Annotated in this window: 51 protein-coding genes and 1 tRNA gene; 28 read left to right on the top strand and 24 right to left on the bottom strand. The window is 66.8% G+C overall.

Features of this window, described 5'->3' with window-relative positions; genetic code table 11:
- Positions 1-176: 176 nt before the first annotated feature.
- A complete protein-coding gene (locus ACODSU_RS20015) occupies positions 177-1,616 on the bottom strand; it encodes an aldehyde dehydrogenase family protein (RefSeq protein WP_488844231.1) in 1,440 nt (479 codons plus the stop codon).
- 309 nt (positions 1,617-1,925) lie between these two features.
- A complete protein-coding gene (locus ACODSU_RS20010; RefSeq protein WP_015015564.1) occupies positions 1,926-2,654 on the bottom strand; it encodes a FadR/GntR family transcriptional regulator in 729 nt (242 codons plus the stop codon).
- Between the two features lie 122 nt (positions 2,655-2,776).
- Here ACODSU_RS20010 and ACODSU_RS20005 point away from each other — a divergent pair, with 122 nt between their 5' ends.
- The 10 genes from ACODSU_RS20005 (at position 2,777) to ACODSU_RS19960 (ending at position 14,155) form a co-directional block, all read left to right on the top strand.
- A complete protein-coding gene (locus ACODSU_RS20005; protein WP_488844229.1) occupies positions 2,777-3,595 on the top strand; it encodes an NAD-dependent epimerase/dehydratase family protein in 819 nt (272 codons plus the stop codon).
- 8 nt (positions 3,596-3,603) lie between these two features.
- Positions 3,604-4,485: an SMP-30/gluconolactonase/LRE family protein gene (locus ACODSU_RS20000; RefSeq protein ID WP_488844226.1), complete on the top strand. Its 882-nt coding sequence runs from the start codon at positions 3,604-3,606 to the stop codon at positions 4,483-4,485.
- A 42-nt stretch (positions 4,486-4,527) separates the two neighbouring features.
- Entirely contained in the window at positions 4,528-5,505 is a 978-nt protein-coding gene (locus ACODSU_RS19995; RefSeq protein WP_015015561.1) for a TRAP transporter substrate-binding protein, read from the top strand.
- A 73-nt stretch (positions 5,506-5,578) separates the two neighbouring features.
- Complete coding sequence (locus ACODSU_RS19990; protein WP_015015560.1) at positions 5,579-6,067, top strand: TRAP transporter small permease; 489 nt, start codon at positions 5,579-5,581, stop codon at positions 6,065-6,067.
- A gap of 204 nt (positions 6,068-6,271) precedes the next feature.
- A complete protein-coding gene (locus ACODSU_RS19985) occupies positions 6,272-7,567 on the top strand; it encodes a TRAP transporter large permease (protein WP_060986924.1) in 1,296 nt (431 codons plus the stop codon).
- 139 nt (positions 7,568-7,706) lie between these two features.
- On the top strand, positions 7,707-9,281 hold the full coding sequence (gene garD, locus ACODSU_RS19980) for a galactarate dehydratase (protein WP_488844224.1): 1,575 nt from the start codon (positions 7,707-7,709) through the stop codon (positions 9,279-9,281).
- 83 nt (positions 9,282-9,364) lie between these two features.
- Positions 9,365-10,294 carry a DMT family transporter gene (locus ACODSU_RS19975; protein WP_488844222.1) on the top strand — a complete coding sequence of 310 codons (930 nt, stop codon included), beginning with the start codon at positions 9,365-9,367 and terminating at the stop codon, positions 10,292-10,294.
- A gap of 9 nt (positions 10,295-10,303) precedes the next feature.
- A complete protein-coding gene (locus ACODSU_RS19970; RefSeq protein WP_488844220.1) occupies positions 10,304-11,416 on the top strand; it encodes an aldose epimerase family protein in 1,113 nt (370 codons plus the stop codon).
- 79 nt (positions 11,417-11,495) lie between these two features.
- Positions 11,496-12,479 (top strand): catalase family protein, encoded by a 984-nt coding sequence (locus ACODSU_RS19965; protein ID WP_488844218.1) that lies wholly within the window; start codon positions 11,496-11,498, stop codon positions 12,477-12,479.
- A gap of 152 nt (positions 12,480-12,631) precedes the next feature.
- The gene (locus ACODSU_RS19960) at positions 12,632-14,155 is read left to right on the top strand and encodes a DegQ family serine endoprotease (protein ID WP_488844216.1); all 1,524 of its coding nucleotides are present in this window, start codon (positions 12,632-12,634) and stop codon (positions 14,153-14,155) included.
- A gap of 51 nt (positions 14,156-14,206) precedes the next feature.
- Here the strand turns inward: ACODSU_RS19960 and ACODSU_RS19955 are convergent, their stop codons facing one another.
- Positions 14,207-15,250, bottom strand: coding sequence for an ABC transporter substrate-binding protein (locus ACODSU_RS19955; protein WP_108624676.1), 1,044 nt, complete (start codon positions 15,248-15,250; stop codon positions 14,207-14,209).
- A gap of 203 nt (positions 15,251-15,453) precedes the next feature.
- Here ACODSU_RS19955 and ACODSU_RS19950 point away from each other — a divergent pair, with 203 nt between their 5' ends.
- From ACODSU_RS19950 to ACODSU_RS19940, 3 genes are all read left to right on the top strand, one after another.
- Positions 15,454-16,113 (top strand): response regulator transcription factor, encoded by a 660-nt coding sequence (locus ACODSU_RS19950; protein WP_015015552.1) that lies wholly within the window; start codon positions 15,454-15,456, stop codon positions 16,111-16,113.
- Positions 16,113-17,462 (top strand): ATP-binding protein, encoded by a 1,350-nt coding sequence (locus tag ACODSU_RS19945; protein WP_488844213.1) that lies wholly within the window; start codon positions 16,113-16,115, stop codon positions 17,460-17,462. The genes ACODSU_RS19950 and ACODSU_RS19945 overlap by 1 nt, the downstream gene beginning before the upstream one ends.
- A 228-nt stretch (positions 17,463-17,690) precedes the next feature.
- Entirely contained in the window at positions 17,691-18,683 is a 993-nt protein-coding gene (locus ACODSU_RS19940) for a 2-dehydropantoate 2-reductase (RefSeq protein WP_488844211.1), read from the top strand.
- A gap of 26 nt (positions 18,684-18,709) precedes the next feature.
- On the opposite strand, the gene ACODSU_RS19935 is transcribed toward ACODSU_RS19940, so the two are convergent.
- Both ACODSU_RS19935 and ACODSU_RS19930 read right to left on the bottom strand, forming a co-directional pair.
- The gene (locus ACODSU_RS19935; RefSeq protein WP_488844209.1) at positions 18,710-18,910 is read right to left on the bottom strand and encodes an Lrp/AsnC ligand binding domain-containing protein; all 201 of its coding nucleotides are present in this window, start codon (positions 18,908-18,910) and stop codon (positions 18,710-18,712) included.
- Positions 18,889-19,473, bottom strand: a complete 585-nt coding sequence (locus ACODSU_RS19930; protein WP_488844207.1) for an Lrp/AsnC family transcriptional regulator — start codon at positions 19,471-19,473, stop codon at positions 18,889-18,891. Before ACODSU_RS19930 ends, ACODSU_RS19935 begins: the two co-directional genes overlap by 22 nt.
- A gap of 100 nt (positions 19,474-19,573) precedes the next feature.
- Between ACODSU_RS19930 and ACODSU_RS19925 the strand changes: the two genes are divergently transcribed.
- Entirely contained in the window at positions 19,574-20,476 is a 903-nt protein-coding gene (locus ACODSU_RS19925; RefSeq protein WP_488844205.1) for an EamA family transporter, read from the top strand.
- Positions 20,477-20,645: 169 nt separating this feature from the next.
- Positions 20,646-21,041 (top strand): hypothetical protein, encoded by a 396-nt coding sequence (locus ACODSU_RS19920; protein ID WP_116747866.1) that lies wholly within the window; start codon positions 20,646-20,648, stop codon positions 21,039-21,041.
- A gap of 119 nt (positions 21,042-21,160) precedes the next feature.
- Here ACODSU_RS19920 and ACODSU_RS19915 read toward each other — a convergent pair.
- The 7 genes from ACODSU_RS19915 to ACODSU_RS19885 all read right to left on the bottom strand — a co-directional run bounded on the left by ACODSU_RS19915 (position 21,161) and on the right by ACODSU_RS19885 (position 30,712).
- Positions 21,161-21,235: transfer RNA gene (locus ACODSU_RS19915), tRNA-Arg, on the bottom strand.
- A 55-nt stretch (positions 21,236-21,290) separates the two neighbouring features.
- Positions 21,291-25,694 (bottom strand): translocation/assembly module TamB domain-containing protein, encoded by a 4,404-nt coding sequence (locus ACODSU_RS19910; RefSeq protein ID WP_488844233.1) that lies wholly within the window; start codon positions 25,692-25,694, stop codon positions 21,291-21,293.
- Positions 25,695-25,699: 5 nt separating this feature from the next.
- Positions 25,700-27,637, bottom strand: coding sequence for an autotransporter assembly complex protein TamA (locus ACODSU_RS19905; RefSeq protein WP_488844203.1), 1,938 nt, complete (start codon positions 27,635-27,637; stop codon positions 25,700-25,702).
- A gap of 139 nt (positions 27,638-27,776) precedes the next feature.
- Complete coding sequence (locus ACODSU_RS19900; RefSeq protein ID WP_488844201.1) at positions 27,777-28,964, bottom strand: vWA domain-containing protein; 1,188 nt, start codon at positions 28,962-28,964, stop codon at positions 27,777-27,779.
- Between the two features lie 24 nt (positions 28,965-28,988).
- Positions 28,989-29,585 (bottom strand): GNAT family N-acetyltransferase, encoded by a 597-nt coding sequence (locus ACODSU_RS19895; protein WP_110960168.1) that lies wholly within the window; start codon positions 29,583-29,585, stop codon positions 28,989-28,991.
- A 20-nt stretch (positions 29,586-29,605) separates the two neighbouring features.
- A complete protein-coding gene (locus tag ACODSU_RS19890) occupies positions 29,606-29,857 on the bottom strand; it encodes a hypothetical protein (RefSeq protein ID WP_110960167.1) in 252 nt (83 codons plus the stop codon).
- Positions 29,858-30,712, bottom strand: a complete 855-nt coding sequence (locus tag ACODSU_RS19885) for an AAA family ATPase (protein ID WP_015015541.1) — start codon at positions 30,710-30,712, stop codon at positions 29,858-29,860.
- 106 nt (positions 30,713-30,818) lie between these two features.
- Here ACODSU_RS19885 and ACODSU_RS19880 point away from each other — a divergent pair, with 106 nt between their 5' ends.
- Positions 30,819-31,481 carry a c-type cytochrome gene (locus tag ACODSU_RS19880; protein WP_110960166.1) on the top strand — a complete coding sequence of 221 codons (663 nt, stop codon included), beginning with the start codon at positions 30,819-30,821 and terminating at the stop codon, positions 31,479-31,481.
- Between the two features lie 66 nt (positions 31,482-31,547).
- Here the strand turns inward: ACODSU_RS19880 and ACODSU_RS19875 are convergent, their stop codons facing one another.
- Positions 31,548-32,036, bottom strand: a complete 489-nt coding sequence (locus ACODSU_RS19875; protein ID WP_488844198.1) for a DUF3429 domain-containing protein — start codon at positions 32,034-32,036, stop codon at positions 31,548-31,550.
- A 221-nt stretch (positions 32,037-32,257) separates the two neighbouring features.
- Here ACODSU_RS19875 and ACODSU_RS19870 point away from each other — a divergent pair, with 221 nt between their 5' ends.
- Positions 32,258-33,520 (top strand): putative Na+/H+ antiporter, encoded by a 1,263-nt coding sequence (locus ACODSU_RS19870; RefSeq protein WP_488844196.1) that lies wholly within the window; start codon positions 32,258-32,260, stop codon positions 33,518-33,520.
- Positions 33,521-33,557: 37 nt separating this feature from the next.
- On the opposite strand, the gene ACODSU_RS19865 is transcribed toward ACODSU_RS19870, so the two are convergent.
- On the bottom strand, positions 33,558-33,992 hold the full coding sequence (locus tag ACODSU_RS19865; RefSeq protein ID WP_488844194.1) for a DUF1841 family protein: 435 nt from the start codon (positions 33,990-33,992) through the stop codon (positions 33,558-33,560).
- A gap of 217 nt (positions 33,993-34,209) precedes the next feature.
- Between ACODSU_RS19865 and ACODSU_RS19860 the strand changes: the two genes are divergently transcribed.
- A complete protein-coding gene (locus ACODSU_RS19860; RefSeq protein WP_015015527.1) occupies positions 34,210-34,431 on the top strand; it encodes a hypothetical protein in 222 nt (73 codons plus the stop codon).
- Between the two features lie 158 nt (positions 34,432-34,589).
- Here the strand turns inward: ACODSU_RS19860 and ACODSU_RS19855 are convergent, their stop codons facing one another.
- On the bottom strand, positions 34,590-35,390 hold the full coding sequence (locus tag ACODSU_RS19855; RefSeq protein ID WP_488844192.1) for an IclR family transcriptional regulator: 801 nt from the start codon (positions 35,388-35,390) through the stop codon (positions 34,590-34,592).
- Between the two features lie 100 nt (positions 35,391-35,490).
- Between ACODSU_RS19855 and ACODSU_RS19850 the strand changes: the two genes are divergently transcribed.
- From ACODSU_RS19850 to ACODSU_RS19830, 5 genes are all read left to right on the top strand, one after another.
- Positions 35,491-36,192, top strand: a complete 702-nt coding sequence (locus tag ACODSU_RS19850) for a 3-oxoacid CoA-transferase subunit A (RefSeq protein WP_488844190.1) — start codon at positions 35,491-35,493, stop codon at positions 36,190-36,192.
- 29 nt (positions 36,193-36,221) lie between these two features.
- Positions 36,222-36,884, top strand: a complete 663-nt coding sequence (locus ACODSU_RS19845; RefSeq protein ID WP_209818328.1) for a 3-oxoacid CoA-transferase subunit B — start codon at positions 36,222-36,224, stop codon at positions 36,882-36,884.
- 44 nt (positions 36,885-36,928) lie between these two features.
- On the top strand, positions 36,929-38,137 hold the full coding sequence (pcaF, locus tag ACODSU_RS19840; RefSeq protein ID WP_488844188.1) for a 3-oxoadipyl-CoA thiolase: 1,209 nt from the start codon (positions 36,929-36,931) through the stop codon (positions 38,135-38,137).
- On the top strand, positions 38,134-38,877 hold the full coding sequence (locus ACODSU_RS19835) for an SDR family NAD(P)-dependent oxidoreductase (protein WP_488844186.1): 744 nt from the start codon (positions 38,134-38,136) through the stop codon (positions 38,875-38,877). Before pcaF ends, ACODSU_RS19835 begins: the two co-directional genes overlap by 4 nt.
- Positions 38,878-39,023: 146 nt before the next feature.
- Positions 39,024-40,037: a Bug family tripartite tricarboxylate transporter substrate binding protein gene (locus ACODSU_RS19830; protein WP_488844184.1), complete on the top strand. Its 1,014-nt coding sequence runs from the start codon at positions 39,024-39,026 to the stop codon at positions 40,035-40,037.
- A 98-nt stretch (positions 40,038-40,135) separates the two neighbouring features.
- On the opposite strand, the gene ACODSU_RS19825 is transcribed toward ACODSU_RS19830, so the two are convergent.
- Positions 40,136-40,738, bottom strand: a complete 603-nt coding sequence (locus tag ACODSU_RS19825) for a short chain dehydrogenase (RefSeq protein ID WP_488844182.1) — start codon at positions 40,736-40,738, stop codon at positions 40,136-40,138.
- Positions 40,739-40,870: 132 nt separating this feature from the next.
- On the opposite strand from ACODSU_RS19825, the gene ACODSU_RS19820 reads away from it, so the two are divergent.
- Positions 40,871-41,758 carry a LysR substrate-binding domain-containing protein gene (locus tag ACODSU_RS19820; protein ID WP_488844180.1) on the top strand — a complete coding sequence of 296 codons (888 nt, stop codon included), beginning with the start codon at positions 40,871-40,873 and terminating at the stop codon, positions 41,756-41,758.
- Between the two features lie 53 nt (positions 41,759-41,811).
- Here ACODSU_RS19820 and ACODSU_RS19815 read toward each other — a convergent pair whose 3' ends face one another.
- From ACODSU_RS19815 to ACODSU_RS19785, 7 genes are all read right to left on the bottom strand, one after another.
- The gene (locus ACODSU_RS19815) at positions 41,812-42,273 is read right to left on the bottom strand and encodes a PaaI family thioesterase (protein WP_488844178.1); all 462 of its coding nucleotides are present in this window, start codon (positions 42,271-42,273) and stop codon (positions 41,812-41,814) included.
- Positions 42,273-42,959, bottom strand: a complete 687-nt coding sequence (locus tag ACODSU_RS19810) for a transglutaminase-like domain-containing protein (protein ID WP_488844176.1) — start codon at positions 42,957-42,959, stop codon at positions 42,273-42,275. The genes ACODSU_RS19815 and ACODSU_RS19810 overlap by 1 nt, the downstream gene beginning before the upstream one ends.
- 105 nt (positions 42,960-43,064) lie before the next feature.
- Positions 43,065-43,712, bottom strand: a complete 648-nt coding sequence (locus ACODSU_RS19805) for a trimeric intracellular cation channel family protein (RefSeq protein WP_309822333.1) — start codon at positions 43,710-43,712, stop codon at positions 43,065-43,067.
- Between the two features lie 97 nt (positions 43,713-43,809).
- Positions 43,810-44,172: a hypothetical protein gene (locus ACODSU_RS19800; RefSeq protein WP_060987553.1), complete on the bottom strand. Its 363-nt coding sequence runs from the start codon at positions 44,170-44,172 to the stop codon at positions 43,810-43,812.
- A gap of 5 nt (positions 44,173-44,177) precedes the next feature.
- Positions 44,178-45,011: a hypothetical protein gene (locus ACODSU_RS19795; protein WP_488844173.1), complete on the bottom strand. Its 834-nt coding sequence runs from the start codon at positions 45,009-45,011 to the stop codon at positions 44,178-44,180.
- Between the two features lie 47 nt (positions 45,012-45,058).
- Positions 45,059-46,189 carry a PepSY-associated TM helix domain-containing protein gene (locus tag ACODSU_RS19790; protein ID WP_488844171.1) on the bottom strand — a complete coding sequence of 377 codons (1,131 nt, stop codon included), beginning with the start codon at positions 46,187-46,189 and terminating at the stop codon, positions 45,059-45,061.
- Between the two features lie 32 nt (positions 46,190-46,221).
- Complete coding sequence (locus tag ACODSU_RS19785) at positions 46,222-48,405, bottom strand: TonB-dependent siderophore receptor (RefSeq protein WP_488844169.1); 2,184 nt, start codon at positions 48,403-48,405, stop codon at positions 46,222-46,224.
- Between the two features lie 281 nt (positions 48,406-48,686).
- Here ACODSU_RS19785 and ACODSU_RS19780 point away from each other — a divergent pair, with 281 nt between their 5' ends.
- Positions 48,687-49,064 carry a hypothetical protein gene (locus ACODSU_RS19780; protein ID WP_488844167.1) on the top strand — a complete coding sequence of 126 codons (378 nt, stop codon included), beginning with the start codon at positions 48,687-48,689 and terminating at the stop codon, positions 49,062-49,064.
- Between the two features lie 130 nt (positions 49,065-49,194).
- Here the strand turns inward: ACODSU_RS19780 and kefC are convergent, their stop codons facing one another.
- On the bottom strand, positions 49,195-51,105 hold the full coding sequence (gene kefC, locus ACODSU_RS19775) for a glutathione-regulated potassium-efflux system protein KefC (RefSeq protein ID WP_488844165.1): 1,911 nt from the start codon (positions 51,103-51,105) through the stop codon (positions 49,195-49,197).
- Positions 51,106-51,362: 257 nt separating this feature from the next.
- Between kefC and ACODSU_RS19770 the strand changes: the two genes are divergently transcribed.
- The 3 genes from ACODSU_RS19770 to ACODSU_RS19760 all read left to right on the top strand — a co-directional run bounded on the left by ACODSU_RS19770 (position 51,363) and on the right by ACODSU_RS19760 (position 53,291).
- The gene (locus ACODSU_RS19770; protein ID WP_488844163.1) at positions 51,363-52,001 is read left to right on the top strand and encodes a LysE family translocator; all 639 of its coding nucleotides are present in this window, start codon (positions 51,363-51,365) and stop codon (positions 51,999-52,001) included.
- Between the two features lie 108 nt (positions 52,002-52,109).
- A complete protein-coding gene (locus tag ACODSU_RS19765) occupies positions 52,110-52,730 on the top strand; it encodes a ParA family protein (RefSeq protein ID WP_055398577.1) in 621 nt (206 codons plus the stop codon).
- A 96-nt stretch (positions 52,731-52,826) separates the two neighbouring features.
- Positions 52,827-53,291, top strand: coding sequence for a MaoC family dehydratase (locus ACODSU_RS19760; RefSeq protein ID WP_218301846.1), 465 nt, complete (start codon positions 52,827-52,829; stop codon positions 53,289-53,291).
- Positions 53,292-53,296: the final 5 nt, after the last annotated feature.

The following is a 53,296-nucleotide window of genomic DNA, read 5'->3' as shown; positions in this document are numbered from 1 at the left end:
TTACTTGTCTGGGCCTACCTTTTGGCAACGTGCACTTCGTTGTTTAAACCGCCGGCTGAAAACCGTTGGCGAATGACCTTTGCGATGCCCGTGCGCGCCAGCGCAGTGCAGGCGCCTGGCCCCGTCACTCCGGGGCTGGAGTGACGTAGTGGGCGCAGGCTAGTGTCGCGACCGCCTCAGGCCTGCGTGTAGGCGGTCTTCACCGTGGTGTAGAACTCGGCCGCGTAGCGCCCTTGCTCGCGCGGGCCGTAGCTGCTGCCCTTGCGGCCACCGAATGGTACGTGGTAGTCCACGCCCGCTGTGGGCAGGTTCACCATCACCATGCCGGCTTGCGCGTGGCGCTTGAAGTGCGTGGCGTGCTTGAGGCTGGTGGTGGCGATGCCGCTGGCCAGACCGAAGAGCGTGTCGTTGGCCAGGGCCAGCGCCTCTTCGTAGTTCTTCACGCGCTGCACGCTCACCACGGGGCCGAAGATCTCTTCGCGGTTGATGCGCATGCCGGGCGTGGTCTCGGTGAACAGGGCGGGGCGCAGGTAGTAGCCGGGCGCGCCGTCGGCGTTCTTCTCCAGCGCTTCGCCCCCGTAGGCGAGCTTGGCGCCTTCCTGCTGGCCGATGGCGATGTATTCCAGGTCTTGTGCGAGCTGGCGGTCGTCCACCACGGGGCCGATGTCGGTGCCGGCCTTGCGGGCGTCGTCCACCTTCAGGGTCTTCATCTTTTCGACCATGGCGGCCACGAAGCGGTCGTGGATGCCCTCGGTCACGATCACGCGACTGCTGGCGGTGCAGCGCTGGCCGGTGGAGAAGAAGCCGCTATTGATGGCCGCGCCCACGGCCACATTCAGGTCCGCGTCGTCCAGCACCACAAACGGGTTCTTGCCGCCCATCTCCAGCTGTACCTTGGCGCCGCGCGGCACGCACGCGGCGGCCACGCGCTGGCCCGTGCCGACGGAGCCGGTAAAGCTCACGCCCGCAATGCGCTCGTCTTCGAGCAGCACGGCGCCCACGTCTGAACCGCGACCCATCACCAGGTTGAATACACCGGCGGGCAGGCCCGCGCGGTGCAGGATGTCGGCCAGCGCCCAGGCAGAGCCCGGCACCACCTCTGCGGGCTTGAACACCACCGTGTTGCCGTACGCGAGGGCGGGGGCGATCTTCCAGGCCGGGATGGCGATGGGGAAGTTCCACGGCGTGATGATGCCGATGGTGCCCAGCGGCTCGCGTGTGATCTCGATGCCCACGCCGGGGCGCACGGACGGGATCATCTCGCCGCCAGGGCGCAGCGCCTCGCCCGCGAAGAACTTGAAGATGGCCGCCGCGCGGCCCACTTCGCCGATGGCTTCGGGCAGGGTCTTGCCTTCTTCGCGGGCCAGCAGGTCGCCCAACTCTGCCTTGCGGGCAATGATCTCGTTGCCCACCGCGTCGAGGATGTCAAAGCGCTGCTGGGGCGTGGACAGGCTCCAGGCCGGGAAGGCCGCGTGTGCTGCGGCCACGGCGTCGAGTGCCTGCTCGCGGCTGGCCACGGCGTAGTCGCCGATCACGTCGCGCGTGTCGGAGGGGTTGGTGTTCTGGTACGTGCGGACGCCTTCGGTCCAGTTGCCGGCGATCAGGTTTGCGTGCATGGCGGTGGTGGTGTGAAAGGGTGGGTGGTTGAAGAAAGTCGGATCAAAGCCCAGGGGCCAGGACGGCGTGGCCGAGAGCGCTGTCCGCTGCGGGCGGCGCCCATCCAGGCCACTTGGGGTACCAATGCGGGGCAATAGTGGATTTGTTGTATGTCATCGTACAACATAAGCGCATCCATGGGTACTTCGGGTAACTACTCATGGGATCACTCCCAGCCGCCTGGGCCCGATGGGCCTGTCTGGCGCATCAGACCCGCAGGGTGACAGGTCGACGCGCAGGGTGGACGGCATCGCCGGGTCCTCCGGTCTTCAGCCGGCCTCTGCCTGCGCGCGCCGCCTGCGTTCGCGGCTGTTGGCCAGGTGGGTGCGCATGGCAGCGCGGGCGGCGTCGGGGTCCTGGCCCACGATGGCGTCGTAGATGCTTTCGTGCTCGCCATTCACCCGGCGCAGGTACTGCCTGCGCTCGTCATTGGGGGCCTCCACCGAATCCAGCCGCGCGCGCGGAATGATCATGCTGCCCAGCGTGCCCATCAGCTCGGCAAAGTGGCTGTTCTGCGTGGCGCGCGCGATCTCCAGGTGAAACTGAAAGTCCGCCGCCACCGCGTCGCGCCCGGCGTCCACGGCCGCTGCCACGGCGTCCAGCGCCTCGCGCATCGTCTTGAGGTTGGCGGGGGTGCGGCGCTGCGCTGCCAGCGCAGCGGCTTCGGTTTCTACGCCGATGCGCAGCTCCAGCACCGCAATCACATCGCGCAGGGTGCTGAACTGGTCGGGGGTGATCTTGAAGCCAGGGGCCTGCCCGAGGCCCAGCACAAACGTGCCGATGCCATGCCGTGTCTCCACCAGGCCGGACGCCTGCAGCTTGGAAATGGCCTCGCGCACCACCGTGCGGCTGACGTTGAACTCGGCCATGATCGCGGCCTCGGTGGGCAGCTTGTCGCCCAGTGCCAGGCGCCCGTCGCGGATGCGGTCACCCAGGGAGTCCACCAGCTCCAGGGCCAGGGTGCGGGGCTTGCGGCGTGGGGCAATGTCGGTGCTCATGTCTCGGTGTTATCCCTATGTGTTGGACGGGTTGAAAGGAGTACATTGCCTCCTCGTTGTATGACAACTGATGACGTTCAACCACTTGTAACGCCACTGTACCAAGAACCTCCGCAAAAGCCATGCCCTGTCACCCGACACCGATCCGTTTTCAACGCTTGTTATTGACCGGGGCCGCTGGCGGACTGGGGCGTGAATTGCGCACGCGCCTGAAGGCGTACTGCACCACCTTGCGCCTGTCCGACATCGCCGACCTGGGCAACGAGGCGCCGGGCGAAGAACTGCGCCCCGCGCGGCTGGAAGACGCCAGTGCCATGTTGCCGCTGCTCGAAGGGGTGGACGCCGTGGTGCACCTGGGGGGCGTGTCCACCGAGCAGCCCTGGGACCCCATCCTGCAGGCCAACATCGTGGGGGCGTACAACCTCTATGAGGCCGTTCGCAAGCAAGGCGTCAAGCGCGTGGTGTTTGCCAGCTCCAACCATGTGACCGGCTTTTACCGCCAGGACGAAGTGGTGGGCCTGCGCGACCCGGCACGGCCCGATGGCCTGTATGGCCTGTCCAAGGCGTTTGGCGAGGACCTCTCGCGCTTTTACTTTGACCGCTACGGCATCGAAACCGTGTGCCTGCGCATCGGCTCCTCCTTCCCCGAGCCGCGCAACCGCCGCATGTTGGCCACCTGGATGAGCTACGACGACCTGGAGCGCCTGGTGGTGGCCAGCCTCACGGCGCCGGTGGTGGGTCACAGCATCATCTATGGCATGGGCGACAACACCACCACCTGGTGGGACAACACACTCGCCCGCCACATCGGCTACCGCCCGCAAGACAGCTCCGAGCCCTTCCGCGCCAAGGTGGAGGCCGCAGACCCGCAGCCCGACCTGACAGACCCGGCCGTGATCTTCCAGGGCGGGCCGTTTGTGCGCACCGGTCCGTTCGAGTGAGCGAGCCGATGGAACTCTTGCTGCCTCACCACCAGGACCAGGTGGGCGAAAGCCCGCTGTGGAGCCCTGCCGAGCAGGCGCTGTACTGGGTCGACATTGAAGGCCGCGCGCTGCGCCGCCTGCGCTGGGCCGATCGGCAACTGATGAGCTGGACGACCCCTGAGCGGCTGGCCTGTATTGCGCTGCATGCGAGCGGTGGGCTCATCGCCGGCATGGACACCGGCGTCTTCCACCTGCAGCCTGCCGACGACGGCACTTTGGTCTGCACCCTTATCTCTGCCGTGCAGCACCCGCAAGCCGGCATGCGCTTCAACGACGGCCGCTGTGACCGCCAGGGGCGCTTCTGGGCTGGCACCATGGTGCGCGACATGTCGCTGGCCCAGCCTGCGGGCGGCCTGTACCGGCAGGATGCCCGCGGCCTCTCGGCGCCGCAGGTGCAGAGCCTGGTCACCCAGAACGGCCTTGCCTTCAGCCCCGATGGCGCCACCATGTACCTCAGCGACAGCCACCCCAGTGTGCAGAAAATCTGGTCGCTGGACCTGCACGACGACGGCAGCCTGGGGCCGCGCCGCGAGTTCGTGGACATGCGCGAACTGCCGGGCCGGCCCGACGGCGCTGCCATCGACACCGACGGCTGCTACTGGATCTGCGCCAACGATGCAGGCCTGGTGCATCGCTTCACGCCATCGGGCGTGCTGGACCGCTCGCTGGCCGTGCAGGTCAGCAAGCCCTCGATGTGCAGCTTTGGCGGGCCCGACATGGACCTGCTGTTCATCACCTCCATCCGCCCCGGCCAGCCGCAGGGCAACGATACAGCCCACGGCGGCGCGGTCTTCGTGACCCGCCCGGGCGCCCAAGGGCTCGCAGAAGCCCCGTACCAGAGCGCGTGAGCGCAGCGCGCCAACCCCATTCAACCCAGGAGACAAAGCACCATGAACGTTCCACACCTCTTTGGCCGCGTGGCCATCGCCGCCGGCATCCTGCTTGGCAGCCTGGCCGCGCAGGCCACCGAGTTCCGCTCGTCCGACATCCACCCCGAGGACTATCCCACCGTGCTGGCCGTGCGCCACATGGGCGAGACGCTGTCCAAGGCCACCGGCGGCAAGCACAGCATCAAGGTGTACGCCAAGGGCTCGCTCGGCATCGAGAAGGACACCATCGAGCAGACCAAACTGGGCGCCATCGCCATGACGCGCGTGAACGTCGCGCCCATGAACAACATCTGTCCTGCCACCATGGTGCCCACCATGCCGTTTCTGTTCCGCGACAAGGAGCACATGCGCAAGGTGCTGGACGGCGCCATCGGCGACGAGATCCTGAAGGACTGCGAATCGCAGGGCTTTGTGGGCCTGGCGTTCTATGACTCCGGCGCACGCTCGATCTACACCGTCAAGAAGCCCATCAAGACCCTGGCCGACGTGAAGGGCCTGAAGGTGCGTGTGCAACAGAGCGACCTGTGGGTTTCGCTGCTCGAAGCCATGGGCGCCAACGCCACCCCCATGCCCTTTGGTGAGGTCTACACCGCACTCAAGACGGGCCTGGTGGATGCCGCCGAGAACAACTACCCCAGCTACGAAAGCTCGCGCCACTTCGAAGTGGCCAAGTACTTCAACAAGACCGAGCACTCCATGGCGCCCGAGATCCTGCTGTTCAGCAAGCGCGTGTGGGACAAGCTGAGCGCCGACGAGCAAAAGGCGATCCGAGCAGCCGCCAAGGAGTCGGTGGTGTACATGCGCAAGCTCTGGGACGAGCGGGAGGAGAAGTCGCTGGCCGTCGTCAAGGCTGGTGGCGCTGACATCGTGGAAGTGGACAAGGCGCCCTTCAAGGCGGCCATGAAGCCGGTGTACGACAAGTTCCTGAAGGACCCCAAGCTCCAGGACATGGTCAAGCGCATCGACGCGGTCCAGTGACCCTGGCCATCCCTGCCGCAGGGCCCGACGCCCGGCGGCAGGTTTCTTTGTTTGTCTTCTGAATGTTCCTTCTATGTACACGCGACTCTGTGCCTTCATCGCGCGCACCTGCCTGAAGCTTGGCGTGGGGGGGCTTGTCCTCCTGGTGTGCGCCGTGCTCTACCAGGTCATCGGCCGCTACATCTTCAACGACACCCCCACCTGGGCCGAGAGCGGTGCCGTGCTGCTGGTGCTGTACGTGACCATGCTGGGCATGGCCGTGGGCGTGCGTGATGCGGGCCACATCGGCCTCGAATCCTTCCTGGTGCTGGCGCCCGACTGGCTGCGCACCAAGCTCGAGTTGCTGATCCACGCCCTGGTGCTGCTGTTCGGCATCGTCATGGCCTGGAACTGCGGTGTGCTGGCTGAATCCGTGGCGCCCTACAAGATTCCCACGCTGGGCATCTCCGAAGCCTTCAAGTACGTGCCGCCCGCCATGGCCGGCGTGCTGGTAGCCATGTTCTCGCTGGAACACATCATCGCCATCCTGCGTGGCGTTGAAGTCGAGCCTGCCTGGCACTAAAGAGACTGGGAATCGCTTGTCCATGCCCGCCTTGCACGCCAAAACGCACCGGCTCGTCGTTGCAAATGCTCGCCATAGCGCTGGCTATGGCTGCGCTTTGCGCCTAGATCCGGAGCGTTGTGGCGCGCCTTTCGGGCACGGCCAAGGAATTCCCAGCCTCTAAGCCCGCTCCTTAAACGTCTTCATAAAAATTCCATCACCATCATGGCGTTGACCATCCTGTGCGTGAGCTTCACGCTGCTGCTGCTGCTGGGCGTGCCCGTGGCGTTCTCGATCGGCCTGTCCTCGCTGGCCACCATCCTGTACGAAGGCCTGCCGCTGGCCGTGGGCTTCCAGCAGATGATTTCGGGCATGAACCCGTTCTCGTTCCTGGCGATCCCGTTCTTCATCTTCGCGGGCGAGATCATGATGTATGGCGGCATTGCCGACCGCATCGTCAACTTTGCCAAGAGCGTGGCGGGCCATGTGCGTGGCGGCCTGGGCATGAGCAATGTGCTGGCCTGCACGCTGTTTGGCGGCGTCTCGGGCTCGCCGGTGGCCGACGTGTCGGCCATGGGCGCGGTGCTCATTCCGCAGATGAAGAAAGAGGGCTACCACGCCGACTACGCGGTGAACGTGACCACGCACGCCTCGCTGGTAGGCGCGCTCATGCCCACGTCGCACAACCTGATCATCTTCACGCTGGCTGCTGGTGGCAAGGTGAGCATTGCGGCGCTGATCCTCGCGGGCATCGTGCCGGCCCTGCTGCTGACCATCTGCAATCTCGCAGCCGCCTACTTCGTAGCCGTCAAGCGCGGCTACCCCGCTGGCACCTTCCCGGGCTGGGAGATTGTGTGGATCTCGTTCCGCGCCTCGGTGCCCGGCCTGGCGGTGGTGGTCATCATCATCGCGGGCATTTTGTCGGGGGCGTTCACCGCTACCGAGTCGGCGTCGGTGGCGGTGCTGTGGGCGTTGATTCTTTCGGTCTTCGTCTACAAAAAGCTCACGCGCGAGCAGTTCCTCAAGGCCGCGTCCAAGGCCGTCAAGACCACGGGCACGGTGCTGCTGCTCATTGGCATCTCGTCCATGTTCGGCTACCTCATCGGCCTGTACGGCGTGGCTGAGCTCACCGGTGATGCGCTCAAGTCCATGAGCACCTCGCCCTGGGTGATCTTCCTGTCGGTGAACATCATCCTGTTCGTGCTGGGCACCTTTCTCGACATGGCGGCCACCATCCTCATCTGCACGCCCATCTTTTTGCCCATCTGCCAGCAGTTCGGCATGAGTACCGAGCAGTTCGGCATCGTCATGCTCATCAACTGCGCTCTGGGCCTGAACACGCCACCCGTGGGCACCACCCAGTTCATCGGCTGCACCATCGGGGGCGTGTCGGTGGGTGAGGTGATGAAGACCATCTGGCCGTTCTACAGTGCGCTCATCGTGGCGCTGATGCTGGTGACCTATGTGCCCCAGTTTTCGATGTGGCTGCCGGACCTGGTGCTGAAAGGAGGCACCCCCTGAGCCGCTTCGCGTCTTCCCCCTCTCCTTCGGGAGGAGGACGCACCCAGTGGCCTGGCGAAGCCAGTTCCACGGGTGCACTGGCTTGCGCTCCGCCGATTTTGCCGGCCGCTGACGGCGCCTTGCGCCATGGAACACTGAGATGAGCAGTCCTTTGACCATCCGCATGCATGCGGAAGACAACGTCGCCATCGTCGCCAACGACGGTGGCCTGCCTGCAGGCACCCTGCTGCCAGCCGATGTGCCGGGCGCAGGCATCACGCTGCGCGACAAGGTGCCGCAGGGCCACAAGGTGGCGCTGGCAGACATCCCTGAAGGCGGCGTGGTGCGCCGCTACAACGTGCCCATCGGCTATGCGCTCAAAGACATCGCAGCCGGCAGCTGGGTACACGAGCGCCTGCTGCAGATGCCCTCGGCCCGAGCGCTCGAAGGCCTGCCCATGGCCACCGTGAAGCCCCCGGTGCTCGAACCCCTCACGGGCTACTCCTTCGAGGGTTATCGCAATGCCGATGGCTCGGTGGGCACGCGCAACATTTTGGCCATCACCACCACCGTGCAGTGCGTGGCCGGCGTGGTGGCGCAGGCCGTGCGCCGCATCAAGGCCGAGCTGCTGCCTCTGTACCCCCATGTGGATGACGTGATCGGCCTGGAGCACACCTATGGCTGCGGCGTGGCCATTGATGCACCCGACGCCATCATCCCCATCCGCACGCTGCGCAACATCAGCCTCAACCCCAACTTTGGGGGCGAGGTCATGGTGGTGAGCCTGGGCTGCGAAAAGCTTCAGCCCGACCGCCTTCTGCCCCCGGGCAGCTTCCCCATCACCGACGAGCGCGATGCGGCTCTGGGCCCCGAGACGGTGTGCCTGCAGGCCGACGAACATGTGGGCTTCATGTCCATGCTCGACCACATTGTGCAAAGCGCGCGTCCCCACCTGGAGCGCCTGAACGCGCGCCGCCGCGAGACCATCCCCGCCAGCGAGCTGGTGCTGGGTGTGCAGTGCGGTGGCAGCGATGCGTTCTCCGGCGTCACCGCCAACCCGGCCGTGGGCTTCTGCGCCGACCTGCTGGTGCGCGCGGGCGCCACGGTGATGTTCAGCGAGAACACCGAGGTGCGCGACGCCGTGGAGCAGCTCACCAGCCGCGCAGCCACGCCCGAAGTGGCCGAATCCATCGTGCGGGAGCTGGGCTGGTACGACCGCTATCTGGACCGGGGTCGTGTGGACCGCGCGGCCAACACCACGCCCGGCAACAAGGCGGGCGGGCTGTCGAACATTGCCGAGAAGGCCATGGGCTCCATCATCAAGAGCGGCAGCGCGCCCATTGCTCACGTGCTGGCCCCGGGCGAGAAGCTGCGCCGCGACCAGCGCGGCCTGGTGTACGCCGCGACGCCCGCGAGCGACTTCATCTGCGGCACGCTGCAGCTGGCTGCGGGCATGAACCTGCACGTGTTCACCACGGGCCGGGGCACGCCCTACGGCCTGGCCGAATGCCCGGTGGTCAAGGTGGCCACGCGCACTGACCTGGCGCGCCGCTGGCACGACCTCATGGACATCAATGCCGGCAAGATCGCTGATGGCGAGGCCACCATCGAAGACCTGGGCTGGGAGATGTTCCACCTGCTGCTCGACGTGGCCAGCGGCCGCAAGAAGACCTGGGCCGAGCAATGGCAGCTGCACAACGCGCTGGTGCTTTTCAACCCGGCGCCGGTGACCTGAAGTTTTAGGGGCTATGGCCCCTTTTGTTTCCCCTCCAACAGCCCTTGCCTGCAAGGGCTGTTGTCCTTGAAAGACCGTTTCTCATGGGTCACACCCGTTTTTCCGACCGCAAGGTCGTGGTGGCGCTGGCGCTGCTGTGCTGCCTGCTCTGGGGCAGCTCGTACCCCGCCATCAAGACCGGCTATGCCTGGTTCGGCATCTCACGCAATGACATCCCCACGCAGCTCGTATTCGCAGGCTGGCGGTTTCTGGGGGCCGGGCTGATCCTGCTGGCCTGGGCCATGGCCACGCGCAAGGCCATCTGGGGCCTGGGGCCCGGGGCAGGGCGCCAGCTGGTGGTGCTGGGCTTGGCGCAGACCACGCTGCAGTACGTGTTCTTCTACGTGGGCCTGGCGCATACCACGGGCGTCAAGGGCTCCATCATGAATGCCACGGGCACCTTCTTCAGCGTGCTGCTGGCGCACTGGGTCTACCACAACGACCGCCTGAGCCACGCCAAGCTCTGGGGCTGCCTGGTGGGCTTTGCGGGCGTGATGGTGGTGAACCTGGGGCGTGGCACGCTGGACCTGGACTTCACGCTGCTGGGCGAAGGCTTCGTTGTCATCGCCGCCTTGGTGCTGGCCGCCGCCAGCATCTACGGCAAGCAGGTGTCGCAGCGCATGGACTCGGTGGTGATGACGGGCTGGCAACTGGGCCTGGGCGGTGTGGCGCTGCTGGCCATCGGCGGGGCGCTGGGGGGGGCGCTCACAGGCTTCACATCAGGCTCGACCGTGCTGCTGGTGTATCTGGCGCTGCTGTCGTCGGCCGCTTTTTCGCTGTGGAGCATTTTGCTCAAGCACAACCGGGTGAGTCAGGTCACGGTGTTCAACTTCACCGTGCCGGTCTTCGGCGCGGCGCTGTCGGCGCTGTTTTTGGGCGAAGCGCTGTGGGAGTGGAAAAACCTGCTGGCCCTGGTGCTGGTGTGTGTGGGCATCTGGCTCGTCACGCGTGATACGGCCAGTGCCACCAAATAGACTCGGCGCATGGCTTTCACACTTTCCCGCGAAGCGTTTCAACAAGAGCTGCACGGCCAGCGCACGGACCTGTTCACCCTGCGCAGCCCCGGCGGCCTTCAGGTGGCCGTGAGCAACTATGGCGCCCGCCTGGTGCAGGTGGCGGTGCCCGACGGTCAAGGTGGCCTGGCCGATGTGGCGCTGGGCTACGACAGCCTGCAGGGCTACCTGGAAGGCCAGCTCTCCATGGGCGCACTCATTGGCCGCTGGGCGGGGCGGCTGCGTGCCGGCACGCTGACCCTGCCTGACGGATCGCACCGGCAATTGCCCACCAACAGCGGGCCACACCACCACCATGGCGGGCCGCGCGGCAGCCGCTTTCAGGTGTTTGCGGTGGAGCAGGTACAGGCTGATGCACTTACCCTGAGCCACACCTTCCGCACCGAAGACGACGGGGTGCCAGGCACGGTGCGCGTGCGGCTCCACCTGCAGGTCACGGCCGACAACGCGCTGCACATGGCCTGGACGGCCGAGGTGCTGGATGCGCCCACGGTGCTCAACCTCACCGGGCATGCGTTCTTTAACCTGGCAGGCCAGGGCAGCACCCACGGCCACACCCTGCAGGTGCCCGCCAGCCGCTACGTGCCATTGGCCGCTGATGTGTGCCCCACCGGCGCGCTAGCGGCCGTGCAGGGCACGCCGTTCGACTTCCGCCAGCCCCGCCGTGTGGCGGATGCCATCGCAACACCCCATGAGCAGCTGGCTGTGGCGGGCGGGCTGGACCACTACCTGGTGCTGGACGAACAGGCTCCGCCCCTTGCCCCTCCGTCGTCATCCATCACGCCACCGGGCTTGCGCCTGGCTGCGCTGCTGAGCGAGCCGGTGAGCCGCCGCGCGATGGAGGTCTGGAGCACCGCCCCTGGCGTGCAGGTGTATGCAGGCCACGGCCTCAAGGCCGACCCCGCCCGGGACCTGGGGCGTGGTGCGGGGCAGGGCGGCTGGCTGTGGCAGCCGGGCGACGGTATCTGCCTGGAGCCCATGGAGTACCCCGATGCGCCCAACCACACAGGCTTTCCGGTGCGCTGGTGGCAGCCGGGCGAGGTGGTGCGGGGCGCCATCGTGTACCGCTTCGTCAGTCGTTGAAGGCCCGTAGTGGGGTGGCATGGGAGGCCCGTGCCGCGCTACCATGCCGCCTGGCTTTTAACCAAGGTGGCTCATGCACATGTCCAACGCCCCCAGCACCCAGTGGAAAGAAGTGGTGGCACCCGATGAAGCGCAGCGCTTTGCGGGCTACGCGCGCCAGTTTGCCGAGCTGCAGGCACGCAAGTCGCAAAAATATGGCAACGGACGGGGCCTGCACCGCAAGCAGCTTACGGCCGCGTATGGCCGCCTGGAGGTGCTGGGCGATCTGCCCGCGTTTGCCGCCCAGGGCTTGTTCGCGCGGCCGGTGCAGTACGACGTGCGGGTGCGGCTGAGCAACGGCGGCATGGACAAGGCGGCGGACCACAAGCCCGACATCCGGGGCTTTGCGATCAGTGTGCGGGGCGTGCAGGGCGACTCCGCGTTGGGCAACGGGCCCGCCAAAAGCCAGGACTTTCTGCTCATCAACCAGGAAAAGTTTGCCTTCCCACAAAGCGCCGAGTTTGTGGATTTTGTGGTCGCTGCGTCGCACGGCGGCGGTGCGTTGATCAAGTTTTTGGTGCAGCGCCACGGCTTGCTGGGAGCGGCCCGGCAGATCGCCAAGACGGTCAAGACCTTTGGGCGGCCCTTTGGCGGCTTTGCATCGCATCCCATGTTCAGCGCTGCGCCCCTTGCGTGTGGGCCCTATGCCGTGCGTGTGCGCCTGGTGCCCCATGCGTCTAACGGTGCGCCCGTCAGGCAGGTGCAGCACGACTGGGATGCCGAATTCTCCGGCCGCCTGCGCCAGCAAGACCTGCAGTGGGACCTGCAACTGCAGCCGTTTGTGGACGAGGCCACCACCCCGATTGAAGATGCCAGCGTGGACTGGCCCACGCCCTACACCACCGTGGCCCGGCTCACCCTGCCACGGCAGGATCCCGCCGCCGATGCAGCCCTGGCCGCCGAGGTGGAAGCCGCTGTGTTCGACCCTTGGCAGGCGCTGGCTGCGCATCGGCCCCTGGGCGACGTGATGCGGGCCCGCAAGGTGGTGTATTTCGAGAGCCAGAAAGGCCGTGGCGCCGCGTGACCTGCGGTGGGCTGCAACCGGGGCGCTTCGTGAGGAGGCTCTCACATGACTCAGAAAAGCAAACAGGGACTTTGAACAGCTTCTAAGTTTCGTCTAAGTGTTGGTGCCCACACTGCCCTCCATCGCAACTCCGATTGGAAAGGCATCACACCATGAACACAACAACGCTGACCTCCACCCCCCGCCGCCTCATCCTGGCCCTGGTGGCCGCCGGTGCGGTGGGTGCGACGGGCGCAGGCCTCATCACCGGGCACCAGGCCCGCGCGCTGACCCCGCCCCCCGCCATCGTGGCCCAGACGCCCGCCGCCCCTGGCGGGGCCTTGCCCAGCTTCGCGCAGATCACCGCGCAGAACGGCCCGGCAGTGGTCAACATCAGCGTGACAGGCAGCACCAAGGCCGCGATGGCCGATGACGACGGCGAAGACGAAGGCCAGCCCGCCGCGCGCCAGGGCCGGGCGCCGCAGATGGACCCGAACGATCCGTTCTACCAGTTCTTCCGCCAGTTCGGCTTTCCGGGCGGCATGGGCCCGCAGGCCCAGCCCAACGTGCCCACGCACGGCCAGGGCTCGGGCTTCATCGTCAGCCCCGATGGCCTGGTGCTGACCAACGCCCACGTGGTCAAGGGTGCCAGCGAAGTCATCGTCAAGCTCACGGACCGCCGCGAGTTCCGCGCCAAGGTGCTGGGCTCCGACCCCAAGACCGACGTGGCCGTGCTCAAGATCGACGCCAAGAACCTGCCCACCGTGCGCCTGGGCAGCACCCGTGACCTGCAAGTGGGCGAATGGGTGCTGGCCATCGGCTCGCCCTTTGGCTTTGAAAACAGCGTGACGGCCGGCGTGGTCAGTGCCAAGGGCCGCTCGCTGCCCGACGACAGCCTGGTGCCCTTCATTCAGACCGACGTGGCGGTGAACCCCGGCAACTCGGGCGGGCCGCTGTTCAATGCGCGCGGCGAGGTGGTGGGCATCAACTCGCAGATCTACAGCCGCTCGGGTGGCTACCAGGGGGTGTCGTTCTCCATCCCCATCGAGCTGGCCGCCAAGATCAAGGACCAAATCGTTGCCACCGGCAAGGTGCGCCACGCGCAACTGGGCGTGGCGGTGCAGGAGGTGAACCAGGCGTTTGCCGAGTCGTTCAACCTCGACAAGCCCGAAGGCGCGCTGGTGGCCAGCGTCAGCAAGGGCAGCCCGGCCGAGAAGGCCGGCCTGCAGGCGGGCGACGTGATCCGCCAGGTGGACGGCCAGCCCATCGTGGCCTCGGGCGACCTGCCCGCCTGGGTGGGCCAGGCGCAGCCGGGCCAGCAGGCCAAGCTGTCGGTGTGGCGCCAGGGCAAGCCGCTGGAGCTGACCGCCACTTTGGGTGACGCCAGCGACAAGGCGATCAAGCAGGCGCGCAACGACGATGCGGTGGGCAAGGGCCAACTGGGCCTGTCGCTGCGCCCGCTGGACCCGCAGGAGCGGCGCGCGGCGGGCTTGAATGAAGGCCTGGTCATCGAGCAGGCACGCGGCCCCGCCGCTGCGGCCGGTGTGCAGCCGGGCGACGTGCTGCTGGCCATCAACGGTGCGCCCATCAAGGACATCACGCAGGTGCGTGCCGCCATGGCCAAGGCGGGCAAGTCGGTGGCGCTGCTGATTGAGCGCGACGGCGACAAGATCTTTGTGCCTGTGCGCCTGGGCTGACCCATGGCCTGCGCCCGCCGTCGGTTGGTATCCTGCGGCGGGCGCTGCGCATCAGCGCGGCAGGGGCTCCACTTCCTTCGTCCAGCGGTCGATCAGGCGGCGGCGTTCGGCGGCCTTGCCGTATTTCTCGAAGTCGTATTTGATGAGCTTCACGTTGTCCAGCGTCGGGATGCGCGGGTCCATCTTGAAGGTCTTGTTGGCGGGCACCTGGTAGCTGCCCACCTGCGCGCCCACGGCCTGGCCTTCGGGGCTCATCAGCCAGTCGTAGTACTTTTTGGCGTTGTCCATGTTGCGCGCGCCCTTGACCAGCGCAATGCCGCCCACCTCGTAGCTGGTGCCTTCACAAGGCGCCTGTGTTTTCACCGGGTACTTGTCGGCCTTCCATTTTTCAAAGTTGAACATGAAGGTGATGCCCACACCCACCTCGCCCTTGGCCACGTTGGGCGCCTGCGCCTGGCCGCTGCGGGTGTAGGTGGTGGTGTTCTTGTGCAGCGCCTTGAGGTATTCGAACGCCTTGTCTTCGCCCATCAGTTGCACCAGCCCCGCAATCACGGTGTAGGCCGTGCCGCTGGAGGCGGGGTGCGAGATTTCGACCTCGCCCTTGTAGGCGGGCTTGATCACGTCGGACCAGCACTGGGGCTCGGGCAGCTTTTTCTTCTTGAGCGTTTCGGTGTTGTAGCCAAAGCCGATGGCCGAGCTGTAAAAGCCCCCCACCTGGTGGCCCGACATGGCGTACTGGCGCACGCTCCAGCTGTGCAGGTCGTGCAGATACGCGGGGCGGTATTCGGCCAGCAAGCCCTGCTCGGCCGCCTGCAAGAAGGGGTCGCCCGTGCCGCCCCACCAGATGTCGGTCTTGGGGTTGTTGGCCTCGGCGCGCAGCTGCGCGGCAATCTCGCCCGTGCCCTTGTGGGCCTGGTTCACCTTGATGCCGGTCTTGCGGGTGAACTCCTTGGCGGCTGCCTCGCACCAGGGCGCGTCGGTGCTGCACAGCGCGTTGACCACACCCTGCGCCTGGGCGCCCGTGGCAGACAGCGCGGCCAGCGCAACGGCTGCAGCAACGTGGTGGAGAGGGGGGAATGTGATTGGAATTGCCATCGGTCTTGCTCCTTGTGTGTTGTCGTAGTGGCCCGGCCCATGGGGCGGGCGGTGTGCGCGTGGCGCTTTCATTGTGACAGTGATGTGTCAAATTCAAGTCGTTCTGGCAGCCCGGTGCTGCGCCAGCGCCCATGCCGCCGCTATCCTTGGCAGCCTGCCCTTTTCCTGCATTCCTGACCGACCGATCTTTCTGCCCCCTTGCCATGCGCCTGCTGCTTGTTGAAGACGATTCCATGATCGGCGAAGCCGTGCTGGACCTGCTGCGCGCCGAGCAGTACGCGGTGGACTGGGCGCGCGATGGCGATGCGGCCGACACGGCCTTGCGCACCCAGGCGTACGACCTGGTGCTGCTGGACCTGGGCCTGCCCAAACGCGACGGCCTGGCCGTGCTGCGCGACCTGCGCGCCCGCAAGAACCGCACTCCGGTGCTGGTGGCCACCGCGCGCGATGCCGTGGCGCAGCGCATCGAGGGGCTGGATGCCGGGGCCGATGACTACGTGCTCAAGCCCTACGACCTGGACGAGCTGCTGGCCCGCATCCGCGCCCTGCTGCGCCGCGCAGCGGGCCGTGCCGAGCCGGTGTACGAGCACCAGGGCGTCAGCATCAACCCCGCCACGCGCGAGGTCACCGTGCGCGGCACACCGGTGGTGCTGTCGGGGCGCGAATGGGCGGTGCTGGAGCCACTCATTGCGCGGCCCGGCATGGTGCTGTCGCGCCAGCAGCTGGAGGACAAGCTCTACGGCTGGGGCGACGAGGTGAGCAGCAACGCGGTGGAGGTCTATATCCACGGCCTGCGCAAGAAGCTGGGGCCCGAGCTGGTGCTGAACGTGCGCGGTGTCGGGTATCTGGTACCGAAGATGTGATGGAAAAAATCTCACGCACCTTTCAGGCCCTGCTCCCGCGCTCGTTGCGCATGCGGCTGCTGATGTTCTTGCTCGCGGCCATCGTGCTGGCCGGGGCGGTGCAGGGTGCACTGGCCTACCGGGGCGCGTTGGAAGAGGCCGATGCGCTGTTCGACTACCACATGCAGCAAACCGCGCTGGCCCTGCGTTCGGGCCTGCCGGTGGATGCGCAGGGCCTTGGCCCCGGGCTGGACCCCGAGGACGAAAACCACGAATTCATCGTGCAGGTGTGGACCAACGAGGGCCTGCGCATTTTTGAATCCGCCGTGGGCGCCGCACTGCCGCAGATCGCCGTGCTGGGCTTCACCAACGTGCAGGCGCGTGGCGGCACCTACCGGGTGTTCTCCATGCAGACGCGCTCGCAGGTCATCCAGGTGGCGCAGAACATGGCCGCGCGGCGAGACATGGCCCGCAGCCTGGCGCTGCGCACGCTGGCGCCGCTGGCCATCATGGCGCCGCTGCTGGTGCTGGCCGTGTGGTGGGGCGTGAGCCGGTCGCTCGCGCCGGTGGAGCGCGTGCGCCGCCAGCTGGCACAGCGCCAGGCCGACGACCTCTCGCCGGTCAGCGATGCACAGCTGCCCGACGAGGTGCAGCCGCTGGTGAGCGAACTCAACCTGCTGTTCGAGCGTGTGCAGCACGCGTTCGAGGCCCAGCAGCACTTTGTGGCCGACGCCGCGCACGAGCTGCGCTCCCCCCTGGCCGCACTGCGCCTGCAACTGCAGGGCCTGCAGCGTGCGAGCGACGACGCCGCGCGGGCGGCCGCCGTCGAACGCCTGTCAGCCGGCATTGAGCGCGCCACGCGCCTGGTCGAGCAGCTGCTCACCCTGGCGCGGCAGGAGGCCAGCACGGCCGTGAATGACCCCGTGGACCTGCGCGCCACGGCGCAATTGGCGCTGGCCGACGTGGCCCCCGCCGCCCAGGCGCGCAGCATGGATGTGGGCCTGCTGGACTCTGACGCCGCCACGGTCACCGGCAACGCCGAGGCCCTGCGCATGCTGGCCCGCAACCTGCTGGACAACGCCATCAAATACAGCCCGCCTGGCGGCCAGGTGGACCTGCAGGTGCGCCGCGAGGGCGACCACGCCGTGCTCACTGTGGAAGACAGCGGCCCCGGCATCGCCCCCGAGCACCGCGAGCGTGCCATGCAGCGGTTTGTGCGCGTCACCGCCGACGGTGCCCCCGGCAGCGGCCTGGGCCTGGCCATCGTGCAGGCCATCGCACAGGGCCATGGCGCCGCTGTGGCGCTGGACAGCTCGCCGCGCCTGGGCGGCTTGCGGGTGGCCGTGCGGTTTGCGGCCGCCAAGCCTTGAGCTGTGTGATGAACTGTTTGCTATCGATTGCATAGCGTTTCAGGCATATTGCACTGGCGCTACCGGCTAAAAAGCCTTCATAAGCACCCGCAGAGTGCTTCAAAGCGCCTCGTCACGTGTGCGCCACACCGCCAGGGGCCTGCACCGCACAATGCGGGGGTAGCGCGCAGGCTGTGCCGGTTCCCGATCTGCCTGCACCCACCTCCACCTCAGCACACAAACATTGGCATGAACTTCATCGTTTTGGGCGCAGGCGCCATTGGTTGTTATGTGGGTGGGCGCCTGGCCGCGCACGGCCAGCCCGTGTGCCTGGTGGGCCGCCCGCATGCGCTGGAGCCCATCGCGCAGCACGGCCTGAAGGTCACCGACCTGGACGGCTTTGACCGCACCGTGCCCGCGTCCGCGCTGCAATTGGCCCCTACGCTGGCCGATGCCGCGCCCGGTGCCGACAGCGTCATCCTGCTGTGCGTCAAAAGCGGCGCCACCGAGTCGGCCGCGCGCGAGCTGGCGGCGGCCTGTGCGCCCGGCACGCCGGTGATCTCGCTGCAAAACGGCGTGGACAACGTGGCCCGCATCGCAGCCTTGGCGCCCGGCCTGAATGTGCTGGCGGGCATGGTGCCCTACAACGTGGTGCTGCGTGGCGCGCAGGCGCACCGCGCCACCGCAGGCCATTTGCAGCTGCAGCGTGACGCGGTCACCGAGCGCATCGCGCCGCTGTTCAACGCCGCCGGTCTGGCCACCACGCTGCCGCCAGACATCCGCGCCGTGCAGTGGGGCAAGCTGCTGCTCAACCTCAACAACCCGGTCAACGCGCTGTCCGACCTGCCCCTGCGGCAAGAGCTGCTGGACCGCGACTGCCGCCGCGTCTTTGCCGCGCTGCAGACCGAGGCGCTGCGCGTGATGGCGCGCGCGGGCATCACCCCCGCCCAGGTCACCGCCGTGTCGCCCAAGCTGCTGCCCCATGTGCTGCGCCTGCCCAACTGGCTGTTTACGCGGCTGGCCAAGCGCATGCTGCAGATCGACGCCACGGCCCGCTCGTCGATGTGGGACGACCTGGAGGCCGGGCGCGTGACGGAGATCGACGCGCTGTGCGGCGCCGTGGTGCGGCTGGCAGCGGCACAGCGCATGGCAGCGCCGCTCAATGCGCGCATGTGCGAGCTGCTTGGCGGGCCGCGCCAGCGCCTCACGGGCAAGCAGATGCGCCAGATGCTGGGTCTGTGAGTTGGGATTTGGGTTGTGACCGGTGATCAGGCAGCGGGTGCTGCGCTGTCCAGAGGCACGCGCAGCCCGGTCTTGAGGCTGGCCAGCGCCACCGAGGTCCGAAAGCGCTTGATGTTGTCGTCCCCCTCAAACAGCCGCCGCGTCAGCGCCTCGTAGTCCGCCATCGACGCCACGTTCACCACCAGCAGATAGTCCGCCTCGCCCGTCACGCTGTAACACTGCTGCACCGCGTCTTCCGCGGCGATGCGCGCGCGCAGCGGGGCGGTGCGGTCGGGGCGTTCGGTGTGGGGACCTGTTCAAGGTCTTTTCGGGGGCGCACAGGTACCTTGCCGGGATGGGATGCAAGGCGCGGTGCGCAGCCAATAGCCCGTGCTATTGGCAAGCGCCGCAACGCCGCAGACCGCCCGGCAAGGCACTTGCCCGAAGGGTTGGAGTGAAATCGGGCGATTGGACGCCCCGGCTGCTTGCATGGGCATGAGCCCATGCGGCGCATCCGAGGCATCCACTCATCCCGATTACACTCCAATACGCTCCCCGAAAAGACCTTGAACAGGTCCCCAAGATGCACCTCCAGCACGATGGTCAGCGGCTTGCCCACCTTCACCGGGTCCAGCACGGCCACATTGGCGCGGATCACGCCGCTGTCCTTGAGCCGCTGAATGCGCCGCTGCACCGCAGGCGCCGACAGGTTGACGGCCTGCGCAATCGCACGCTGGGGCGTGGTGTTGTCGGCCTGCAGGATGTCGAGGATGGCGAGGTCAAAGCGGTCAAGTGCTGCTGGGGTGGCCATGAGGGCTCCTTGGAACAGGCTGTCTGGGTGAGCGAAAGTTGCGCGCAAACCCCGAAATTCGAGTCAAAAGCACGCTGGGGTCGCACTATATTTTCAGCCCATGAGCGCTTTCCCTCTCCGTTCTCTTCTGCACCGTTTCTTTCCCTTCCTGGCCGTGCTGGGCTCCGTCACTGCGTTGGGCATCGGCACCTCGTGGGCCAAACACTGGTTGTTCCCGGTGGTGGGGGCGCAGGGCACGACCGCCGTGCGCGTGGGCTTTTCGGCGCTGCTGGTGTTGCTGCTGTGGCGGCCCTGGCGTTGGCACTTGTCGCGCGCGGACGCGCGGGCCGTCATGCTGTACGGCGCGGCGCTGGGCGGCATGAACCTCATGTTTTACATGTCGCTGCGTACCCTGCCGTTTGGCCTGGCGGTGGCCATCGAGTTTGCGGGGCCGCTGGCGGTGGCGATCTGGTCATCGCGCCGCGCGGTGGATTTTGTGTGGGTGGCGCTGGCCATCGCCGGCCTGGGCATGCTGCTGCCGCTGGGGCTCAACGGCAGCACGCTGGACCCGGTGGGCGTCTTCTACGCTCTGGGCGCGGCCGTGTTCTGGGGGCTGTACATCGTGTTCGGCAAGCGCGCCGGGCACCTGCACGCGGGGCATTCGGTATCGCTGGGCCTGCTGGTGGCTGCGCTGGTGGTGGTGCCCGTGGGCGTGGTGCATGCGGGCGCGGCGCTGCTGTCGCCCGCCGTGCTGCTCATTGGCGTGGCGGTGGCGGCGGTGTCCAGCGCCATCCCGATCTCGCTGGAGATGATGGCTTTGAAACGCCTGCCCAAGGAGGCCTTCGGCATCATGATCAGCATGGAGCCCGCCGTGGCCGCACTGGTGGCCATGGCTCTGCTGGGCGAGCACCTGAGCGCGGTGCAGTGGCTGGCCATCGGCTGCATCATGGCCGCGTCGATGGGCAGTGCCATGACGGCTGCGCGGCCCGCTGCTGCTGACCGCACGGCGCCGCAAGTGGCCTGAAGGCGCGGGCTGGCGGAGCGGGGCTGCCAAGCGGGTGGTGCCATGGCACGGCGCATTGCCTGACAGGCGTGCGGTCTGCCGGCTGGCTTGATCGGTTGGGTTGCAGGGTTAAAAAAGGACTGTGACGGCACCCCCTTGGCGCCGTCGTTCCCTGTCCAAGGAGCCCATCATGAGTCCCTCTACCACCCCTTCCACTGCGGCCACCGCACCCGTGGACGAAGACCTGGCCGAGCAAGCACGCCCCGGCTACGGCATCCCATCGCAAGACCCCCGAACTGGCGCCCAGACCGCGCTGGAGCCTGAAGACGCAGAGCGCGAAGCCCACTCCGCCCTGATGGGCGGCGGCATGATGGCCGGCGCCGCAGCCGGTGCCGCCGTGGGTGTGGCCGTCGCGGGCCCGGTGGGTGTTGTGGTCGGTAGCACCTTGGGCGGCATTGCCGGTGCGCTGGGAGGTGCCGCTGCGGGCACCATGGTCAGCCCGGACGAGCCTTTGCCCGATGCTGTGGAAGGCGATCACCTTGCGCAGTCTGCGCGAGGGCGAGCAGACAAGAGGGACTCGAAGTAAGGCAGCTAGGACGGCCATGCGCCGATTGGGGCAGGGGGCGTATTGCGTGCGGATGCTTCAGATTTGATAGCTGCTAGCGCATATTGCACTAGCGCTTGCAGCCATTTTGGCTATGAAGCTGGTCCCCTCGACAGGAATCGAACCTGTATCTAGCGCTTAGGAGGCACTCGTTCTATCCATTGAACTACGAGGAGGCAAGGCAGCCGCGCATTGTAGTGGCGCGCGGGTGCCTCCCTGGCCGGTTGCGCCTCAGTCGTACTTCACGGTGTAGATGATGTCCACCGCGCTTTTCTCGCCAGTTTGCCCGCGCAGGGTGAGGCGGCGGGAGAGGTCGTAGAAGATGTACAGCGTGCCCAGCGTGCCCGACAGGCTGCGCTCATAGGTCACGTACAGGTCTTTGGACAGGCGCTTGCCGAAGGTGAGGGCGGCGGCGCTGGCGTCCTCACCCGTGGTGGCGCCGCGAAAGCCGATTTCGTCTAGGCCCAGGCGGCTGGCGGCGTTGGCGGTGGGGCTTTGGCCGCCGTTGCGGCCCAGCAGCGCCAGCGCGGCTTGTTGCAGCACGGCCGCTTCGGCGCCTCCGGCCGAGGCATTGCGGCCCAGCACCACCCACGACAGCTTTTCGGCATCGGGCAGTTCCGGGTCGGAGTACAGCGTGACGCGCGGCGCCTGCGCGCTGCCCGTGACCTGCACCCCCGCGCGCACGCTGATGTTGGGGCGCAGCGCCAGGATGTCGAGCGAGGGGTTGTTGTACGGGCCGTTGAAGCGGATGAGACCAGTCTCCACGTCCAGCATCTGCCCCCAGGCGCGGTAGCGGCCCTGGTCGGTGCGTACTTCGCCGGTCACGCGGGGCGGGGCGCCGGGCACGGCGCTGCTGCGGATGTCCACCTCGCCCGTCAGCCTGGTGGTGATGCCCTGGCCTTGCAGCGCAAAGTCGCGCCCCAGGTTGAGGGTGATGGCGATGTCGGGCGGCTTGGCGGTCTCTGCCTGCGCGGCCACCTGGTTGGCCTTGGCGGCGGCTTGGGCCTTGGCCTGGTCTTCGCGGTCCTTGGCGGCGGAGCGCACGACCACGTCCGAGCCCAGTCGCGGTGCGGATTCATCGGGCAGGATGATGGTGGCGCGGTCGGTGGTGAGCTTGCCGCGCAGGCTGATCTGGCCCTGCTGCAACTGGGCCTGCAATTGGCCCGACACGCTGACCTGGCGGTCGGCCCGCACCAGCACTTGCAGGGCCTTGGCCTCGGCCTGCAGGGACATGGTGATGCCCGACAGGCCGGTGGCTGCCGTGGCGCTGTCGCCCCAGGCCACGCGGCCCGTGGCGGTCAGCGTGCCGCCGTCTTGGGCTGCGGCCGTGCGGTTGCCGCTGAAGCCTGCAATGCGCGCGCTGCTGCCCCGTCCGCCTTGCAGGCGGAACTCGGTGATGTTGAGCTTGTTGCCTTGCAGCATGGCGCGCAGGCGGCCGCCTTGCAGGTCCACGCCATCCACCACCGAGCGCACTGCCATGTCGTCGGCGCCCAGGGTGCCCGCCCAGCGCGGCGCATCGCGCGTGCCCGACAGGGTGGCGCTGGCATCCAGCGTGCCGCGCACGCGCCAGCCGGGCGGCGCCAGCGCAGACCACACGCCCACGTCGGGCAGTCGGGCGCGCAAGGTGCCGGCCAGTGGTGCGTCGGCAGGCCAGGTGATCGGGGCATCGGCTTTGGCAGCGGACAGACGCGTGCTGGCGGTGGCGTCGATCTCGCCCGCGCGGTCGCTGGCCCAGAGCAGGCGCGCGCGCAACGTGTCGCCTTCGGCGGTGACCGTGATTTCTGCCTGGCGCACACCGGCGAGCGTGCCTGGGGCGCTCGATGCGCTTGCTGCACCTGATGCACCTGCAGGCGGTGTGGCTGCAGTGGCCAGCACGGTGGTGGCACCTGCACCGGTGCCCTGGCCGCTGCTTTGCACCGCTGTGACGGCCGTGGCATCGCCCGCCAGGATGCGCAGGTCGCCACTGGCACGGCGCAGGCTGGCGCTTGCGCGCAGGGCGTCGCCCGTGGTGTCCACACTCCATTGCCCATCGAGCACGATGCTGCTGGCCAGGCCCATGCGCGCAAGCAGCGGCTGCGCGGGCCGGCCTGCGGCGGCAGGGGTCTCGCCCAGGCCCAGCGCATCCACCCAGGCCATGGGCAGGCCCTGCAGCGTGCCCTGCGTTTGCAACCGCGAGAGGGCGTTGGGTGCTGTCGCTGCTGACCATTGCACCGGCGACCAGCGCAGGGTGACGGTGCCCGGCAAGGGGCCGGTGATGCGGGCCTGACCGGCCGATGCCTGCAGGCTGAGGGAGGTGGTGGGTGGTGGTGCCGTACGCCCACTGGCCGGTGACGGGGGGGCGCTGGGGGTAGAGGCGCCGGTGCGCACGGTCAGGCCCAGGGGCTCTGCCAGTTGCAGCGTCCACGGCCCGGGGCGCTGCGCGGCCTGGGCTTGCAGGCGCAGTTCACTGACTTGCAACTGCCATTGCCCGGCACCCACCATCGTGCTGGCAAGGCGGGTCTGTACCGCCGCCTGCATGGCCTGGGGCGCGGGTGTGCGGACCTCGCCGGTTAGCGCCAGAGAGGCCTGTGCCAGGTTACCGCCCAGTTCGGCTTTGAAGGCGCGCAGTTGCAGGGCTTGCCCGGCAGAGGTGCCGCCGCTGGCGTTGCTGGTGGCGGGGAGTGTCAGGTCCAGCTGGGGGGTGTTCAGCGTGGCTTGCAGATCAAAGCGGTCGGAGTTGCGGGCGGCTGCGCTGTGGGCGGTGGCAGTCTGAAGTTGCTCCGTCAGTGTCTGCCAGCCGCCCTTCCAGCGCGCGGTGATCTGTGCCGTGCCCTGGCCGCTGGCCCCTTGCAGAGCGCGCTGCACGGCGGTGCCCACCACCGGCAGGCCCGCCAGCCAGCGCTGCGTGAGCGCGGCGTCGGCCCACTGCACCTGCAGGTCGCCAGCGCCGCTGCGCGGGGCCAGCGTGCCTTGTGCCTGTGCGTTGGCGCCGGGCACTGCCAGGGTGACCTTGCCCTGTACAGACTGCGTGCCCAGTGCGACCTGCAGCCCGGTGGCTTCCACGCGGGCCTGCAATGCGTCCAGCAGCAGGCGGTCCAGCCGCACCGTGCCGCCGTCGGTGGCCTGCCAGGTGCCTTGTGTGCTGAAGGTATTGATGCGCAGCGGTGCGCCCGCTGCACCCGGGGTCTTTGCGGTTGCCGTTCGCGCGGCCGTGCCGGTGTCTGCCCGCACATCGGCACTGAAACGCACGGCCTCTCCCTGGGTTTGCGCGGTGACGCGGCCGGAGAGCGGGGCTGCAGCCAGCAGCGTGTGCAGGGCGTCGGGGCGCAGCGCGCGCAGGGTCGCCTGGCCCTCCAGCGCGTGGGTGGCAGGGGTGTAGTGGCCCTGCGCGGTGATGCTGCCCGTGCCCGCCTGCAGGGTGGCGCTGGGCACGGTCCAGCGGGTGCCGTCGTAGCTTGCGCTGGCGTCCAGCGCGGTCAGGGGCAGGCGGGTGGTGTCCCAGGGGCCGGGCAGGTCGTTGCGCAGCGCGGCCTGCAGGCTCCAGCCTGCTGTGCCTGACGTGCCTGCGCCGCCGGATGTGGGCCCGGCTTGCAGCGTGCCGTGCAGCTGCGTGACCGGTGCCTGCGGCCACAGGGCCGCCAAGTTGACGGCGCGCAACGTGGCGTTCGCGGACTGCAGGGGTTGCTGCGTCCAGGGTGCCAGCGTGGCGGCCAGATCAGCCTGCATGGGGTCGGCAGCGGGTGTAGGGGTTGTGCGTGGGGTAGGAGGTTTTGATGCGCCCGGTTTGCTGGCGGGCGCGGCTGCGGGTGGTGTGGCGGCTTCGCTGGTCGGCTCGGGCTTCAGGCGTGCCTGCAGTTGCAGCTGGGCGGCGGCGGTGGCCAGCGTGCCCTGCAGCGTGGCGTGGGCGCCCACCTGCAGCGCAGCGCCGCCCCCGGGCACGGCGGTGCGCACAGTGCCGTCCACGGTGGCGTCCAGCGCCATGGGGGCTTGTGCGTCCAGCGTGGCGCGGGCGCTGTACTGGCCCTGGGCCAGCTCCACCGCGCCGATGGTCAGGCGGTGCTGGCGGCCATCAAACCGGTAGTCGCCCACCAGGCCTTGGGCTTCCACGGCAGGTGACCCGGCCCACAGCAGTTGGTTGACCCGGAACGGCACGCCCAGCTGCAGCGGCAGCACCAGGCTGGTAAGGGGCGTGGGGGGGGGCTCGGGTGTGTCAATGGGTTTGGGCAGGGGGGTGATCGCCACGCGGGCGGCGTGCACCTCGCCCAGCTCCAGGCGGCGCTGCAACAAGGGGGCCAGTTGCCAGCCCAGGCGGATGTCGGTCACTTCCACCGCCAGGGTGGGGCTGCTCCAGCGCAGCCAGCCAATGCGCCCGCCGCTGCGCAGCGAGCCACTGACATCGCGGCTCTCCAGCTGCTGGTTGGCGGGCAGGTATTGCGCCGCTCGGGCCAGCGTGGTGGCCAGCGACGTGCCGCTGCCCGCCCACCACCACAGCAGCGCGCTGGCCGCCAGCAGCAGGGCCACCAGGGCGACCAGCAGCCAGCCCAGAGTCCGCAGCACGCGCGGCGCGCGGGGCGCAGGAGGGCGTGGGGCCGACGAGGACCCGGCGCTGAAGTCCGATGCGCGGGCGCGGGGTGTGGGAAGGTGCGGGGCGTTCATTGCCATCAGAAGCTGAACCCCAGGCGCAAGTGCAGCCGCACTTCCTTGGTCTTGACGCCGTAGGCCAGGTCGGCCTGCAGCGGGCCCACGGGGCTGCGCCAGCGCACGCCGGCACCCACGCCCACGCGCGGGCTCAGGTCACCCACCTTGTCGGCCACGGCACCGGCATCCACAAACAGCGTGCTTTCCCAGTCGGTCATCGCACCCTCGTAGACGATGGGGCGTTGCCACTCCACGCTGCCCACGGCCAGGTAGCGGCCCCCGTACAGCTGACCGTTGTCGGTGCGCGCGCCGATGCTGCGGTAGCCGTAGCCGCGCACGGTGGTGTCGCCGCCCGTCACAAACAGCTGCGTGACGGGGATCTGCGCGCCCTCGCGCGCCAGCACTGCGCCGGCCTCTGCCCGCAGGGCCACACGGGCATTGCGGCCGATGCCTGCGTCGTCCTGCACGCGCCCTGCGGGGAGGAAGGACTGCCACCGCACCAGGGTGCGCACAAACGGATCGCGCTCTGGCCGCAGGGTGGTGCCCAGGCCCAGCTCCACCGCCAGGCCATGGCCCCGGGTGGGGGCGGTGAGGCTGTTGAAGTAGCGGCCCGTCCACCCGTAGTTGATGCTCAGGGCCGTGCTGGTGTCGGAGGGCGACCGCGCGTTGTCGGTCAGGCCCTGGCTGTTGGCGTAGTCGTACTGCAAAAAATAATTGCGGTCGATGGATTTGGTGCTCTTGCTGCGGCCCGCGCGCAGACGGCCGCTGTTGACGTCGTAGTCGCCCGTGGCCTCGCGCAGCACCTGGCCGCCTGCAAACCAGCGCCAGCCGTTGTCGTTGGGGAGGTCCGTCCATTCGGTGTTGGCGAGCTTGGTTTCGCGGTCCAGTGCTAGTTTGGTCACCGCTCGCCAGCCGAGCACAGGCATCTGGTTGTGGGTGTGCTCCAGTGACAGGCGTGCGCCGCTGTCGGTCGAAAAGCCCGGGCCGAACACCAGCTTTTGCATCGGGGCCTCGCGCACCTGGGCCACCACGGGGGCGGCCTGCGGGTCGGTGCCTTCGGTATCGAGGGTGAGGAACACGGCGTCGTAGTAGCCGCTGCTGGCCAGGCGCAGCTGGGCGTCCAGCATCTCGGCCTCGTCATACACGGCGCCCGTGGGCAGCCGTGCCAGGCGCCGCGCACCGTCGCTGTCGTAGCGCTGGCTGCCCTGCACGCGCAAGGGGCCGAAGCGATAGGCGGGGCCGGGGTCGTAGCTCACTCCCAGCTGGGCTTCGTGCCGGTCGGCATCGATCTCTGCCCGGCTGTTGGCGATGCGGGCCGTGGGGTAGCGCCTGGCCTGCAGCTGGCGCAGCCCGTCCGTCTTGGCGCTGTCCCAGGCCGACTGGGTAAAGGGCTGCCCGGGGGCGAGGGACCAGTTGCGCTGCAGGCGCTGTTGCCGGCGTGCCAGGGTGTCTTTGTCGGCTTCGTCGGTGCCCGCCACGGTGATGTCGGCACGGGCAATGCGGGTTTGGGCGCCGGGCTCCACGGTGACCGTGACGGTGCGGGGCGCGCCCTTGCGGGTGCCCGCAGTCTCCTGCGCCTCGGTCAGCTCCACGGTGATGGTGGGCGCAAAGTAGCCCAGGGTGCCCAGCAGTTCGCGCGCGTTGGCATCGGTGGCGCCCAGCAGGCGCTGCAGCTCGTTGGCCTGCAGGTCGGGCAGCTGGCGAAAGCGCTGCAGCTCCAGGTGGCGCTCCAGCGTCTCGCGCACCGCGTCGGGGGCGCGCACCACCACGTCAAACGACGGGGCGCCACTGCTGGCTTCGGGGCTGATCAGGTCGCTGCGGGTGTCGCCGGTCGTGGGCTCATCGGCACGCGGCAGCAGGCTGCAGCCGCTCAGGCACAGCGCGCCGGAAAGCAGCAACGCCGACCACAGGGCCGGCGTTGGGGTACTAACAGTGGCGGGGCGCAAAACGCGGAAGGGCACGGTGCGAGAGGATGTGTCAGGGGATCGTGTGGGGAAGGCAAGCCTGCCAGCCCGCCCGATGCATCCCCGACTATGCCCTGAAACGGCGGCGCCCCCTGTCGGACAGATGCTCACAAGGCATCCGTCCCTGCGGCACGGCCTATTTGGACAGCAGCCGCATCGTCTCTTCCAGCCCCTTGAGCGACAACGGGTACATGCGGTTGCCCATCAACTGCTGGATGATGCTGATGCTCTGGCGGTATTGCCACACGCCCTGGGGTTCGGGGTTGATCCACGCAAACTTGGGGAAGGCGTGCGTGAGGCGCTGGATCCACTCCGCGCCCGGCTCTTCGTTGTTGTATTCCACGCTGCCGCCGGGCTGCAGGATCTCGTACGGGCTCATGGTCGCGTCGCCCACAAAGATCAGCTTGTAGTCCTTGTTGTACTTGCGGATGATGTCCCAGGTCGGGAACTTCTCGGCAAAGCGGCGGCGGTTGTTCTTCCACATGAAGTCATAGACGCAGTTGTGGAAGTAATAGAACTCCAGGTGCTTGAACTCGCTCTTGACCGCGCTGAACAGCTCCTCGACGCGCTGAACGTGTTCGTCCATGGTGCCGCCCACGTCCATCAGCAGCAGCACCTTCACGTTGTTGTGCCGCTCGGGGACCATCTTGATGTCCAGGTAGCCCGCATTGGCGGCCGTGCTGCGGATGGTGTCGGGCAGGTCCAGCTCCAGCTCATGCCCTTCGCGAGCAAACTTGCGCAGGCGGCGCAGCGCCACCTTGATGTTGCGCGTGCCCAGCTCCTGCTGATCGTCGTAGTCCTTGTAGGCGCGCTGCTCCCACACCTTCACCGCGCTCTTGTTTTTGCCCGCGCCGCCAATGCGCACGCCCTGCGGGTTGTAGCCGCCGTGGCCAAACGGGCTGGTGCCGCCAGTGCCGATCCACTTGTTGCCGCCTTCGTGGCGCTCTTTCTGTTCTTCGAGGCGCTTCTTCAGCGTCTCCATGAGTTCGTCCCAGCCCATCTTCTCGATGGCGGCCTTTTGCTCGGGCGTGAGTTCGTTCTCCAGGATCTTGCGCAGCCAGTCGGCCGGGATCTGCTTGGTGAAGTCGGCCACCATTTCGACGCCCTTGAAGTAGGCGCCGAAGGCCCGGTCGAACTTGTCGTAGTGCTTCTCGTCCTTGACCAGCGTGAGGCGCGAGAGGTTGTAGAAATCGTCCAGGCTCCACGCGTCATCTGACTTGGGGCCCACCACACCGGCCTGCAGCGCTTCGAGCAGGGTGAGGTATTCCTTGACCGACACGGGCAGCTTGGCCGAGCGCAGGGTGTAGAAGAAGTCGATGAGCATGATTTGGGCCTCTAGCGCCAGTGTTTATTGCGCGTGACGCTCTAAAAGATATAGCAACTGTGCCCTGGCCTCGGGCCATTCGCCAGCACGCATGCTATACATCACCGTATCGCGGATGGTGCCGTCACGGCGCAGCGCGTGGCCGCGCAGCACGCCGTCCTTCTTGGCGCCCAGGCGCTCGATGGCGCGTTGCGACGCAAAGTTGTAGTTGTCGGTGCGCCAGCCCACCACATGGCAGCCCAGCGTATCGAACGCGTGGCCCATCATCAGCAGCTTGGCGGTGGTGTTGACGTGGGTGCGCTGCACGCTGTGGCGGTACCAGGTCCAGCCGATTTCCACGCGCTTCACGGCGGGCACGATGTCGTGGTAGCTGGTGGAACCGAGCACTTTGTCGGTGGCATCTTCCACCACGGCAAAGGCAAAGCGGTTGCCGTCTTCGCGCATCTTGAGCGCGGCTTCGATGTACGCGCGGGTGTCCTGCGGCTCAGGTACCGAGGTGATGCGCAGCTTCCACAGCTCGCCATCGGCAGCAGCGGCCCGCAAGCCGTCTTCGTGGGCCAGCGCCAGCGGCTCCAGGCGGACGCCGCGATCCCGCAGCGTGACAGGTTCTACAAAAGCCATGGGTCTCTACCCTTTGATCATCAGTCTTTGGACGGCTGGCTGCGGCGGCTGTTCTGCCAGCGCCGGGCCCCATGCAGGCCCAGGCCGCCGCCGAGGCCCACCAGGGCAATGCCCACCAGGCTGCCGGTGCCGTAGCCAGGCGCGAAAATGTCGAGCCCCAGCAGCTGGCCGAGCCAGAAGCCCAGCAGCGCACCCCCCACAAAGCCCACGGCATCCGCAACGCCGTTGACCAGCAGCTGGCGGGTGTTGTCGTGGCCGTTGCTGTGGCTCACTCAGCGGTTCCTCTGGTTCATGAACACCAGCTTTTCAAACAGGCTCACGTCCTGTTCGTTCTTGAGCAGCGCGCCCACCAGCGGGGGCACGGCCACCTTGTTGTCGGCGCTTTGCAGGGCGGTGAGCGGAATGTCTTCGGCCACCAGCAGCTTGAGCCAGTCGATCAGCTCGCTGGTCGAAGGCTTCTTTTTGAGGCCGGGCAGGTTGCGCACGTCATAGAACGTCTTCATCGCCACGGTGAGCAGTTCGCTCTTGAGCGTGGGGAAGTGCACGTTGATGATCTGCCGCATGGTGTCGGCTTCGGGGAATTTGATGAAGTGGAAGAAGCAGCGGCGCAGAAACGCGTCGGGCAATTCTTTTTCGTTGTTCGAGGTGATGAACACCAGCGGGCGGTGCTTGGCCTTGATGAGTTCGCGCGTTTCGTAGCAGTAGAACTCCATGCGGTCGATTTCGCGCAGCAGGTCGTTCGGGAATTCGATGTCGGCCTTGTCGATCTCGTCGATCAGCAGCGCTACGGGGCGGTCGGCCGTGAAGGCCTGCCACAGCACGCCCTGGATGATGTAGTTGCGGATGTTCTTCACGCGCTCGGCGCTGTCGCCATCGTTGAGCTGGCTGTCCCGCAAGCGACTCACCGCGTCATATTCATACAGGCCCTGCTGGGCCTTGGTGGTGGACTTGATGTGCCACTGCAGCAGGGGCATGTCCAGCGCCTGCGCCACTTCCTCGGCCAGCATCGTCTTGCCCGTGCCGGGCTCGCCCTTGATCAGCAGCGGCCGTTGCAGCGTGATGGCTGCATTCACGGCAAGCATCAGGTCTTGGGTGGCGACGTAGTTCTGGGAGCCTTGGAATTTCATGGGGGAAAACACCGGATCGTTGATGAATGGGCTTGACAGGGCGCTGGCTATAATCAACGGCTGATCAGAGCCCAGAGCTGAACTTCCACGAGATTGTGCGCGCAAAATGAACAAAACGTTGACCACGCTATTTGCCCTGGCTGTCGCTTCCGTGACCGCCTTGTCCCACGCCCAGGAAGCCAAGGGCGACGTGGAAGCTGGCAAGCAAAAGATTGCCATGTGCATTGGGTGCCACGGCATCGTCGGCTACCAGGCCAGCTTCCCCGAGGTGCACAAAGTGCCCATGATCTCGGGCCAGAGCGCCAAGTACATTTCGGCAGCGCTGGTCGCCTACCAAAAGGGTGAGCGCAAGCACCCCACCATGCGCGGCATCGCCGAGTCGCTGTCCGAGAAGGACATCGCTGATGTGTCGGCCTATTACGAACAACACGGCAAGACCGGCGCCGAGCTGCCCGCCAAGCCATCGCGCGAACCCAGCGTGCAAGTGGCTGAGCTGCTGAAGAAGGGCGCTTGCGTTTCGTGCCACGGCGACAACTTCGCCAAGCCCATCGACCCGTCTTACCCCAAGATCGCCGGCCAGCACGCCGACTACCTGTTTGTCGCTCTCAAGTCCTACAAGGTCGAGAAGAACGCCAACGTGGGCCGTGGCAACGCCATCATGGGCGGTGTGGCCAAGCAGTTCACCAACGCCGAGCTGAAGGCTTTGGCCAACTACGTGAGCAGCCTGGACGGCGACCTGCACACAGTGCCCCAGTCGCGCTTCCGTTGATCAGCAGTCTTGCTGAGCGCAACAAAAAAGCCCGCTTCGGCGGGCTTTTTGCTGGGCGTCTGAATGTCAACTGCTGGCGGCCCATGCCCCCACCGCCAGACACACGCAAGCCGTGACCGTGAGGCGCCATCGCAGCGGCAAGTACCACGCAGGAAGCGAGGTACGCGCAGCCAGCCGATGGTCTTGCACCAGGTGCGCTGCAAAGCCTGCGACCAGCAGCACCGACCCTGCTACAGGGGGCAATAGCGTGGCAGGCCAGGCCATCAGCGATGGCATCACGCTCCATACAAAGCAGCGTGTGCGCTCTGGGGCGCTCAGCCCGCTTTGTGCCATGGCGAAGCCCCAGTGCAGAGCGCCCACAAAACTCAGAATCACTGCGCCGTAGGCCAGCAGCGCTGCGCTCCACCAGGGTGCGCTGGGTGACCACAGGCCCACGGCTGCCAGCGCCAGGAACGGCAGCAGGCCGCCGTAGCCCAGCCAGGCCACTGCCGGCGGGATAGGGGCGGAGGAGGGCGAAGGCAAAGGTGGTGTGGGCGTGTGGATATGCGTCGACATGAAAGCCTCCAGATGTGTGTCTGCATTGTCTGGAAAGTGAGACTCCCGAGTGCCATGCATGGTTGTGCGTGCCAGCCAGCCGTCTTTTCGCGGGTGCCTCAAGCCCTATGCCTACAAAGCAGCCCGGTATCGCCAGTTAAAATATTCGCTGGGTGTCGGCGCCATGGTGGCCCGGCAGGTTCATGCGCTGGTCGGGCCGCCGCGCGGCTTTTCTGCGACCCATGAACTCATCCCCTACCCTGATCCAGGTGGTTGGTGCCGTCCTTTTCGGCCTGGCCATTCTTCACACCTTCTCCACCAAGTATTTCGAGCACCTTGCGCACACGCAGCCCCGGCACGCGGGCATCTGGCATCTGCTGGGTGAAGTAGAGGTCGTCTTCGGCTTTTGGGCGATGGTGCTCATGCTGTTCATGTTTTCCATCAGCGGCAAGCAGGAGGCCACTGCGTACCTGGACTCGCGCAATTTCACCGAGCCACTGTTCGTGTTCGCGATCATGGTGATCGCCGCCACGCGGCCCATCCTGGAGATGGCCGGGGCGCTCGTCCGGGCGCTTGCCGCCTTGCTGCCGGTGCAGCGCGGCATGGCGATGTACTTTGTGGTGCTAGCGTTCGTGCCGCTGCTCGGGTCGTTCATTACCGAACCGGCGGCCATGACGCTGGCCGCGCTGATGCTGCGGGACACGCTGTTCTCACACCCTATTTCCAGTCGGCTCAAGTATTCGACCATCGGCGTGCTGTTCGTAAACATCTCCATTGGTGGAACGCTCACTTCCTTTGCGGCGCCGCCCGTGCTGATGGTGGCTGCCAAGTGGAACTGGGACATCTGGTTCATGCTGTCCAACTTTGGCTGGAAGGCGGCGATTGCGGTGGTCATCAATGCGGCCGTCGCCATGCTGATCTTCCGCAACCAGCTGGGCCACATGGGCCGCAAGATTCCCGCCGCTGAGTTCCCCGTGCCCTGGACCGTGACGGGGGTGCACCTTGCCTTCCTGGTGCTGGTGGTGGTGTTTGCCCACCATCCCGCCGTGTTCCTGGGCCTGTTCCTGTTCTTCATGGGGTTCACCACCGCTTACCAGCGTTACCAAAGTCCGTTGATCCTGCGCGAGGCGCTGCTGGTGGCGTTTTTTCTGGCGGGCCTGGTGGTGCTGGGCGGCTTGCAGCAATGGTGGCTGCAGCCCGTGCTCATGAAGATGGACGCCAACGCCGTATTTTTTGGCGCTGCAGCGCTCACCGCGTTCACGGACAACGCTGCGCTGACCTACCTGGGCTCGCTGGTCGAAGGCCTGAGTGACGAGTTCAAGGTGGCCCTGGTGGCGGGCGCCGTCACGGGGGGCGGCCTGACGGTGATTGCCAACGCGCCCAACCCGGCCGGGGCATCCATCCTGAAGGAGAAATTCTCGGACGGCGTCATCAATCCGTTGGGTCTGCTGCTGGGGGCCATGCCGCCTACGCTGGTGGCGGTGATGGCGTTTCGGGTGCTGTAGGCGGCGGGAGCAGCGCCACACCGCGCGCCTTGGCGACTCAGTCTCGCGTGGCGCGCCGTTGCACTGCAGCGATGTAGGCGTTGCCATCGGGCGGTCGGCCGGAGCGCTGGCTCTCCCACAGCATCTCGCCCAGGCAGTCCATGGCGGCGTGGTGCGCGTCGTGCAGCGAGTCGAGGCGTGCTGTCAGCAACTCGACCGCCTGGCGGATGCCACGGGGCTGGTCGATGCTGCACTGTTCGCTGATCGACAGGTGCATCGACAGGTGCAAAAACGGATTGGTCTGGCCCGGGGTTTCGTCGTAGTTGCGGGCCACGGCGGCGTCGACGTCCGACAGGTCGGCGTGGTATTCGGGGTGCTCGGCGATCCACAGGCTGGCCAAAGTTTCGATGGCTTCCATGGGGGCGCCGCTCTGGGTCTTGGCGTGCACACCGCACAGAAAGCGGCGCACATCGGCTTGAGAGGGGCTGAACATGGGGCGTGAGGGTAGCACGCAGGGCAAGGGCCTGGCATGCGCAGGGGTGGTGAGGGCGAGGCCAGGGCCGTGCGGGTCGCGCCGGCGCGCTACAGAGTGCCGGGGCGGCGTCCTACGCGGGCGGCGGGTTCGCGCACCTACATTGGGCTGGCGCAAAGCAGGGAGCCGGGTCCCCTTTGTCGCAGTCCTCAAAACCCGGCACGTTGGGAGAACTGTCATGAAGGCAATGCGAATTGTGGGTGTCCTGCTGCTGGTGCTGGGCCTGGCCGGGTTTTTGACCGGTGGCTTCAGCTTTACCAAGGACACCACCCAGGCCAAGCTGGGGCCGCTGGAACTCACCGTGAAGGAAAAAGAGTCCGTCAACATTCCGCAGTGGATGAGCCTGGGCGCGATGGTGCTGGGCGGCGTGGTGTTGGTGCTGGGCTTTCGCAAGAACTGATTTCACCCGTCCTTCATCCGTCGTGACGAGCGGCTGGGGTTGCGGCTCCGGCCCTTACCCTATCCACGTAAGACGAGCGTTGGAGCTTCAGTTTCAGGCGCTCGTCGCGATGGGTGACCCCAACTCCCGTTCGGGATGTTCCGTTCATCCATAGGCGCCTATCCTCTTGGCGCCCCCATCATGCGCGAGATGGTCCGCGCCGCACTCAGCAGCGCGGGCAGCAGACTCTCCTGCATCATGGTCGCACTCGTGCGGTTGGCCTGACCGCTGATGTTGAGCGCCGCCACCGTCTGCCCTGTGCGGTTGGTCAGAGGCGCAGCAATCGAAATCAAACCCTCTTCCAGCTCCTGGTTCACCAGGCACCAGCCTTGCTGCCGCGCCTGGCGGATGTGCGCCAGCAGCGCCTCCATATCCGTGGTGGTGTGTTCGGTAAAGCGCTGCAGGGGGTGACATTGCAGCCGGGCCTGCAGTTCGTCGTCCGGCAACCCGGCCAGCAGCATGCGGCCCATGGAGGTCCAGCACGCGGGCAGGCGCGAGCCCACGCCCAGCGTGGTGCGCATGATCTTGTGCGTGGGCACGCGCAGCACATAGACGATGTCGAGGCCGTCGAGCACGGCGGCCGATGACGACTCGCGCACCTCTTCCACGAGGTCTTCCATCACCGGCTCGGCCAGGTTCCAGATGGGCAGCGAGGACAGGTATGCAAACCCCAAATCCAGGATGCGCGGGCTCAGGCGAAACAGCTTGCCGTCCGTTTCCACATAGCCCAGCGTCTGCAGCGTGAGCAGGATGCGGCGCGCGCCTGCGCGGGTCAAGCCGGTCTGTGCCGCCACTTCGCTCAAGGTCTGCTGCGGTGTGGCCGCGCTGAACGAGCGGATCACCTCCAGCCCGCGCGCGAACGACTGCACATAGCTGTCGCTCGGTTTGGGGTCTTTGGCTTCAGGGGTTTGGGAATTCATACGTATGCCAACTATAATTCTTTAAGCGAACATTTGTTCTATATACGAACAAATTTCAGAGAGACGAGACAACAAACAAGCAAACCAAGAAAGCGCTGCAATGATCAACAAACTGGCGGACTCGGTGGCCCAGGCCCTTGCGGGGGTGAAGGATGGTGCCACGGTGTTGATAGGGGGGTTCGGCACGGCCGGCATTCCGGGTGAGCTGATCGACGGCCTCATCGCCCAGGGCGCACGCGACCTCACCGTGGTCAACAACAACGCGGGCAATGCCGACCAGGGCCTGGCCGCCCTGCTCAAGGCCGGGCAGGTGCGCAAGATCATCTGCAGCTTTCCGCGCCAGGTCGACAGCTATGTGTTCGACGAGCTGTACCGCAGCGGCAAGCTCGAACTCGAACTCGTGCCCCAGGGCAATCTGGCCGAGCGCCTGCGCGCTGCGGGCGCGGGCATTGGCGCTTTCTTCTGCCCGACGGCCTACGGCACTGAATTGGCGGCGGGCAAGGAGACGCGCGAGATCAATGGCAAACACTACGTGCTGGAGTACCCCATCCACGGCGACGTGGCCCTGATCAAGGCGGAAAAGGGCGACCGCTGGGGCAGCCTCACCTACCGCATGTCGGCGCGCAACTTTGGCCCCGTGATGGCCACGGCTGCCAAGACCACGATTGCCACCGTGCATGAGGTGGTGGAGCTGGGCGCGCTGGACCCGGAGGCCATCGTCACTCCCGGCATCTACGTCACGCATGTCGTGAAGATCGACCGCACGGCCACGCAGGCGGGCGGATTCAAGAAATCCGCGTGATATTGGCCGCAAGCGCAGAAAGAATAAGCATGAGCAGCTATCAAAAGCGTAGTAAGGACGAGTTGGCGAAACGCGTGGCGCAAGACATCCACGACGGCGCCTATGTCAACCTGGGCATCGGCCAGCCGACCCTGGTGGCCAACCACATCCCCGAGGGCCGCGAGGTCATTCTGCAAAGCGAAAACGGCATCCTAGGCATGGGCCCGGCGCCCGCTGCGGGACTGGAGGATTACGACCTCATTAACGCGGGCAAGCAGCCCGTGACCTTGCTGCCCGGCGGCGCGTACTTCCACCACGCCGACAGCTTTGCCATGATGCGGGGCGGGCACTTGGACATCTGCGTGCTGGGCGCGTTCCAGGTGTCGGCCACGGGCGACCTGGCCAACTGGAGCACGGGCGAGCCCGGCGCCATCCCCGCCGTGGGCGGCGCGATGGACCTGGCGATTGGAGCCAAGCAGACCTGGGTGATGATGGACCTGCTGACCAAGCAGGGCGCGAGCAAGATCGTCACGCAATGCAGCTACCCGCTCACCGGTGTCGCCTGCGTGAAGCGCATCTACACCGATCTGTGCACACTGGCCTGCACGCCCGCCGGGCTGCAGCTCATCGACACCGTGCCAGGCCTATCGCTGGCCGAGCTGGAGCAGCTGGTGGGCCTGCCCATCCGGGCCCCGCAGACCACGGCGGCCTGACCGCACCTATCAAACCCAACCGAGAACCGAGGAGACAAAAAGCCATGACGACCCGCCAAGCCTTCATCTGCGACGCCATCCGCACCCCCTTCGGCCGCTACGGCGGCGCGCTCTCCAGCGTGCGCACCGACGACCTGGGCGCCATTCCCATCAAGGCGCTGATGGAGCGCAACCCCGGCGTGGACTGGGCGGCGGTGACCGACGTGCTCTACGGCTGCGCCAACCAGGCTGGTGAAGACAACCGCAACGTGGCCCACATGAGCAGCCTGCTCGCGGGCCTGCCCATCGACGTGCCCGGCGCCACCATCAACCGCCTGTGTGGCTCGGGGCTCGACGCCGTGGGCACCGCAGCGCGTGCCATCAAGGCGGGCGAGGCGGGCCTGATGATTGCCGGCGGCGTGGAAAGCATGAGCCGCGCGCCTTTCGTCATGCCCAAGGCCGAGAGTGCCTTCAGCCGCAACAATGCGGTGTACGACACCACCATCGGCTGGCGCTTCATCAACAAGCTGATGAAGGAAAAGTACGGCGTGGACTCCATGCCCGAAACCGCCGAGAACGTGGCGACGGACTTCAAGATCGAGCGAGAAGCCCAGGACCAGATGGCCTTGCGCAGCCAGCTCAACGCCGTGGCCGCCATCAAGGCTGGGCACCTCGCGCGCGAGATCGTGCCCGTGCACATCCCGCAAAAGAAGGGCGACGCCATCGTCGTCAGCCAGGACGAACACCCCCGCGAGACCAGCCTGGAAGCGCTGGCCAAGCTCAAGGGCGTGGTGCGGCCCGATGGCACGGTGACGGCGGGCAACGCCAGTGGTGTGAACGACGGCGCCTGCGCGCTGCTGCTGGCCGATGAAGCCAACGCCGCCAAGTACGGCCTCAAGCCCCGCGCCCGCGTGGTGGGCATGGCCGTGGCCGGTGTGGCGCCGCGCATCATGGGCTTTGGCCCCACGCCCGCCACGCTGAAGGTGCTGGCGCAGACGGGCCTGACCATCGACCACATGGATGTGATCGAACTGAACGAAGCCTTTGCCGCGCAAGGCCTGGCCGTGCTGCGCGCGCTGGGCATCAAGGACGACGACGCGCGCGTGAACGCCTGGGGCGGCGCCATTGCGCTGGGCCACCCGCTGGGCGCCAGCGGCGCGCGCCTGGTCACCACCGCCGTCAACCGCCTGCACGAACACGCCGGGAAGTACGCGCTGTGCACCATGTGCATCGGCGTGGGCCAGGGCATTGCCGTGATTCTGGAGCGCGTGTGACCGCAATCGAGCGCAACCCCAGACCGGTCACTGTTATCACCGGTGCCAGCAACGGCATCGGCCGCGCGATTGCCGAAGCCGTGCTGGCCCAGGGCCACGCCGTGGTCAACCTGGACTACGTGCTGCCCACCTGGAGCCACCCGCAACTCACCTCGTACCAGGGCGACCTGACCGACGAGGCATCGACCCGCGAACGTGCGGCCGAGATTGCGGCCAAGCACAACGTCACGGCGCTGGTAAACAACGCGGGCGCCACGCGCCCCGGCACCATCGACACCGCGACCACCGCGCAGCTGGATGACGTGGTGGGCCTGCACCTGCGCGCGCCCATGCTGCTGGTGCAAGCCTTTTTGCCCACGCTGCGCGCCTGCGGCCAGGGCCGTATCGTCAACATGTCGTCGCGTGCTGCACTTGGCAAGGGCGAGCGCATCGTGTATTCAGCCACGAAGGCCGGGATGATCGGCATGACGCGCACGCTGGCCATGGAGCTGGGGCGCGACGGCATCACGGTCAACGCGATTGGCCCCGGCCCCATTGCCACCGAACTCTTCCGCCAGAGCAACCCCGACGGAGCGCCGCAGACGCAGCGCATCCTGAACAGCATCGCCGTGGGCCGCATGGGCACGCCCGACGACGTGGCGCGCGCGGCGCTGTTTTTCCTCTCGCCCGACAACGGCTTCGTGACCGGGCAGGTGTTGTACGTGTGCGGCGGCACCACGCTGGGAGTGGCGCCTGTTTAGCAATCTGAACTGATCTTCCCTGCCGCCCTGCAACGGGCGCACCCCTGCTCTCGCCCGGAGGCCTCGGCGCCCGGTTGAGGCCACGGCGCGGCCGGATGCCGCGTCCGTGAGACCCCTTTCATCCACCTTCTTGAAGGAGACAAACCATGACCCGTTCCATCCACACCACCCGCCGCTTCGCGCTGTCGGCTGCAGCCTGCGCGGGCATTGCCGCTATCGCTGGTGCTGGCCTACTGGGCGGCAGCGCTGCACTGGCCCAGGCCTACCCGAGCAAGCCCGTCACCATCGTCGTGCCCTTTGCCGCAGGCGGCACCACCGACATCCTGGCCCGCATCATCGGCCAGGCGCTGACCACCGAGCTGGGCCAGTCGGTCATCGTGGACAACCGCGCGGGCGCGGGCGGCAACATCGGCGGCGCCATGGCGGCCAAGGCCCCGGCGGATGGCTACACCCTGTTCATGGGCACCGTGGGCACCCACGCCATCAACGCCAGCCTGTACAAGAAGATGCCATTTGACCCCATCAAGGACTTTGCGCCGCTGACGCGCGTGGCCAATGTGCCCAACCTGCTGGTGGCCAACCCCGCTCAGCCCTACAAGACGGTGAAGGAACTGATCGCCTACGCCAAGGCCAACCCCGGCAAGGTCAACTTTGGCTCGTCGGGCAACGGCAGCTCTATCCACCTGTCGGGCGAGCTGTTCAAGAGCCTTGCCAAGGTGGACATGGTGCATGTGCCCTACAAGGGCAGCGCCCCGGCCGTCACCGACCTGCTGGGCAACCAGATCGGCATCATGTTCGACAACATGCCCTCGGCCATCCAGCATGTGCGCAGCGGCAAGCTGGTGCCCATTGCCGTGACCACCGCCAAGCGCTCGCCCGAGCTGCCCAACGTGCCGACCATCGCCGAAGCCGGTGTGCCCGGCTATGAAGCCACGTCGTGGTTCGGCATGTTTGCACCTGCGGGCACGCCTGCGCCAGTGCTGGCCAAACTCAACAGCGCATTGGTCAAGGTGCTGAACCAGGCCGATGTGAAGAAGAAAATCAACGAACAGGGCGCCGAGACTTACAGCGAAACGCCCGAGCAGTTTGCTGCCTTCATCCAGGCCGAGTCGGTGAAGTGGGGCAAGGTCGTGAAGGAATCTGGGGCGAGCCTGGACTAAGCAAAGCCGAGATTCTTCGTAGCTACCAAATTGATAGCTGCTACCGCATGTACTACAGGCGGTAGCAGCTATTTTTGTTTTATACCAGGCAGCCGGGCTTACTGCACCCGGTACACACGCCCCGTCTGCGCACCTTCCACGCTGCGCTGGTAGGCCAGCGCCACGCGCGCAGCGGGCACTGGCTCGAACCCCGGGAAGAACGGCCCGTAGCTGCCCATCGACTCGGCCAGCACCGTGGGGCTGATGGCGTTGATGCGCAGGCTGCGCGGCAGCTCGATGGCTGCGGCGGCCACAAAGCCTTCGATGGCCGCGTTCACGGCCGTGGCGCTGGCGCCGTTGCGGATGGGCTCGACCGACAGGATGCCCGCCGTGAGCGTGATGGAGCCGCCATCGTTCAGGTATTTCTGGCCCACCAGTGCCAGCTGAACTTGGCCCAGCAGCTTGTCTTGCAGGCCGATGTTGAACTGCTCGGCCGTCATCTCTGCCAGCGGGCCAAAGTGCAGGTTGCCCGCCGTGCTCACGATGGCATCCACCTTGCCCACCGCCTCGAACAGTTGGGCGACCGCGCCTGGCTGTGAGAAGTCTGCGCGGTGTGTGCCGCTGCTGCGGCCCACGGTGATCACGTCGTGGCGTGCGCCCAGGTTGGCCAGCACAGCCTGGCCGATGGTGCCGCTGGCGCCGATGAGAAGAATCTTGGACATGGTGTTTTCCTTTGGTGTCAAAAGGGGTTGATGAGGAACTGACAACCCGATTCTTTTGCTAATCAATCAGTGTATAAAGTGCCTTCAAGTTATGCTTGAACTAACTATTGATTAGTAATTGAGGGGGTTGCCATGGACAAGCTGCGCAACATGGAAGTCATGGTGGCGGTGGTGGAGGCGGGCAGCTTTGCCGCTGCGGCGCGCCAGCTGCAGATATCGGCCGTGATGGTGGGCAAACACATCCAGCAGCTCGAAGCCCACCTGGGCGCCCGCCTGTTCCAGCGCAGCACCCGCCAGAACAGCCTGACCGAGGTGGGCGCCGCGTTCTACGAAGACAGCAAACGCGTGCTGGAGCAGGTACGCTGGGCCGAGTCCGCAGTAGAGCGCAGCCGCGCCGTGCCGCAGGGCCTGCTGCGGGTGAGTGCGCCCTTCACGCTGGGCAACCACGTGATCGCGCCGCTGGTGGCCGACTTTCTGCAGCGCCACGACCAGGTGCGTGTGGACCTGCAGCTGACCGACAGCGTGGTGGATCTGGCAGGCGAGGGCTTCGACGTGGCCGTGCGCATTGGCCAGGTGGTGAACGAGGGCCTGGTAGCGCGCCCGCTGCGCCCCTACCGCATGGTGATTGCCGCCGCACCCGTTTACCTGCAGCGCCACGGCACGCCCGAACGCGCGGCCGACCTGGTGCGCCATCAGTGCCTGAGCCACTCGGTGTGGCAGCGCCGGGTGGAATGGACGCTGCGCGACGGCAAGGAGGAGTTTTTCTGGCCCGAGAACGCGCGCTTTGTATGCAACCAGGGCGACGGCCTGCGCCAGGCGGCGCTGCGCGGCCTGGGCCTCATCATGCAGCCCGAAGTGCTATTGTCCGACGACCTGGCCAGCGGTGCGCTGGTGCCGGTGATGCAGCACTGCTTGCCCGTGCCGCGCCCGGTGCATCTGGTGTATGCGCCCGACCGGCGGCAACTGCCCAAGCTGGCGCGGTTTGTGGAGTTTGTGGTGACTGCGCTGGGCACCGCCTGAGCGGTGCGGATCAGTTTGCGCGCTTGGGCCTTGGGCTTGCTGCCCAGGGCCGCTCACTCCACCGCGTTGCTGGGCACCTCAGGCCCGATCTTGAACACCCCGCTCACCCGCGCACACGGCACGCCGTCGGCGGTGACCAGGCCCTGTGCAAACACCAGCGAGCGCGTGATGCGCAGCGGCTCTGCCTCGCCCTCCACCCAGGCACCCAGCGGGGCAGGGGCCAGGTAGTCGATCTGCAGGCTGATGGTGGGCAGGAAGCGGTTTGACACCTGGTCGCTTTTGCGGTGCACCGACAGGGGCACCAGCATGTCGCAAAAGGTGGCCATCATGCCGCCGTGTAGGTTGCCCATGGGGTTGGTGTGGCGCGGCTCCACGCGAAAGCCGAACTTCACCACTTTGCCCTGGTGCAGCACATACAGCGGACCGTTGTGCTTGATGTAAGGGCCGCCCGCCACCAGCGGGGCAAAGCCCTCGGGAAGGGGGGCGGCGGTGGTGTTCTCGGGGGCGTGGGTCATCAGCGGGCTTCCTTTTCAATGTCGTTGGCAAAACTGGCGTCCTGCAGACTGCTGCGCGTGGCGTCGCCCTGCAGCCAGCCGCTGTACACCGTGCGAAAGTCCGCCACGATCTGCGCGAGCGGCAGGTCGTCAAACGCGCCGCGCTGGTGCACGTATTCCATGTGGCGTGCGCCGGATTTGTCGAACGGGTGGTAGATGGAATCGTTCTCGCCGTCGAACTCCAGCGGCAGCAGGCCAAAGCGCTCACACAGCTCGATGTTGAACGCGGGTGTGGCCTTGCGCCAAGCGCCATCGAGCCAGATGTCGGTGTAGCCGTGCCAGATGAAGAGGTCGGTCTTCATGGTCTCGCGCATGCGCTCGGTGCTGAGGTGGTTGCGCACGTCGGCAAAGCCCATGCGCGCGGGGATGCCCGCTGCGCGGCACACAGCGGTGAGCAGCGCGGCCTTGGGCACGCACCAGCCGTAGCCATTGGCCAGCACGCTGCTGGCTTTCATGCCCTGGGGCGACAGGTCGATGCGGTAGGGGTCGTAGCGGAAACCATCGCGCACGGCCAGGTACAGGGCCACCGCGCGTTCGCGGTCGGTAGCGCCACGCGCGTGTTCGGCGGCAAAGGCCTGGATCGAAGGTGCGTCGCTGTCGATGAGGGCCGTGGCACGCAGGTGGGTGGGCGTGGGTGCGTTGGTCATTGTTGTGTGTCTCCTGCAGTCGGACGGAGGCCAGTGTGCGGGCCTCGGGCACCCGATGCTGTCACAGGCGCGCCAGCCCTGCGCGGGAGGGGGCCGATGCCCCCATCACACCCGCCACGCAGGCAGCTCCCAGTTGCGCCACACCGCCAGCCCGCGCAGCCCGGCGGTGAGCAGCACGCAGACTACCAGCGGCGCCCAGTCGGGAGCCTGCATCTGGCGCAGGGCCACGTCTGCCCAGCCGCCCGCAAACGCGCACAGCGCATAGGGGCGGTGGTCGCTGAAGGCCTGGGGCACCTCGTTGCACAGCACGTCGCGCAGCACACCGCCAAACACGCCGGTGGTCACGCCCATCATCACGATGATGATGGGCGGCATGCCAATGGCGGTGGCAATGTCCACGCCTACAGCGGCAAACAGGCCCAGGCCGATGGCGTCGGGCAGCAGCATGGCGCGTTCGGTGGGCTCAAAGTGCCGCTGGCGCATGAACAGCATGGCGCCAATGCACAGCGCCAGAATGCCCCACACAAACTCGGTGTGGCGGATCCAGAAGAAGGGCCGCTGGTCCAGCAACAGGTCGCGCAGCGTGCCCCCGCCGAACGCTGCCACAAAGGCCACCACACACACGCCCACGGCATCCAGCCGCTTGCGCGCGGCGGCCATCACGCCCGACAGTGCGAACGCCACGGTGGCGGCCACCTCCAGAACGAGACGCAAGGTGTTCACCCAGGGGGCGTTGAGCAGGGATGGGTCCATGCCCGGGATTGTGCCGTGCGGAATATGCTATTGAATAGATAGCTGAATGCGCATGATAGTTGTGCACTTGCGGCCTTTTCGGGACTAAAAGGCTGGTTCAACCCACGGTACGCAGCCCCACAACGCCCAGCGCCACCACACACCCCGAACACCCCAAAGCCCCCAGCCGCATTGCCCAGCGCCGCGCCACCGCTGGCCACTGGTTCATGCCCAGCACCAGCAGCCAGCCCAGCACCATCCATGCCGACACCACCAGTGCCGCGCCTGCTGCGGGCCCCGCTGCCGCCACGGCGGTCACGGTCTGCAGCACCAGCGTGACCAGTGCAGTTGCCCAGGCGCGCTTGCGCGCCAGCCCCTGGACGCCATCGCCCCAGGCGCGTGTGGCTACGCACTGCGCCCAGTGCGTCAGCGCCATCAGCGAAGCCAGCGCGGCACTGGCGGCCATGAGTTCCGGGTTCATGTGATCTACGTGCGGTGGAGTTCAGCGGCGTGGCTGGGCAGGCTGCGCGAGATGCGCGATGGGTGTACCACCCGGCCCCGCTTCCGCACCAGGGGCACCGCAGCGGCCAGCACGCACAGCCCCGCTGCCGCCGCCCACTGCCACAGCCCGGCCTTGGCCGCCAGACCACCGTAGGCCAGCACGGCCAATACCCACAGCCCTATGGAAGTGCGGGGCGCCCAATGGCGCAGCGTGGCAGCGGGCAGGGCCACAAAAAAGGCGATCAGCAGGCCCAGCATGCCCGACGAGCGCGCGGGCTCGGTGGCCACGATGTGCGCCAGCCGGAACGACTCCACCGCCAGCACGCCGCTCAACCAAAACGGACCATGGGCGGGGGCCAGCCAGCGGCCCAAGCCACTCAGATGCCGACGCAGGGGCACTGCGGGTGCCCGCGTTGCCGCGCCTGCGGAGGCCACGGCGTGACGTGCGGATTTGCGCCGGGGCGCTTGCACGCGCCCCGGCCCCACAAAAGCCGCAATGGCGCCGCAGCCCAAGCCCACAACGCCCAGGCTGATCAACATCGCCGGGCCTTGTGCGCTGCCCAGCGCCAGCCCGGCAAGGCCCGCCACAGCCAGCAGCGCGCCCGCGCCCCCCAGCGCCACCCGCCACAGCGTCAGCGTGCGCAGCGCCCATGCGGCCAGGGCCGACAACAACAGCCACACGCCGATGAGCACCCACACGGTCCACACGGGCCGCTGCGCCAGCGGGGCCAGGCCCGGTGGCCCCCACAGATGCACCAGCACCACCACGGCGAGTGCGGCGGGCATGGTGGCGTGCTGGGCCAGATAGAAGCGGTGCATGGCAGAGCGGTTGAAAAAAAGAGACGTGAGCGATGGGGTAAAGCAGGTCAGCCCGCTGCCGCAACCTCTTCAGCGGCTGGCTGTGCAGCGTCGGCCTCGCGCCTGCGCTGCTGGCGTGCGTCCAGCCAGATCAGCGTGCCCGAGATTGACAAAAACGCGGGCGTCATGCCTAGCAAGAAATACAGCCACTTGAGCGCCAGCCCGCCAAAGTCGCCAAAGTGCAGCGGCTCCATGAGCCCATTGACCAGCGACCAGAAACCTGCCGTGCGCGGGTCGTGCACCTTTTTCGGCACGCCGGTGGCCGCGAGGATGTCCACCCGCGCGGTGCTGGCCAGGTGGTTCTGCAGGTTGCCGGTGAAGCTGGCTTCTGCGGTGCTAGTGCCCCAGCGGCGCAGCGACACATAGCGCGCCTCCAGCCCCGGCACGGCCTGCTGGGCAGTGGCATACATCGCATCCAGCGACTCGCTGCCCTCGGCCTTGCGCGCGGGTTTGGGGGCTGCCGCTTCGGTGCTGGTGGTGGTCACGTACTTGAAGCCCTGTTCAAACAGCGGCGCCAGCCCCATCCATGCGCCTGTGGCTGCGATCAGGATGTGAAAGCCGAGCCCCCAGATGCCCGCAGACTTGTGCAGGTCCGACATCACCACGCGAAAGCTGCGGCCCCAGCGCTGGGTGAACAGCTCGGCCAGGATCTTGCGGTGGATGACGATGCCCGTGGCAATCAGCACCAGCATCGCCACGCCGAGGAACCCCACGATCCAGCGCGGCCCGAAGAACAAAAACACATGCAGCATGCGCAGGTACTGGCCGAGCTGGCTGTCCACCGGGCCGACCACCGTGCCGGTGTCGGAGCGCAAGGCCACCTTGGTGCGCGTGTTGGCCGGGGCGCCGCGCTCGCGCACAAAAGCGAAGTAGCTCGGGTTGACCGCATCGGGCAGCGCAATGGTTTCCACCGTCGCGCCGGGGTAGTGGGTGTGTAGCTGCGCCAGCACCGCGTCGAGCGGGGCGGGCTTCTCAGCGCGCGGCAGCTGCGCCAGCGACGGGTTGGCCCACAGGTCGATTTCGTTCTTGAAAACCACCACCGCGCCCGAGAAGCACACGATGAACATCAGCAGCCCCGTGACGATGCCCGCCCAGGAGTGCAGGGTGAACAGGCGGTTGAGTGTGCGCTGGCTCGTCATGGCGTGCGGGCATCAAGGGGTGGGGCTGTGCGTCAGAAGAAGTAGGTCACGCCCAGGCTGAAGTTGCGCGGCAGCGAGGGCGACACCACGTTGGCGTTGATCGCGCCGTCGTAGTACGCCTTGTCGAACAGGTTCTTCACCCCCGCCGTGATGCGGTAGTTCTCACCCACGTAGCTGATGGACGCATCGGCCACAAAGTACGACGGCAGCGTGAACGGGTAGGAGCCGATCTGCTCGCTCACATAGCGCCCGCCCACGCCCAGCGTCACGTGCGGGTACTGCGGCAGCTTGTAGGTGGCCCAGGCCGTGAGTGTGTGGCGCGGCGTGAGGTTGAGTGGCAGGCCCACGATGGCGGCGTTGTTGTCGCGCGTGACCTGGGTCTGTGTGTAGGTGTAGGCGCTGGTCAGCTTCCAGCCGTTCTTCAGGTCCGCGCCCAGCTCCAGCTCCAGCCCGCGTGCGCGCTGCTCGCCGGTTTGCACGCTGAAGCCCGTGTTCACCGGGTCGGCCGTGGTCACGTTTTCGCGCACCAGATCAAAGACCGCGAGCGCGCCGGTGATCTGGCCGTTCGGCGACTCGTACTTCACGCCCGCCTCCCACTGCTTGCCGGTTTCGGGCACGAAGTTCGATCCCGCAAAGGTCAGGCCCGACTGGGGCAGGAACGATTCGCCATAGCTGCCATACGCGGCCCAGCCGGGCTTGAACTCGTACACCAGCCCGGCAGACAGCGTGGTGGCGCTGTCCTTCTGCCGCGTCTGCGTGTTGGCCACGCGATTGTTGGTGTCATTGGTGGACCAGTCGCGGCGCAGGCCCACCAGGGCCGTCCAGCCCTGGCCGAACTTGATCTGGTCCTGCGCATACAGTCCGGCCACAGTGAGCTTGGAAGGCGCATCGCTGGTCAGTGCCTCGGGGCAGGTGGCCTGCATGCCATACACCGGCGCGAACAGGTCGAGTGCGCCGATGCGGCAGGTGCGGCTGGCCAGCAGGCTGGTGCCGCTGCGCACATCCAGGCCCGTGACCAACTGGTGCTTCACGCCCAGCGCTTCAAAGCGCGACAGCAGCGAGGTGTCGGTGGCCAGCAGGTCGTAGTCCATGTACTGGCGCGAGGCCTGGCGGTTCTGCAGCCGCTGGTTGGCCTGCAGCGCCTGGTTGGAAACGAAGTTGCCCGTGCCCTTTTCGGTTTCGTAGCGCACGTTCTGGCGGAACGTCATGGCATCCGACAGGCGATGCTCCAGCGCGTAGCCCACCGTGGTGCTCTCCACGTCATACACGCCAAAACTCGGGTCGCCCGTGAACATGGTGCGGGACAGGGTTCCATTGCGGTTGGGCAGCAGCGTGCCGTAGGGCGTGATGCCCTGCTGGCGCATCCATTCGCTCTGGCTGTAGGTGGCAAAAAGCACCAGGTCGGTCTGCGCGCCCAGGTCGATGGAGAGCGAGGGTGCAAACCACCGGTCCTTGCGGTAGACGAACTGCGTGGGGTCGTCGGCGTTGGACACCTGTGCGTTGATGCGCAGCGCCGTCTTGCCGGATTCGGACAGCGGTCGGTTGATATCGGCCTGCAGCGTGCGCTGGCCAAAGCTGCCCACCTCCACACCCACTTCGCTGAGCGCCTCTTTCTTGGGTCGCTTGCTCACCGCATTGACGATGCCACCCGGCTGCACCTGGCCATAGAGCACCGACGCCGTGCCCTTGAGGACTTCAAAGCGTTCGTAGCCATAGGGCTGTAGCTTGGCCCACATGCCCGGGCTTTGCACCAGCCCATCGACCAGGATGGATTCGGTGGACCGAAAGCCCCGGATGTTGAGGTCGTCAAACCCCCGGCGGCCAAAGTTGACGGGGCTCACGCCCGCCACCGTCTGCAGCGCCTGCTGCACGTTGGTGATCTGCCGCGACTCCATCTGCTCGCGCGTGACCACGCTGACCGACTGCGGCGTCTCCAGCCGCCGCATGGGCGCCTTGCTGGCTGTTTGCGCCTCGACGGGCGCAAAGCCCATGTCTTTTTCGGTGCTGGCGTTGATGCGGACTTCCTGTAACTGGGGGGCGGCCGTTGCCGGGTCTGCAGTGGGTGCGCTGGCCTGCTGTGCCGAGGCGGCTTGGGCGAGGCACAGGGCCAGCGGGGTCAGGGTGAAGAGGCGGGCGCGGCGGATCGACGGGGCAGAGGATGTAAAAGCGTGGGCAACGCTGGAAGCCAGAGCAGCGCAGGAGGGCTGGAAAGACATGGAGGTCCCGTTGGAGAGTGGACAAAACGCGGAGTGCACTGGCTCGCGTGATGTCCTGAGACACTGGCTGGCTGAACGATGTGGATTGTAATGCGAATGATTATTTTTTGCGATGGAGTGGTACTGTTCCGCTGCGGTAGCGTCCGGGGAATGCGTGACCCGCTGTCCGTCTTTCTGGCGGAAGAAAGAAGTGGGGCAAACTCCCCGGCTGTTGATTTTGGAGAGGACGTCTGGTGAGACGAGTTGTTGCCGCTCTGGGACTGGCCCTTATCCTGGGTCCCTTGCTTCTGGTCACCGCCACGGCGTTGTTCCAGGACAACCCTCCGCCGGCGTGCAAGTTCTACGCCGTGCCAGTGACGTTCACATCGGTGGTGCCCCAGCCGCACCCGCGAGGAGGCAACCGGGTGGGGGTGCCGGACGTGCAGTTTTCTTATGCTTTGGAGGGGCGTCAGTACACCAGCTCCACGCTTTTTTGCGCATCGCCCGCCAATGCTTCCTATGAGCATGGCCGCATGCGGGAGTTCATGAAGCAGGCGCCAGGCAGCTCTGACATCGTGGCATGGGTGCCGAGCGGTGACCCTGAGGCTGGCTGTATTTCATTGACGCCTGCGTTCGGATACAGCCGGGTCCATGAAGTGGCACCGCTGTGCCGGCGCTAGCGGACTGCAGTCATTGCGAGTACTGACGCTCTACCGGCCTGTCTCGCCGAGGCCGGTATCGCTGGCTCCGGGGCGGGTGTGTCGCGGTTTGCTATCGAATAGATAGCTATTCAGGTAATACAGAAGAGCGCTAAGACTTGTTTTGGTCTGAAATTTTGGTCTTCGGGGCGGCTTCCTTGTCAGGGTCGCCCTCCGGTCCGCCGTAGCCCGGGTATGCACCAGCGGCCGCACCCAGCGCCGCACTCTCCTGCCGCTCCCGCGCCATCTGCTCCGCAAACTGGTTGCGGCCTTCTCGCGCCACGGCGATGAACTTGGCGCGGTCCTTGTGGTGCGGGTACATGCGGTCGGCCAGCGCGATGTTGTGGGTGCGAAAACGCTGGGTGATGGCGGTGGCTTGCGCGGGGGGCAGGCCCATCAGCTCCAGCACGGTGTGGGCGCTTTGCAGGCTGGACTCGAACAGCTCGCGCTGCACCAGTGTCACGCCCAGGTCGCGCAGCTTGTTCCAGTGGGTCACATCCCGTGCGCGGGCCACGACCTGCAGGTGCGGGAAGTGTTCGCGCGCCAGCTTGGCGATCTGCAGGGACTGCTCGGCATCGTCCACGGCCACCACCAGGATGCGCGCGTGTTCGGCCCCGGCTATGCGCAGCAGGTCGAGCCGCGTGGCGTCGCCGTAGAACACGCGGTAGCCAAAGGTGCGCGCCACCTCCAGCATGTCCACGCTGTGGTCCAGCACGGTGGTGGGGATGCCCTGGGCCAGCAGCACGCGCGAGACGATCTGCCCGTAGCGGCCGAAGCCCGCGATGATGATGGGCGCCTCTTGGGGCTCGGAGATTTCCTCGGCCTGGGGCGTGGCGGTCTTGAGCTGGGCATAGCGGCGCAGCAGCACCCGGTCCAGCAGCACCAGCAACAGCGGGCTGATCAGCATCGACAGCGCCACGGCGCCGATCAGCAGCGAGGCAGTCTCGGCCGGGAACACGTTGGCGCCGGCGGCGGCCTGGAACACCACAAACGCAAACTCGCCGCCCTGGGCCAGCAGCAGGGTGAAGACAGGGCGCTCCTGGTAGGGAATCTCGACCACCTTGGCCAGGGCGTAGATGACCACGGCCTTGGCCGCCAGAAAGCCGACCAGGATGGCGGCCATGAGCCCGGGCGAGCGCAGGATCACGCCGAAGTCGATGCTCATGCCCACGGCGATGAAGAACAGCCCGAGCAGCAGGCCCTTGAAGGGCTCGATGTCGGCCTCCAGCTCGCGGCGGTATTCGCTGTCGGCCAGCAGCACGCCGGCGAGGAAGGCGCCCAGCGCCATCGACAGGCCCACCAGCACCATCAGGTACGCAATGCCCACGACCAGCAGCAGCGCGGCGGCAGTGAAGATCTCGGGGGTGTTGCTCTTGGCGATCCAGCGCAGCACGGGGCGCAGCAGCAGGCGCCCGCCGAGGATGATGGCGGCGATCACGCCGACGATCTTCAGCACCTCCAGCACCATCTCGCCCGGGGTGTGGCCTGCGCCTTCACCGGCGGCCGCGCCCAGCACGGGCAGCAGGGCCAGGATGGGGATGGCCGCCACGTCCTGGAACAGCAGGATCGAGAAGCCGGCCTGGCCGCTTTGTGTGCGCATCAGGTTGCGCTCGGCCAGTGATTGCAGCGCAATGGCGGTGGACGACAGCGCCAGGCCCAGCGCGCCCACCAGGCTCACGCGCCAGGGCAGGCCGGCCAGCGCACCCAGCGCGAACAGCACAGCCGCGCAACCCAGCACCTGGGCGGTGCCGGTGCCAAAGATGGGGCGGCGCAGAGCCCACAGGCGGCTGGGTTGCAGCTCCAGCCCGACCAGGAACAGCATGAGCACCACGCCGAACTCGGCGAAGTGCAGGATGTCCTGCACATTGCTCACCAGCCCCAGGCCCCAGGGCCCGATGGCGATGCCCGCTGCCAGGTAGCCAATGATGGCGCCGAGGCCCAGCGCCTTGGCAATGGGCACGGCCAGCACGGCGGCGGTGAGGTACAGGAAACCGTAGGTGAGCCAGGTGGGGGCGTGTTCCATGGATGGGCGTGCGCTTGGGGGTCGTCGTGGGGAGGCAGAACACCGCGCCCCCGAGGAGCGGGGCGGGTGTGGCAGATTCTGGCACCGCCGCAAGGCGTCGGGGCGGTTGCCGTGGTTTGGATCTGTGGCGCTATTTATTTGATAGCTATTTGGGCATGATTATCCAGCGCCTGCGCCTGTTTTTATGCAGATCATGGTGCCGGGGGCCCTGCGTTGCTAAGATGCGGGCCCTTCTTCGTACACAGGCACGGTGACCCATGGATTTGCAGACTTGGCTGGCTTTTTTTGCGGCGTCTTGCCTGATTGCGGTGTCGCCGGGCTCCGGGGCCGTGTTGTCGATGAGCCATGGTCTGTCGTTCGGCGTGCGCAAGACGGGCGCCACCATCCTGGGCCTGCAGCTGGGGCTGCTGCTGATTTTGCTGATCGCTGGGGCGGGCGTGGGCTCGCTGCTGCTGGCGTCCGAGGTGGCGTTCAGCGTCGTCAAGGTGCTGGGCGCGTGTTACCTGATCTATGTGGGCTTCTGTCAGTGGCGGGCTGGCGACAAGTCGCCGGTGCAAGGGGATGAGACCGAGTCGGCGGGCACCTGGCAAAAACGCTGCCTCACGGGTTTTTTGACCAACGCCACCAACCCCAAGGGCATCATCTTCATGGTGGCGGTGCTGCCCCAGTTCATGACCGACACGCGCCCGCTGTGGACGCAGCTGGTGGTGATGGCCGCCACCACGGTGACGGTGGACGTGGTGGTGATGCACGGCTACGCTGCGGGGGCCAGCGCGCTGCGCCGCCTGATGCGCAGCGCGCGTGCGGTGCGGGCGCAAAACCGTGTGTTTGGCGGCTTGCTGATGGCGGTGGGCGCCGGGCTGTTCTTCGTCAAGCGCGGCGGGCAGCACGCTTGATAGGATGGTTGTGCTTCGATTTTAATAGCTGCTTGCGCTTGCCTATAAAGCGCTAGAGGCTGATTTGGCTTGGTTTTTCATGGATACGCAGATTCCAAGGAGGTTGTCATGCCAGTAGTTGTTGTCGCCAACCCGAAGGGTGGTGTGGGCAAGTCCACACTGTCCACCAACATCGCGGGCTACTACGCGAGCCAGGGACATCCCGTGATTCTGGGCGACACCGACCGGCAGGAATCCGCCAAGCTCTGGCTTGGTCTGCGCCCGCCTGCCGCGCGCCCCATTGGCGCCTGGGATGGCATCAACTCGGACGTGATCAGCCGCCCGCCCAAGGGCACCACGCACGCGGTGCTCGACACCCCTGCCGGGCTGCACGGCTGGCGGCTGAACGATGTGCTCAAGCTGGCCGACAAGATCATCGTGCCGCTGCAGCCCAGCGTGTTCGACATCTTTGCCACGCGCAGCTTTCTGGACCAGCTGGCCGAGCACCGCCGCGCCGAAGGGGTGCAGATCGGCATCGTGGGCATGCGCGTGGACGCCCGTACCAAGGCCGCCGAGCAGCTGCACCATTTTGTGGACAGCCTGGGCTTCCCGGTGCTGGGCTACCTGCGCGATACGCAGAACTACATCCACCTGGCGGCGCATGGCCTCACGCTGTTTGACGTGGCGCCCGGCCGCGTGGCGCGCGACCTGGAGCAGTGGCAGGGCATCTGTGCATGGCTCAATTCTTGAAGGACAGCGTGAAGCAGAACGTACAACCAGCCCCTCGGGAAAACACCTGTCACCCGGCAGACAAGGCGCGCCAGGGCGCGGGGCTACATTGCGACGATGAAAATCTTCCGCTCTTATTCCGAAGTCAGCGCCTGCGTGGGCCAGGAGGTCGCCGTGACCGACTGGATCACCATCACGCAGGAACAGGTCAATCTGTTTGCCCAGGCCACGGGCGACCACCAGTGGATCCATGTGGACCCCGAGCGGGCCAAGGCCGGTCCCTTTGGCGCGCCCATTGCGCATGGGTTTCTCACGCTGTCGCTGATCCCGCAGTTTTTCGAGACGGGCCTGACCATCGAGGGTGCGCGCATGGGCGTGAACTACGGGCTCAACAAGGTGCGCTTCACGGCGCCCGTGCCTGTGGGCAGTCGCTTGCGAGCGCGCCTTACGCTGCAGGCTGCCGAGCCCGTGGCGCCCGATGGCATACAGATGACCTGGCTCGTGACGGTGGAGCGCGAGGGCAGCGAGAAACCTGTGTGCGTGGCCGAATCGCTGGCGCGCAACTTCGGCGCCCCGGCCTGAGCCTG

The sequence above is a fragment of the Acidovorax sp. FG48 genome (assembly GCF_057809085.1).
This window is presented reverse-complemented; position numbering and strand designations above follow the sequence as displayed.

Bases quoted from the DNA above. Each gene is read 5' to 3' on its own strand.
- ACODSU_RS20015 (WP_488844231.1), bottom strand. From the start codon at position 1,616: ATGCACGCAAACCTGATCGCCGGCAACTGGACCGAAGGCGTCCGCACG.
- ACODSU_RS20010 (WP_015015564.1), bottom strand. From the start codon at position 2,654: ATGAGCACCGACATTGCCCCACGCCGCAAGCCCCGCACCCTGGCCCTG.
- ACODSU_RS20005 (WP_488844229.1), top strand. From the start codon at position 2,777: ATGCCCTGTCACCCGACACCGATCCGTTTTCAACGCTTGTTATTGACC.
- ACODSU_RS20000 (WP_488844226.1), top strand. From the start codon at position 3,604: ATGGAACTCTTGCTGCCTCACCACCAGGACCAGGTGGGCGAAAGCCCG.
- ACODSU_RS19995 (WP_015015561.1), top strand. From the start codon at position 4,528: ATGAACGTTCCACACCTCTTTGGCCGCGTGGCCATCGCCGCCGGCATC.
- ACODSU_RS19990 (WP_015015560.1), top strand. From the start codon at position 5,579: ATGTACACGCGACTCTGTGCCTTCATCGCGCGCACCTGCCTGAAGCTT.
- ACODSU_RS19985 (WP_060986924.1), top strand. From the start codon at position 6,272: ATGGCGTTGACCATCCTGTGCGTGAGCTTCACGCTGCTGCTGCTGCTG.
- garD (WP_488844224.1), top strand. From the start codon at position 7,707: ATGAGCAGTCCTTTGACCATCCGCATGCATGCGGAAGACAACGTCGCC.
- ACODSU_RS19975 (WP_488844222.1), top strand. From the start codon at position 9,365: ATGGGTCACACCCGTTTTTCCGACCGCAAGGTCGTGGTGGCGCTGGCG.
- ACODSU_RS19970 (WP_488844220.1), top strand. From the start codon at position 10,304: ATGGCTTTCACACTTTCCCGCGAAGCGTTTCAACAAGAGCTGCACGGC.
- ACODSU_RS19965 (WP_488844218.1), top strand. From the start codon at position 11,496: ATGTCCAACGCCCCCAGCACCCAGTGGAAAGAAGTGGTGGCACCCGAT.
- ACODSU_RS19960 (WP_488844216.1), top strand. From the start codon at position 12,632: ATGAACACAACAACGCTGACCTCCACCCCCCGCCGCCTCATCCTGGCC.
- ACODSU_RS19955 (WP_108624676.1), bottom strand. From the start codon at position 15,250: ATGGCAATTCCAATCACATTCCCCCCTCTCCACCACGTTGCTGCAGCC.
- ACODSU_RS19950 (WP_015015552.1), top strand. From the start codon at position 15,454: ATGCGCCTGCTGCTTGTTGAAGACGATTCCATGATCGGCGAAGCCGTG.
- ACODSU_RS19945 (WP_488844213.1), top strand. From the start codon at position 16,113: ATGGAAAAAATCTCACGCACCTTTCAGGCCCTGCTCCCGCGCTCGTTG.
- ACODSU_RS19940 (WP_488844211.1), top strand. From the start codon at position 17,691: ATGAACTTCATCGTTTTGGGCGCAGGCGCCATTGGTTGTTATGTGGGT.
- ACODSU_RS19930 (WP_488844207.1), bottom strand. From the start codon at position 19,473: ATGGCCACCCCAGCAGCACTTGACCGCTTTGACCTCGCCATCCTCGAC.
- ACODSU_RS19925 (WP_488844205.1), top strand. From the start codon at position 19,574: ATGAGCGCTTTCCCTCTCCGTTCTCTTCTGCACCGTTTCTTTCCCTTC.
- ACODSU_RS19920 (WP_116747866.1), top strand. From the start codon at position 20,646: ATGAGTCCCTCTACCACCCCTTCCACTGCGGCCACCGCACCCGTGGAC.
- ACODSU_RS19910 (WP_488844233.1), bottom strand. From the start codon at position 25,694: ATGAACGCCCCGCACCTTCCCACACCCCGCGCCCGCGCATCGGACTTC.
- ACODSU_RS19900 (WP_488844201.1), bottom strand. From the start codon at position 28,964: ATGCTCATCGACTTCTTCTACACCCTGCGCTCGGCCAAGCTGCCCGTG.
- ACODSU_RS19895 (WP_110960168.1), bottom strand. From the start codon at position 29,585: ATGGCTTTTGTAGAACCTGTCACGCTGCGGGATCGCGGCGTCCGCCTG.
- ACODSU_RS19885 (WP_015015541.1), bottom strand. From the start codon at position 30,712: ATGAAATTCCAAGGCTCCCAGAACTACGTCGCCACCCAAGACCTGATG.
- ACODSU_RS19880 (WP_110960166.1), top strand. From the start codon at position 30,819: ATGAACAAAACGTTGACCACGCTATTTGCCCTGGCTGTCGCTTCCGTG.
- ACODSU_RS19875 (WP_488844198.1), bottom strand. From the start codon at position 32,036: ATGTCGACGCATATCCACACGCCCACACCACCTTTGCCTTCGCCCTCC.
- ACODSU_RS19870 (WP_488844196.1), top strand. From the start codon at position 32,258: ATGAACTCATCCCCTACCCTGATCCAGGTGGTTGGTGCCGTCCTTTTC.
- ACODSU_RS19865 (WP_488844194.1), bottom strand. From the start codon at position 33,992: ATGTTCAGCCCCTCTCAAGCCGATGTGCGCCGCTTTCTGTGCGGTGTG.
- ACODSU_RS19860 (WP_015015527.1), top strand. From the start codon at position 34,210: ATGAAGGCAATGCGAATTGTGGGTGTCCTGCTGCTGGTGCTGGGCCTG.
- ACODSU_RS19855 (WP_488844192.1), bottom strand. From the start codon at position 35,390: ATGAATTCCCAAACCCCTGAAGCCAAAGACCCCAAACCGAGCGACAGC.
- ACODSU_RS19850 (WP_488844190.1), top strand. From the start codon at position 35,491: ATGATCAACAAACTGGCGGACTCGGTGGCCCAGGCCCTTGCGGGGGTG.
- ACODSU_RS19845 (WP_209818328.1), top strand. From the start codon at position 36,222: ATGAGCAGCTATCAAAAGCGTAGTAAGGACGAGTTGGCGAAACGCGTG.
- pcaF (WP_488844188.1), top strand. From the start codon at position 36,929: ATGACGACCCGCCAAGCCTTCATCTGCGACGCCATCCGCACCCCCTTC.
- ACODSU_RS19830 (WP_488844184.1), top strand. From the start codon at position 39,024: ATGACCCGTTCCATCCACACCACCCGCCGCTTCGCGCTGTCGGCTGCA.
- ACODSU_RS19825 (WP_488844182.1), bottom strand. From the start codon at position 40,738: ATGTCCAAGATTCTTCTCATCGGCGCCAGCGGCACCATCGGCCAGGCT.
- ACODSU_RS19820 (WP_488844180.1), top strand. From the start codon at position 40,871: ATGGACAAGCTGCGCAACATGGAAGTCATGGTGGCGGTGGTGGAGGCG.
- ACODSU_RS19815 (WP_488844178.1), bottom strand. From the start codon at position 42,273: ATGACCCACGCCCCCGAGAACACCACCGCCGCCCCCCTTCCCGAGGGC.
- ACODSU_RS19810 (WP_488844176.1), bottom strand. From the start codon at position 42,959: ATGACCAACGCACCCACGCCCACCCACCTGCGTGCCACGGCCCTCATC.
- ACODSU_RS19805 (WP_309822333.1), bottom strand. From the start codon at position 43,712: ATGGACCCATCCCTGCTCAACGCCCCCTGGGTGAACACCTTGCGTCTC.
- ACODSU_RS19800 (WP_060987553.1), bottom strand. From the start codon at position 44,172: ATGAACCCGGAACTCATGGCCGCCAGTGCCGCGCTGGCTTCGCTGATG.
- ACODSU_RS19795 (WP_488844173.1), bottom strand. From the start codon at position 45,011: ATGCACCGCTTCTATCTGGCCCAGCACGCCACCATGCCCGCCGCACTC.
- ACODSU_RS19790 (WP_488844171.1), bottom strand. From the start codon at position 46,189: ATGACGAGCCAGCGCACACTCAACCGCCTGTTCACCCTGCACTCCTGG.
- ACODSU_RS19785 (WP_488844169.1), bottom strand. From the start codon at position 48,405: ATGTCTTTCCAGCCCTCCTGCGCTGCTCTGGCTTCCAGCGTTGCCCAC.
- kefC (WP_488844165.1), bottom strand. From the start codon at position 51,105: ATGGAACACGCCCCCACCTGGCTCACCTACGGTTTCCTGTACCTCACC.
- ACODSU_RS19770 (WP_488844163.1), top strand. From the start codon at position 51,363: ATGGATTTGCAGACTTGGCTGGCTTTTTTTGCGGCGTCTTGCCTGATT.
- ACODSU_RS19765 (WP_055398577.1), top strand. From the start codon at position 52,110: ATGCCAGTAGTTGTTGTCGCCAACCCGAAGGGTGGTGTGGGCAAGTCC.
- ACODSU_RS19760 (WP_218301846.1), top strand. From the start codon at position 52,827: ATGAAAATCTTCCGCTCTTATTCCGAAGTCAGCGCCTGCGTGGGCCAG.